Genomic DNA, 44,293 nt, shown 5'->3' with positions numbered 1-44,293 from the left:
AATAATAATTAAACATTAATAACTAACAATTAAGTAATCATGAACAGAAAACAATCACTACGGCAGGCATTTATTTTAGCCTGCGCTTTTCAATTTTCGTTTTTCATTTTTAGTGCAACTGCACAAGTAACTATCGGTAGCGATGCAGCTCCCAATGCGGGTGCTTTGCTCGATTTGAAGGAGAATGCTGATGGAACATCCAGCAAGGGTTTTAACCTACCTAAAGTTTTTCTTGTTAGCCTTACTTCTTTGCAGCCTTGCTTAACTGCCGCTGAAGAAGCTGCTCCCGGAGCAAAGGCTCTGCACAAGGGTTTGCAGGTGTATAATACCAACCCTGCTTTGGCCGAGGGTGTTACTACTTGGGATGGGAGTTCGTGGTCACACACGGCAGTTCCTAAAGTGGTGAATACACTAACTATTCCAAAGGTATCGTTTGTTGCAAATGAAGTTGTAACTGTGGGAACTCTGGCTTTGGAGCCGGGTGCTTATATCTGCGATATAGAATATGCTATCAAGTGGGCTGATGAAACTGCTACAGAAAAATATACTTCGTTTTGTTTGCGTTATGCTGCTACAAATACCAATATCTTATTAACAGAAAACAGGGCAGTTGGTGGTGAAGTTACTTGGCTTACTGCATCGCGTATATTCTTTCTCGAAAATACGACTGATGTTAAGTTTTTGTATTACAATATGCGCGACGGGGAGCTTTTTGGTGCGGGTAAAGTGAAACTTGTAAAATTATATTAGGTCGTAAAAAAAGCAATCCATCCAATACACTTGTAATGTTATTGGATGGATTACCTCTTATAGTGCGATTTTATTTTTCTTCTCCGGTTGCTTTCGGGGCGGTTACAGATACTTCGCCAATCACGTTAATGTCTTGCGGTAGTTTCATCGAATGAGCTACAGCTTCCAGAGCACGTATTGCATTCCGTTTGTTTGTAGCAGGGGCAAACACAAAGCCTTCGATGGTAACTACACGCTGGTTGATTTCGTCAAGGCGGGTAATGCTATAGTATGGGCCCCCCATCGACCCTCCGTTCAGTACCTTCCACAGTCCCCTTATCTCGGCTGCATATTCGCCGTTTACAGTTATTGCCCGCATTACGGGACGTGCATACTTGTACTCAGTTCCTACGTATGAGCCTTCTACTTCGCCCGGTATATTATGCTTCATTACCGAGTCGCGTTTAGCTGTCAGAAACTCGTAGGTAAACGTATTGGGGTCGGTATATGGGTAGGTGTAAATAATCAAATCTTGCCGTGTATAACCACTATTGTTGGTTATCCAGTAGAAGTTATCTTTTATCGTAGATAATTTCAAATCTACCGGAATATCCACTTGGATGCCGAATAAATCTTCTACCTCTTTCACCGCTTTTTTATTCAGGTCTTTTTTGTTGAACATTATGGTACGCTCGCGCTCCGATGCAATGAAGTAGTTCAGTATCTCCTCGCCATGTTTTTCTATAATTTGTATAAATTCCTCTTCGTTTGGAGCTACTACCCGTACAAAACACTGAGGATATGCGTAATAGTCTTTTGAATATACTATTTTGGGCTGTGTATATCTCTCGGATATTTCGGTGTACAGGATGTTTCTCGATGGTTTCAGTATGTCCGAAAAATCTTCGGGGCGTACCTGATTTATTTTCATCATAGGCTCCGACTGCGGCAGTCCGGGTGTATCCTGGTCGAACAGGTCGAATACCGCACGTCCTACAGGCTCTTTCCATTGGTTGTTGTCCATTACTACGAGTAGTTCAAACCGTGCTCCCGTAGCCGAGGGAAGAACCCTTGTACTATTCTTGCACGAGAAAACCCCCACTGCCAATAGCAACAGTAATCCTGTACTTACGAATAAAGATTTAAATGTTTTTTTTGTTGATTTTTTTGTCTTCATGGTGATATGTGTTTAGTTACGAGTTGTGTTTTTATCAGGATTATAAATCCTGATAATATCTTCAAGCCGGATTGCAAATCCGGCATAACAATAGCTTTTATTTGCAATATTTTTGTGTCTGTTTAGCGGGATTTGCAATCCCGCTATATCTTATTATAAGGATTTTTTAATCCGCTTAAATATCTTTCGAAAGCTACTGTTTACCTACAGAATCGAAAAACGACAGTATTGATTTCATCAGCTTGTTGCGTTCCGTTTCTTCTTTAATAGTCTCGAATGGGAATCCCAACGTACATATTTTGTTGTCCCCATTGTTGTAAACCACGCCTGCGCTCAGGTTATTTTCTGCATAGCGGCATACGGTGTTCCCCCCCTTGTCAAACGGCTCTATTGCGTCTGTCGCTTCCACGTAGTACGATAGGCTGTTAGGGCTGTTATAGTAGCTGAACTCGCTTTTTTCAAATGTCATCATAGGCGATTGAACTACTTTCACTCTTCCGCTTTGGCTGGCTTTTTGCGTACGCAGCCTCGATTTCAATACATTTTCCACAAACGCGCGGTCGTTGCCGGTAGTGTCATTGCCATGATACATATCTGATGCCCATTGCGAACCGCTTATCAGTATATTACCACCGCTGTTGCAAAAATCCTCTACCTTGCTTTGCAAATCTAACGTAAAAGTTTTAAACTTAGGGTCATTCTTGCCGTTTCCGGTGAAGATTTCTTTTTGTTTCCCGAAAATCAGGTCTACTGTACGATAGTTGTTAAGATTTACCAGTCCGCTTTCCACCGATTTGCGGCTACATGATATAAACGAGTAGCCTGCCTCTTTTATTGCTTTGCCGTGTAGTTTAGGGTAGTCAAATGTGTTTCCGGCAATTACCATTGTCTCGTATGTGCCGTAGCTTGCGCCGAATCCCGGAGCATCGTCGTCCATCCAAGGCACGGCTCTACGAAACTCGTGTTGCTCGCCTACGAACGATATGTCTGCCATATAAGGCACTCCGGCATCTTCGCGGTTGATGAATCCGGCAAGGGTAGTGTCTTGCATAAAGCTGACCGGTGCGCTAATTCTGTCGAAAGCGTTTACAATCAATACTTCTCCTTTGTTTTGCGATGTGCGGCATACCGACAGGGTTTCCGAAGGGAAACTTTCGCCCCCTTCGTTCACGGCAGTTATTCTGAAACTATAAATATGGTCGGGCTCAACTACAAACCTGCAACGGTTTTTGTTCAACAGGAAACCGTTATCGAATCCGGTACTGTCTACCTGCATATACACCGCATATTGTTTAGCCTTTGCGGTGGGTTCGAGCGGGTCGTCCACCGGAAGCCAATGGAGTTCCACTTCGTTTTCGCTTACAAACCGTATGTTGAATTGCTCTATCGGAAGCGGTTGCACCACGTATTCTCTGTTGTAAACAGATTCGAAGTATTTAAGTATCCCCTTGTACACCGCACGGCATACGGTAAAGCGGAATTGCGGGTCGAGCCCATAGCGCATATCGGCAAAATTCTGGTGCGATAACAACTCTATCAGCATAGTAGGTACTTCGGGTACGCGCGATTCGCTGTACGATTTGTCCCAAAGCCCACGGCACACCCATTCCGGCTCATGCAGTAGCCGTATATCCGACACTATCTGGTTTTGTACAATATCTGCCATATCGCGTGCCGCCATGCGCGAAACACCGTTTTTGTAAAAATACTTTTTGTCGGTATTGCGTGTGGTGCATATAGCCAGCGTGCCGATAATGGAATCGTTTGGAGTAACCCCGGCGTCGGAATGGAACCCTAAAGCAAGGTCGAGAGGAACGTTCAGCCCGTTTTCGTATCGGGAAACGGGAGAGCCTCCCGATATGTAGTTGACCCAAAAGCCTCGCGACTGAAAATCGTCGGTATAGTCGTTCAGGCCTTTCGAGCGGCTGTATATACTGTCGGGCACCCCTGCCCACTGAAGCCAGTAACGTGCCCCTTCGGTAAAGCGGGGATAGCCGCTTATTTCGGGCAGATAATACGGAGATGGTATGTAATGGATGGAATCTTTACGTATCTTTCCGGCTATCATCACTGCGTTTTGGGCAAAAGACCGCCTTTTTTCGGGCAGGTAAACCGAGTCGGGAATAAAATAGGCAGAATCGAAATTAAAATACGAATGTAAATCGGGCTGTGTTGCTATGTCGGCGGCTGTATAGCTCATGTTCGATACAAGCCCAAGCGTATCGGCCACTATCAACGTGGTGTCAGCCCAAATGGCAATGGTATCGGCCACCATCGGGTAGCGGGCTATATTGCCCATGCCACCGCCAAACTTTACCGCATCGGCCGTTACAACCGTGTTTTTTCCTGTGCCGTAATTGTTTAGGGTTACTTTTCCTTGTGCCGACATGCCTTTTTCAAAGTCAAAGTGTCCCAAATAAAGCCATGTGCCTCCATACATTGTTTGGTTTACTTCAAAATTGGTTGTGCCGCCTTTGTGGTACACAGTGTATTCGGCCTTATCGGTGCTGTTTTTCACTGTTTTGTACGATACATATACAGCATATTTGCCCGTTTCGGGTATGTCGGGAATCCACTCTGCACTGCTCAGTTCTTCTTTTTTATTACTTGTAAGGCATTCGCGGTATGTGCCTGAGGCAAAAGGGTTTTCTCCAAACAGGTAATAATCGTTCTCATGGGCAAATCCGCTTTCAATTCCCGTTTCCCATGCTGCTGCCCGGTTATATTCATTATAGAGCGAAGCAACATTTTGCATATCATTGTCTACAATCACTTCGTTAGTTTGTGTGTCGCGTTCGCGCGGTAGCAGGACGTTAGCTCCGGCATTTTCGAGCATCGGTACTAAAAATGGGAGTACATAGGCTTGTGTGTACAAGTCCTCTACCGTTTGGAACAGGCGTGCGCGCTGCCATTCCCACCGTGCGAGCGATTGCTCATAATACAGTCCGTGGCTCTGCCAGAGCGCTATGTGCCGGTCTTGCAAACCTTTGGTTATCTTTATTGGTTTCGATGTATTCGTAACAAGAGCTTGCGTCTCATTACCTTTATGCCTGTATTGCCTTTTCGTGTCGATATTGCGCTGGCGGAAGTAGTTGGGAATCAGGTCTTCTATGTTATTCTGTCCCACCCTGCAATACACCTTATAGCGGTTGTATTCCGCTGGTAGAACGGCTTTTACGGCATTGTATATTTGGTTTACCGTTTCTTGACGGAAAGGCAGATAGCCTAAAGTTTCGTTAGTGGTAACGGTGATAATCTTTTTTCTTTTGTTGATATTCACGTTCCTCACTTCTACATTGCCTACCCAGATTTCAGTGTTTGCTATTGTGCTCAATGTGTCGCTAATCTGTTGCTTCAATCCGTTTTGGGACGAAGCAAACTGACAGGTAATTAAAATGACTGATATGCAGAAAAAGAAACGTTTCATCTTATCAACTTTTCATCAAAATGTAGGGGTGTATTTAATCCGAATAATTTATATATAATGTGTTTTTCCAGCAATTGTTTATGCTTCCAGCTATTTTTGCCTGTTTTTTTTAAATCTATTTGTTTCACCGGATTTATAATCCGGTGATTTCTTAATAGCGGATTTTAAATCCGCAAATAATAGCTTTCGGATTGCAAATCCGAAAGGACTGGGCTGTAATCCCGTTTTAATTAGCTTTTATTTTGTGCTACATAGGTTTAGTTAGTTCATACATAGAAAGCCACTTTACAGATTATTCTTTTGTTTTCTTTTTTCTATTGGGCGAAAAATTTTTCGCCCCTACAGATATTTTATATTTGTAACTACTATTTTTAAGTCCCCCTTGGGGGGATTTAGGGGGTTGTTTTCTTCGCCGACAACATTCCGCAGGCGGCCGAAATATCTTCGCCGCGCGAACGGCGAATGGTACATGTAATTCTGTTTTTTGTGAGATAGTCACGAAAATCAATCATCTTTTTCTCGTCGGAGGTTTTCAGACTGACATCCGGAATAGCATGGAATCGTATGAGGTTTACGCGGCAGTCAATCCCCCTCAGCAATTTTACCGTTTCCATTGCATGCTGCATACTGTCGTTGTATCCGTCGAACATAATGTACTCGAACGATACCCGCCGCTGGTGACTGAAATCGTATTCTTTTATCAGCGATAGCACCTCCTGTAGGGGATAGGCTTTTTCTATCGGCATTATTTCCAATCTTTCGTGAGCGAAAGGTGTGTGCATGCTCACTGCAAGGTGGCAGGTGGATTCTTCAAGAAAACGCTTCATACCGGGAATAATTCCGATGGTAGAAACCGTTATCCGTTTCGGGCTCCATGCGTAACCATAGTCTGCTGTTAGTACATCAAGCGCGCGTAGCAGCTCGTTCGTGTTGTCGAAAGGCTCGCCCATTCCCATGAATACCAGATTGGTGAGTTTGTCGGCTTCGGGTACCGACATTATCTGGTTTAGTATCTCGGTGGCGGTTAGCTGTCCGTTGAAACCCTGTCTGCCTGTCATGCAAAACTCGCAACCCATTTTACAACCGGCTTGCGACGACACGCATAGTGTAAACCTTTCTTTGTCGGGAATAAATACCGATTCGATATACTGCCCGCTTCCGGTGCCGAAAAGGTATTTCTTTGTACCATCGGTCGAGGTCCGGCTGTATTCGGGCAGGCTTCTGCCTACCTGATACGACTCGTTTAGCAACTCCCTGTTTTTGGCAGAAATGTTCGTCATTTCGTCGATTGAGAACACACGCTTTTTATACAGCCAGTCGGCTATTTGCTTGGCTGTGAAAGCAGGCATCCCCAGTTCTGAAACTATTTCTTTAAGTTCCGTAGGGTTTAAGCCAATCAGGGATTTTTTCATTTTTCGGCAGATATAGTTAGTAGTTAATAGCTAATAGTTAGTAGTTATGTTTTTTCTATCCCTCGTTTGCAAACGAGAGGCAGGGTAGTAGGCTTTTTGCATTTGCAAAGCCGGAGCTTTGCTTTCAGCAGCGACATAGCGGGGTAAGTGAAGTAAATTACTTTATACTTTTACCTTTTACCTTTCACCTTTATACTTTCACCTTACTAACGTGCAAAGTTACACAATATCAGGGACAAAAAGAAAACGGAATGAATCATTTCATCCCGTTTTCGTAGTGTTTATATTTCTTTAGTTTTTCTTCGGAATTAATAGAAAGTAGCACGGTTGTCTACTATCTCAGCGTTTTTACGCATGTTTTCGTAAATCATGTACGACAATGAGTACATGTAACGGCTGTTGAGCTGTTCGATTTCCGATGTTGCGTCGAATTCTTCTGTGCCCTCTGTAATTTTAGTAGGCATTACCACATATACGCCTGAGTTGCCTTTGATAGGTGCCGAAACCTCGTTCAGATTCACAGTAAGCGATTTTCCGATAACGTATGGCTCAAATCCTGCTGCGCCAAACTGATATGATGCGAAGCTTACATTTTCTGCTTCTTTTACGTCAACATCAAGTTGTTGTGCAAGGCTGGTGAGCGATTTGTTGGCAGCCATTTTCTCGCTGATATTCTTAATCATGTAATCAGCTTTTTTCTCTTTCACTATTTCGCTCTTTATATCTGCCGATACTTTTTCTACCGGGGTATATCCTTTTTTGTTCACTTCGGTAACTATGGCTACTATAAACTGGTTGCCTGTATCAAATACGTCTGACACGTTGTTCAGGTTAGCTTCGAAAGCCCAACGCACTATCTGGCGCGATTGCGGCAGGATGCCTACACGCTCAGCGTTTTTGTCAAGGTTGTTTGCAGGGCGAACAGTCAAGCCTCTTTCGTCGGCTTGAGCCTGAAACTCATCTATGCTTTTCGATGCGTTTGAAAATTGTTTTGCATCGTTGAATATACGTGCTTGCGTACGGCTGCTTGCTGTAACTTTACGCTCGAGGATAGCAAGTTTTACTTTTTTGCGTGGAGCGGTTTTCTCCATCACTTGTACTATTTGTATTCCTTGCGCGTTTTTGATAGTGAATACTTCGTTTACTTTGCGGTCGAATGCCGACATGAACTCTTTGTCTACGCCTCTTACGTTTTCGGTCAACCAGCCTATTTCTCCGCCGTTGGCAGCAGTTTCCTGTACTTTAGAGTATTCACGTGCCATAGCCGGGAAGTCGGCTCTCCGGTTTGTGTTCAAAATGTTCACAAGGCTGTCGGCCAGTTTTTCTTCGGTAGGATACAGGTATATATGGCGCAATTTTACCGAGTCCGGCGTCATAATGCCGGTTTGCATAATGCGTGCCATAGTATGCGTATCGTTTTGGAATACAGGACCGAAATAATCGCCTGCTTTTCCTTTGAAAGCAAAATCTTTCAATAAAGCGGGAACTGTGCTTTCCGAATAGTTGCGGCCATCGTACATTACGTCCGAATTTGAATTTACCAAGCCTACCACATCGTTTGTTTCTTCAAACTCGATGCTTAGCTTATCCATCCACTCTTGTACCTGTATGTAATCATCTTCCATCGGTTTTACGTCGAATGTTACATAGTTGATAGAGCGTGATGCTTCTTGTTTGTACAGTTCTTTGTCTTTGTTGTAACGGTCTTTTATTTCGTTGTTGCTTACCGACACTACCGAATCGGGAACCATATAATATGGCTGGGCAATGTAAGAGAAGTCTGCCATTTTTTGGCGTGCGTCGAAGTTTGCTTTTGCGTCGATGCCGTTCGAGGTGATTGTCTGTGCCAGCAGGTTATTGTATTTTTCTTGTAATATGCTTACTTTCACTGCGTTTTCCCAATACAACCAGTAGCTTTTAGCCTGTTGTATCTGCATGTACATTTCGTTGTTAATTGGCTCTTCGTCCAGCGAGTTAAGGAAATTTACCAACAAAGCACGGTTGAAACGTCCGCTTTCGTCGTAAAAAGCCTGACGCTGAAGGATAATAGGGTGTATGTTGTTCCCGATTAAGCGGTCTGAAAGCTCTTCTTTGCTTACGGTCAAGCCTATTTTTTTAGCTTCGGTTTTCATTAGTTTTTCAGCTACGAGGCTTTCCCACACAGAATTACGGATTTGCGAAACCATTTCTTCGTTTAAATCGTTCTGTCCTGTTTCAATTTTATAAACCTCGGTCATCTGGTCTATAGCATTCTGAAATTCGTGGATTGAAATATCATCACCTGCTATTTCAGCTACTATTTCGCGCGAACTGTTGAAATAAGTAACACCCGAATTTAAAAAGTCGCCAATGATGAAGGCGAACAATGCCAGACCAATTATCAATACAAGTAAAGCCCCTTTACTTCTAATCTTTTCTAATGTTGCCATTTGTTGATAATATAAAAAGTATAATTTTTAATGTTATTTTGTTTGAATAAAATCTTTGAGGGCACGAAGATACAAAAAAATGTTTATTCAATCAGTTCTTTCTCTTTTTTTTATATTTTCTGCTTTAAAAATCAGTTGCTAAGGTGTTTTTTTGGATGTAAATGTCGTAGATTAACCCCCAGACTCTTAGTTACTCGCGTGCGAGGGAAAACCGGATGTTAATTTCGTCTCACCGTTGTTTTTTATCGGATTGCAAATAAGTCGTGGTCGGAAGATTATTTTCGCCACGAAGTGGCAGGTTATTTCTTGGCAAGCTAAGCGAACAAGTTCGAGCGCAGCCCAATGGCAGAGCGAAGCGTCGCCTTGGGTTAAAACAAACAACCACTCTACGCGCTGAAAATGTCGATTAAATGAGAACAGATTCAAACATGTTTAAAATCTGTCGAATGTGAGACATTTATGTAAAGCGCAGGTTAAATTTCAACTTGGGCTTTCAGCCCGTCAAATCATCTGTTACAATCCAACCCAAGGCTTCGCCATTGGGCTGAAATAAATCGGGCTTACAGCCCTTAAAGCAAGATTGTTCTGAAAACAAAAATCTTTCGACCACGACTGATTACAAATCCTTACAGTACCAACTACCAAATTATTACTGCCCCAAATAAGGTAATAAGGTTATTATTGGTAGATTGTATCAGTTACTAAGGTTATTGGTTGAAAATAAGGTTTTTATCAATTATTTTACTGGGAAACCTTAGAGGTTGTTTAAATTTTCCACAAAGAAATTATTACAGTTTAGAATATATCTTTTTCGCAATAAATTATGTCCTTTTTTGTGAAATTTCACCTTCCATTTTACTCATTTAGCCCGCTAAAATCGTAAAATGAAGTCAAAATTTCCCTAAAAAATTACCAAAATTTATCTTGCGAGTAAAATTTAAACAACCTCTTAGTAATTACATAAGTAGAAGTAACCCCACCTTATTACCTTATTATTATATTACGAATTGTAAGGTAGCCCTTGCGAATTTGTAATTCGGGGGGAGTTAAAATGCGATTTTTCGTCTCCTACATGGTTTGGCTGTAAAACCAATAGGCTATGCCGGCATAGCTGTGCTTTGTGGGGGAGAAACGGGGAAATAGCGATTTTTTCGATATGTTTTCTATTTCTTCTTCCGTTCGTTGAAGTCCTGAGTTGTAGGCGGTGGCATAAAATTGCAGTTTTTCTTTTTCTGTGCGAAAAGTCTTTCCGGCGAAGCGTTTTGAAAGCAGGTGGCAAAACAGAGCAAGATATTCCGTTTGCCACTCGGCCGACGATAGCCTTTCTATACGTTCCACACGGGCTTCGCGTGAATCTGCGTCTTTAAATAAGCAATTTTCATATAAAGGGAGTAAATCATCGTGCAGTAACAAATCGTTTTCAAGTTGCTCAACAAAAGAAGGCTTCATCTGGAAGCAGCCGATAGAAAAGTCGGAATATTCCTTGCCTCTTTGTACATAGAAAACTTTTAAGGAATAGGTTTCTATCTTGTCGCTCAGGTGGTGGTATTGTGTGATTTCGGGTGCTACAATGGCAAAAAGAAATGCCGGACTGAGGTTGGTTTTTTCGGCGGCTTTTCTGAAAAGGTTTTTGTTTTCCGTGTAAAATTTTAACGCCTTGTCACATTCATACTGGTACTGACGTGCGTATGGATGCGATGCAAAAGCGGTGTTTGTAAACAGCATCAGCAGCAATAAGCAGATGTGCTTTGTCATTCGTGAATTTTTTGAAAGCCTGTTTAGTTACTGAATCGGTTTGTATCATCTGCGGATTTTAAAATCCGCTATTATTACATCACCGGATTACAAATCCGGTGCGACAAAAGTGCTTAGGGAGTACTCGTACATCACTATTTCTTTATCTTCTATTGAGTTCCAGACAAAGGCGTTTTTCGCTTCGTCGTACCATGCGCGCAGGGCAGGTGAAAATCCTATTCTTTTACCGTCTATCACTACATATTTATATTTGTAGTTCGAGAAAAACGAGTGCTGCCTGTCGGGGCTGTAAAATTCCAGTTCGTAATCTTTATAGCTGTTAAAATAACCATAGCCGAACTTTCCTAAAACCGTTTCTGTTCCGTTTTTGTTCCGGTAAGTATAGCTGTCGTTTTGCTTTTTGCGGTATATCGCCTCATAATCGTCATTATTGTCGAGTTTGAGCGAGAATATACGGTAATAAGGCCCTGCTGCCTGTCCGTTAACGTTGATGTAAAAACGTTCGTTTTCCTCATAACTGTACATATAGCTGCCGTTTTCGTTCAGTATAGGCGAGGAGCAATGCTCGTACGACCCCATTATTTGCCCGTTGACGTTGGCATAATACTTTCCGTTCTCCTTATAGTTGTAGGCGTAGTCTCCTTTTCGGGTAAGTGCCAGCGAGTAACAGTCTTCGTACGGGCCCATTATTATTCCGTTTATTGTTACGTGCCATTGGCCGTTTTCCTTGTAGCTGTATGCATAGTTGCCGTTGCTTGTAAGGGCTGATATGTAGCAATCTTCGTACGGGCCTATGATAAGCTCGTTTATGCTTGCGTACCATCCGTTGTCCTCTTTGTAGCAGTAGGCATAATTTCCGCTTTCGGTGAGTGTAGGTGTGTAGCAATCTTCGTACGGCCCCATTATTGTCGAATTGATATTGACATACCATTTGCCGTTTTCCTTATAGCAATATGCAAATTTTCCGCTTCCGGTCAGGGTTTGCGGGTAGCAATCTTCATATCCTCCCCTTGTATGCCCGTTTACATTTACGTGCCATTTTCTGTTTTCCTTGTACGTATAGGCATAGTTTCCGCTTTCGGTAAGCGACGGCATATAACAGTATTCGTACGGGCCTTCTACCTGTCCGTTTATATTGGCATACCATTCTTTGTTTTCGTAAAAATTGAAGGCATACATGCCTGTCGAAGTGTATTTTTCGGGCACTCCTCCCTTAAAAGGCCCATATATCCGTTCCCCGTTTTTCTCGTACCATCGTCCGGCCAGCTTGTAGGAGTATTTTTCTTCCGAAAAGTTTTTGCCTATATCTTCAAAAGGCCCTTCTTCCGTTCCCCGCAGGTTGATAAACGCATACGACTCGTCGTCATCTCCTTTTACGTAATATGCAAAGGAGTATCCTTTTTTCTCGGTAGGTTCGAGGTAAGCAAAATCAAAGGTTTGCGTATCGGCATTTTTAAAATTGGTATTTGTGGTGGCGATAGTATCCCCGTTGAAGATGAAGTAGCGTTCGTCAAAAATTGTATTGCGCGTAATGAGCGCATATTTATTGCCTTTCAACGTGCTTTCGGCAAAATACTCATCCATGTATATCTCCTCGTATGGCCCCATCAGGTAGAGTACTGTTCTTGTCATCGGATTTGCTTCTTGTGCAGAGAGCACCTGTATGTGATGGATTAAAGTGATTATCAAAGCCAACTTAAGAAGAAAGGATATTTTCATAACTCAGTAGTTTTTATTTTGCACATACTCCGTTTGCAAAACGGCACATAGTAGAACGCAAAAATACGGTATTTGGTTGATAAAAATTGATTTTTATGGAAATAAAATACAATAATCGAACTAAAAGTAGGTAATAGAATTATAAGTATTTTTGTACCTTTGTTACCTTTGTACATGGCAAAATATATCGAATGTTTCTCCAATCTGTTATAGACGCTTCAATGAAATTAGTTTTTGTTCCTTTTGCATCAAGGCAAAAGGAAGTAGACGATTTCAGTTGGCTAAAAAATATTGATTTTCAGCAAGGTATTGGGTATGATTTAAATTTTGTCATATACTTACCTTTGTTACCATAGAAAAAATGCTGCGGAATTTATGAAACTAAATACTATATGTACTCTGATTGGGGCAAAAACGGACGATGTGCCCGATGTTGTGATTAACTGGCTGCTGACCGACAGCCGTTCGCTTTCGTTTCCGGCGGGGAGTTTGTTTTTCGCTATCGAGACGAAGCGTAACGACGGGCATCGTTATATCGTGGAGCTTTACAATCAGAATTTACGCTACTTTGTGGTAAGTAAGATTTTGCCGGAGTTCAACGCCCTTGCTGATGCGGTGTTTTTACAGGTAGAGGACGTTATGGAGGCGTTGCAGCACCTGGCGGCTGTACATCGTGCGTTTTTTCACATTCCGGTAGTGGGCATAACGGGCAGCAACGGCAAAACTATTGTAAAAGAATGGCTGTACCAACTGTTGCACGGCGATTATAACATTACACGCTCGCCACGTAGTTACAACTCGCAGATAGGCGTTCCGCTTTCGGTATGGGGGCTTAATGAAGGTACGGAACTGGGAATTTTTGAAGCCGGAATTTCCGAAACGGGCGAGATGGAGCGGTTACAAAAAATACTGAATCCTACCATTGGCATTTTTACCAATCTTGGAGACGCCCATCAGGAGAACTTTGTCAGTCTGAAGCAGAAAGCACAGGAAAAACTGAAGCTCTTTGCTAACTCTGAAACTCTGATATACAATAAGGACAATAAGCTGCTGGATATTGCTATAGTCCAGGCGGGTATCCAGGCGGGTTTGTTTTCGTGGGGTAGCGATAAGGATGCTGTGGTACATGTGTTGAGCGTTGACAAAACGAATGATAACACGCAAATATCCCTTCGATACAAGCAGTCGGAGTTTAAGGCTACTATCCCGTTTACCGACGATGCTTCGCTCGAAAATGCCATGCACTGCATTGTACTCATGCTCTATATGGGTATCGGCACAGAGGAGATAGCTTGGCGTGTGTCGCGCCTCGAAACTGTGGCTATGCGCATGGAAGTGAAAGAGGGTATCAGGGGATGCCTCATAATAAACGATAGTTACAACTCTGACATCAACTCGCTGAGCATTGCGCTCGATTTTATGACCCAGCAGGCTACGGTAAAGAATCTTTCGCGTACGCTTATCCTCTCGGATATTATGCAGAGCGGGCTTACTTCTGCCGAACTCTACCGACGGGTAGCCGATTTGGTAAAAAGTAAGAATATCAGCCGCCTTGTGGGTATAGGCAGCGAGATTACAAAATATGCCGACAAATTCGAGGGGCTTGACACCCGCTTTTATTTAAGTACGGAGGAATTTCTGAAATCATCGTTATTCGGTCAGTTCCAAAATGAATTGATTTTGCTCAAAGGCTCACGGGTATTTCATTTCGAAGATATTTCCGCACGGTTGGAGCTGATAGCTCACGAAACGGTGTTGGAAGTAAACCTGAACGCGTTGGTGGATAACCTGAACTACTTCCGCTCAAAGCTCCGCCCCGAAACAAAGATAATGAGCATGGTGAAAGCATTTGCATACGGCAGTGGCTCGGTAGAGGTAGCACGTACGCTACAACATCATCATTGCGACTATCTGGCTGTGGCCGTAGCCGACGAAGGGGTAGAACTGCGGCGCGAGGGAATCAGGATTCCGATAGTGGTGATGAATCCCGAACAAGGCAGCTTCGGGCTTATTTTCGATAATAAGCTCGAGCCTGAGATATACAGTTTCCGCTTGCTTGAGTCTTTCATTGCGTATGCCGAAAAAGCGGGTATCACCGATTATCCCGTGCATATAAAGATAGACAGCGGAATGCACCGTTTGGGTTTCGCGCCGGAAGATATTGACACGCTTATCGAAAGGCTGAAAAGTCAAACCCAATTAAAAGTGCGCTCGGTGTTTTCGCACTTGGCAGGGGCCGACGAGGCTCGTTTCGACGATTTTACCCGCCGGCAAGCCGAGGTTTTCATCTCGTGTGCCGACCGTATTTCCAACGCATTTCCACAATACATTATGCGGCATATACTTAACTCGTCGGGCATCGAGCGTTTTTCTGAGTATCAGTTTGATATGGTGCGCCTCGGCATAGGGCATTATGGGGTGAGCGCATTGCCCGGTAGTGGTTTGAAACAGGTTTGCTCGCTTAAAACCATTATTCTCCAGATAAAAGAAATAAAAGCGGGCGAAACGGTAGGATACAGCCGCAAGGGAGTGGTGAAAAAAGATAGCCGTATTGCCATACTCCCAATCGGGTATGCCGATGGGTTCGACCGCAGGTTGGGAAACGGCGTAGGTGAGGTGTTCATCAACGGTAAGCGTGCCAAACTGATAGGTAACATCTGTATGGATTTGAGCATGGTGGATATAAGCGGAATTGATGCGCAAGAAGGTGATAATGTGGAGATTTTCGGAGATAACATCACAGTATCGGAAGTGGCTTCGTGGATGAAAACTATACCTTACGAAGTGCTTACCGGCGTTTCCCGACGGGTGAAAAGGGTTTATTTTCAGGAATAAGGAGACTGAAATCTGCGGACTTAAATAGATTAAAGAACCAAGAGCCAAGAATCAAGAGCCAAGAATCAAGACAAAAGAAATAAGAATGAGGAAAAAGGTGAAAGGAAAAAGTATAAAGTTACTTACTTGCCTCTTACTCCTTATCTCTAAATAATAACTAATAATTAACCATTAATAATTAATGTCCCCGTGTCTTAGTGTCCCCGTGTTTAAAAAACTAATAATTAAACATTAATAACTAATAATTAAATCCGTATCTCCGTGTTTAAAAAGAATAAATATTTACAGGCTTTATGATTCTTACTTTCATTCAACATACCGGAACGGCAAAGAGCATGCTGCAAAGTGCGTTCGCATTGTCCGTATCTTTGAAAAAAGAGTTCGGGGTGTTGCTGTTTGTTGAAGATGGAAACCGTATTCCGATTTTGATGGATGAACTGCGTTTATTTCTTGAGAGTGAAAACTTGCCCGATACAAAGATTTTTGTCAGGGAGAATAAATTAAGCGAATTATCCCAAGTTTGCGAAGAGATAGAAGCCTCTTTCCTTTTTCTGCAACTGGCTGATAACCGTTCTCAATTTATTCAGAAATACCTTACCGCCTGCCGTGGACTACGCATTCCTTATTTGCTGTATAAAGAGTCTTTTTCGCCGCTCGACTTGAAAAAAGTGTTGGTTCCCGTTACATTTCTGGAAGAGGAATATGAAAAAGCCCAGTTTGCCTCTGCGTTCGGGCGTTTCTGCCAATCGCAAATTACCCTCCTGCTTGCAAACGATTATGGCTCAAAGGCAAGAACTACCGCCGACAAAATGATGCAGTTGTTTGATAAATTCAAACTGAACTATACGCTTGAGGTAGCAAAGTCCGATAGCTTCAAAATAGAGAAAGAGAGTGTTTCAGAAGCTGAAAAACAGAATTACGATATTGTGCTGCTTTCTGCCTCGCGCGATTACGGGCTGGACGACATCCTCTTTGGCCCGAAAGAGCAACACTTAGTAAAAAAATCCCTTGTTCCTGTTCTGTTAATCAATCCCCGCGGCGACCTTTACTCCTTATGTGATTGATTTTATGTTAATTTTTTTTTCAATCATCCTATATTCTTTCTTTAATTCTTTAAAAATTCATTTTTTTTTCTTTATGTTTGCATTTCTTAAGTTATTGTAGGGTTGATGTGTTTTTGTTAATAAAAAGGATGCAGTATGAAAAAAACTATTCTCTTTGTTATATTTTCTTTTCTTGTGTGCACTACTTTTGCACAGATTACCCGGGGACAGCTTTTTAAACTTTTTCACGAGGCTCAAACAGCTCAACACGAGGAGCGTATAGGCGATGCAATTGTTACTTATAACAAAATAGCTGATGCTGTACCCAATTTGCCACAGCCTCATTTGGCATTAGGTGTATTATACTCGGTAGATAGTGAATATCAGGATGTTAGTTTGGCTTTGGAGTCGTATAAAAAATACCTGCTCTTAGTTCCTTACGATTATTCGACTGATAGCATACGGGCTGTAGTGGACGAGCTTGAGAAAGAGATAGCTTTGATTCAGCAGATGGAAGAGGAAGCTTTACGTGCTATGGAAGAAGATGAGGATAGTGTGATCTTGGTTGAAATTGAAGAAGAATTTCCGGCGCTTATACTGGAGGAAGACCCGATGATAGAAGAAGCTATCGCTGTTTTGACAGAAGAGTTGGAGTTGCAAAAAGAAAACCTGTCTGATGAAGTAACCGTTGTTGTCAGAAATTTTGCAATTCCGAATAAATGGCGCAAAACAACTCAGGAAAGCATTGTAGAAATAAAGGGTAAAATTATAGAAAAGCAAAAGCGTCAGTTCGTTGTTGCAACGGGGGATGATGAGGTGTCGATACCTTTATCTAAAGTATTGGTAATTATGTATGCTGATGGAACAAATAGCACTTCGGATGTAGCTAAACTCGAAAGTATAGCAGGGATGTATTATGAAGCAGCATTGGATTTGTATAAAAAGGGTGAACGAAAAAAATCGGCGGAGTTATTTACCCGTGCACTGGAGTTTGGCGCAACAAAAGATGATATCCTAAAAACATTGGGCAAGATATACTCTCATTCTACAAATGTGGAGACTTTGCGTTTGTCGCAAAGTTATCTACAGTCATATTTGGATAAAATAGGCGAGGACAGTGAAGATTATCTGCGAGCGAAAGACAGGCTGGAGTATGTTAATGAGCGGATTGGGCGTTGTTCAAAACGGGATAGAGAGCATGAGAAATTTCTTCGGAAACATGAAGGTACTTGGATTGCCGATTATTCGTTCAAGGGTAATAAATCTCCCTTGTGGGCATTTAATATACGTTACGACGAGGAGCCGGGTATTGAAATGCACCGTGGCTGCCGCCGTTATTCGGAAGAACTGTATAGCAGATTCGAATTTCCTGTAATGAATGATGAGAACAAAGTCTCTATTCGTTTTACAAATGGGGATATTTATATGCTTTCTGATTCGGAATTAAACTTCTTTGAGAAAAATTATCTGGATAAGGTAACTAATCCGCAATTTCTTTATACTACTGCCACTAATGCTAATAAGGCAATCATGGAATTGTATAGAGGTATAGAGTCGGGGGCTTTGCATCTGCAGGATCATTTGAAAAAGGATAAAAAAAACTGTAATACATTGAATGAGTTTATTATTGAGCCGGTTTCGGATAATATGATCCGTGCAAAATGTATTGAAACGGTAGAAAATAAAAGTGGGGATACTAAAACGATAGAAAGTAGTGATACTATAAAAACATGTCGTTTTTATAAAATACCGGAAAATTATCCTGTTGTCTTTATTGGCGAGGATATGCATATTATATCAGGAGGCGCTACGATTAATCAATTGCCTTTTGAAACCGTAAGTGACATGCTTAAAGAGTATAATAAGTATGTAAGACGTATCTCGTCAGGTAAAGAATGTAATTATGCAACTTTAAAATATCCGTTTCATACCGACGAGGCATTATGCAACCATCTCAGAGTAGTGCAGGAGGCAGGATTATTTGAGTGGTATTCCAGAGAAAAAACCAAAAATTCGCTGAAATGGGTTGGCGGATTGGCGCTTTCGTCTGCTTCGGTAGTGCTGAGCCTTACAGGTTTAGGTGGAATAACAAATGATTTGGTTACGGCGTTGAGCGACACGATGAGTAAAACAGGTGTAACATCACAATCAATCAAATCATTAAATGTTGACCCTGCCATATGGAATAATAAAATGTTCAGTTTTATGCTTGAATATAATGCAATGTAGTTGGGGACTGACGAGCCTGAAATACAAGGAATGAAAAGTAGTGGTTTTCAGAAAATAAATATCTTGCGGTTGTTGTGTTTTAGCATGACGCTTTCTGTGTTTTCTGTTGTTTCTGCCCAGCAAGCGGCTTATGCTTCGCAACGGTTGGCTCGTTTGGGTGGAGAAATGTCTTGCAAAAACATTCCGGCTAACGATACAGTGTTTTTTTGTGCTCAGATTGCAAAGTCAAAGCCAATCGTTGTAAACCATAACGATAGGGGGCAAATAATACATTTAGGAATTTCGTTGTTTAATAACTCTACGAAAGAGTTAAACCGCCCTGTCTGTAATTTTATCGAGCGGCTCTTTTTGGAGTTGACTTTGATGAAGACATCGGAAGAACAAACAGAGAAACTTGAAGAATATGGTGTGAAAGTCGATAAGGCAGGATTCAGAGCAGAGAGCAGCCCGCTTATAATACAGCAGATAATTGAAGAAATATCTCAAACGGCAGATTTTTCGTTGTATAAGGATTCAGCATGTTTTGTTGCCCGTTGGAAACATGGTGTTAACCAGTCGCTTGCAATAACGATTCCTGCTGTCAGGGAGCTTATATTTGCTACCGACAAGAAAGAGGCGGACGGGGAGATAGGGCTTTTATTTGCCAGTAAGGCATGTGAGCAGAAGAAAGGTAGGATTGAGCCGCCTTTGTTCACTAATCTTGACCTTACTAAAAAACCGGGTAGCGATGTGTATGTACACAAAGGCACTGTTTTTATGATTAACGAGATAAACTCGGATACCTATTTTCAACGTCACGATAATCAGTATCGCTATATTTACAATGAACAATATCCGCATGAATCGCTGATAAATATGTTTTTGTCGGAGCAATGTTATTCTACTCTTTGTTTGCATATAACTCACCGGATGTATGGAGGTGTTCTTCCTGAATTTACTTTGTCTCTGAACGAATTTGTCAGTCTGTTTAAGGATGATTTTAATTTTTATTGCGGCATGCAGAAAAGCCAAACCGATGCGGTGAAAATAACGGTATTACTGCATAGCAAAGATTATAACTTTGCTCATATGCTCCTGATTGAGACGGCAAAGGGAGATATTTTTGCTAAAAATGGAATTGTGAAAGCAAACTTGTATACAAATATACCTCAGCATAATATAAAAAGTTTATTTAACCCATAACGACTAAATAATATGAAAAAAAATTACAGATTATTTCTTTTGCTCATACTCAGTTTGTCGGCTGTTTTTTTTACAGCTACGGCACAGCTGGAAAATAGCAGATTAATAATAACAAGTGGAATAGATTATGGAAATCTGAAACAGACGATAGAAAATAGCGTTTCGCAAATGCTTTATGGTTGCAACGAAGCTGTGATAAACGGAAAATCTCCATCCGTATCGAAAGAGGCTATTACAGCCGATGGCAGGAGAGTATTAGGTGCATTGTGGAGAACAAGCCCGATGAGTTGTTCAGTGTCTACGTTGGAGCGTGTATGCGTTCTTCGTCCCAACGATAGCGGATTTCAGATACGTAATATCCCTGTTACCATGCACAATGCTCCGGAAGGACAGCAATACCAGGAAATTGTGATTAATCTTACGAACGAAGGTAAGGTTGATGATATTTTTATACCAATCCACCAGTACAGCGATATTTTGAGTAATGACCTTAAAGTAGCTGATTTCAATCGTCGTCAGATGGTGATTGATTTTGTAGAAAATTTCAGAACAGCATACAATCGCCGTGATATAAACTTTCTCGAAAATGCATTTAGTGATAATGCCCTGATAATAACAGGAAAGGTGATAAAACAAAAACCTAATTCCGATCAGGTATTGAAATCGCTTCCGCAAGAAAAAATTGTTTATCAAAACAAGACAAAGAAGGAGTATCTGGATGGATTGAAATCTATATTTAAAAATAAAAAATACCTGAATGTAGAGTTCGAAGAAGTGATTGTACTTCAGCATGAAACTTATGAAGAAGTATATGGTGTTACATTGCTACAGAGATGGTATTCTACAGGCTATAATGATGTGGGTTATGTTTTTCTGATGATAGATTTTAAAAATGAATGGCAGCCTGAAATACATGTGCGCACATGGCAACCTGAAATATACGACGGACGAAAATTGAGAAGAGATGAGGTGTTTCAGATTTATGATTTTGCATTGAACCGTATAAATTAAATAATGAAAATATATGATGAAAAAGTTACTTCTTTTTTGTGTTTTGCTTTTTAATGTCATCTTTGTTTTTTCTCAACGGACACTGATTATCGAAGATAAATCGACTGATTATAGTGTTTTTGGAGGTGCGGGCGACGAAGCGGGAGTTATTATCTCGGCTAAGGAGGATATTCCTCTTACCTTTGTTTTCAACTACAAACCGTTAGAACCACTGAAGATTGACACAATAGCATCTATTGTAAGTTACCATTTTAAGTTTAAAGCCGGTGCCGGAAATAGCCGTCGTTTGATAACTATTAATGTGAAAAACTATAGAGCAATAGAACTAACTGTGACATTGAGTCCGAAGCAATTGAAGGAATTCCTGGTTCGTGACCCTTCGGCTGAGACTTTAGACTGTTTTTATCAGCTTACCAAGGAGGCGGAAGAATTGTTTCAGAGAGCGATGTATGCTCAGGCAAAGGATAAATATCGCCTTGCCACTGAGTGTTATGACTACAGGGAGGATTCTGATATAAAACAAAGAATAGCTGTGATAGATTCGCTGACGCATTATAAGAGTATTGGCGATATATTTTATAATATGGGAAGTTATGCCGAGTCGACCAATGCTTACCAGAGGGTGCTTGATTATAACAGGTCGGACACATATGCAACAGGTCGCTTTGTAGATTCGCGCATTAAACAACAGGAGAACTGCTCAAACTATTATGTGACTGCCGAGAATTATTATCTTGAAAAAGATTATGAGAAGGCTAAAGAATTATATACAAAAATATTGAATATGTCTTGCGACAAATCGCTGGAGGCAAGTAACCGCCTTATCGCAATGGATAATTATATGACAAAAAAGAGAGAACGTGCTCGCGTTCTTGTGTATGAATACGGACATAATTTCAATGTGAAAGGCAACCATAAAGAAAACGCGCCTATCGGATTTTCAACCGGAAATTATAAGGAAAAAAGAGCAGGAGGATATTTTTCTTTACATACAAATACAGATTTGTTTGAGACTATTCGTTCTAACGTAACAGAAACAAGTCGGCCGGAACTGAATGTGTCGTTTGGATGGACTATAAAAATAGTTAAGCCTGTTTGGATATTTCTGGGACCGGGGTATACCGCAGTGGGTAAGTTTTCTGAATGGGAAGAAGGTGATGACAGTAAAGGATTGACATTTAATGACCTGAAATTTAATATACATCATGCCGTTTCGCCGGAGGCGGGAGTGCTATGCAAGATAGGTCCTGTAGCGGTGCGCTATACGTTCCAATATCGTTTTTCATTCAATTATGAACAACTGGATTGGGTAGGTAAGTATAAGCATTATTTCGGTCTTGGAATGTGCTTCTGATTATCTGCCAAGAATATATCTGAAAAGCGCCTCTTACTCATTAAGGGGCGCTTTTTCGTTTAGTGGTCAATTAAGACAAATGGACTGTAAGATTAAGAGTATTTATACCTACAGGCACAACATTTTGCTCATCGTAATTGTTTGTTTTTTTAGCTGTCGTGTTAACAATTTATTTGCTGTAAGTATTCGACACAAATTAACTTATATTATTTAGCTCACATAGGAGGATACATACGGAAAACACATAGAAACCCTCATCCTGTCCCGTATAGCGGCTTAAAGTCCGCTTTACGGGTAATCATTTTCGGAGCACACAGAATACGCGGACTATACGGAATAACACGGATTTTCGGGAGAACTCTTCTGATTTTTTTAGAAATAATTTATTTCTTTTCCTTCTATAGAGCTTAGCAAGCTGTTTGTCAAGCGGCTTGCACCGAACCGGAATAGCGAGTTATTAAGCCACTCTTTCCCTAGAATTTCTTTCACGAGGGTGTAATACTTCACCGCATCGTCGGTAGTGGCTATACCTCCTGCAGCCTTGTAGCCTACCTTTGCATTGTTTTTATCGTTCCACTCCTTTATGGCTTGGCACATTACGTAAGTGGCTTCGAGCGTAGCCGATACGGTGGTTTTTCCTGTCGAGGTTTTAATAAAATCGGCTCCCGCTGCCATGGCAATAAGCGCTGCCTTCTTTATATTTGCAGCGGTTTTCAGGTCGCCTGTTTCAAGTATTACTTTTAGTTGCGCTCCACGGCACGATGCTTTTATTTCGCTTATTTCTTCGTACACTTCATCGTATTTACCTTCCAGAAATTTACCGACGGAGATAACTGCGTCTATTTCGTCGGCACCTTCCAATGCTGTCATAGCTGCTTCGGCCACTTTCACTTCAATAAAAGTTTGTGATGCAGGAAATCCTCCAGCTACTGCTGCTATGCGTACATCTTCGGTCAGATTTTCTTTTACGTGTGGAACCATAGCAGGGTACACACATATAGCTGCTACATTGGGTAAGGTGGAGAACTGTTTCCTGAAATCGTTCACTTTTTCCGTCATAGCTACGATGCCTGCTTCGGTATCGTTTCCGTTTAGCGACGTAAGGTCAATCAGGCTGAGGCATTGCTTATATACTTCTTTATTATTGTTCTCATCAAGGTGCTTGCTGATGATGGCGTCAACTTCTTTTTTTACAGTTTCGTCGTTCAGGTTGCAGTTGTACACTTTGAACAATTCTTCGAATTTATCCATGATTTTATGTGATTAAGTAGATTTTTATACGTAGATGATAAGTTTTGTTTTCGTTTTTAAATCTTTTTTAGTTCTGAGTGTCAGGAAACAAGCCTTGTTGTTTTATCCGACAAGCGGTTTGGAAAACCGCTGTACGGTACGAATGTATAACGTACATATCGTTTTAAACGTCAATATCTTATTCTCTGATAATAAAACTTGTAACTCGTAACTATTTAAGTTTTTCGTTATTCAAATGGCGTTCATTATCGCGGAGGGTCTTTTTTTGCAGATTTTTATCGAATGCCTCTGTCAGGTTTACCCCCGTTTGGTTGGCAAGGCATATTAATACCCACAATACGTCGGCCATCTCATCAGCAAGGCTCGATTCCTTATCCGATTCCTTGAAAGACTGGTCGCCATAAGTACGTACCATGATGCGGGCAAGTTCGCCCACCTCTTCGGTAAGGATTGCCATGTTGGATAGCTCGCTAAAATAGCGTACTCCATAGGTTTTTATCCAATTATCAACTTGTTGCTGTGCCTCCTGTAAAGTCATGCCGGTTTGTATTGTTTATTTTATTGCAAAAGTAGCGAATAAAAATAAGAAATAAGAATTCAGAAATCAGAACTCGGAAGTTAAGACCCTCTGCCGGCGCGGACTTGTAGTCCGTATCTTGCTCGTAAGAGCAATTTTTGGGAATGACTGCTTTTCAAGCAGGACACGGACTACAAGTCCGCGCCAGCAGAAGTATTTTACAACGTATGCTTCTGCCTGAAAGGCAGTATTTATGGGTTGTTCTCTTCCGCAGGTCGTTGACCTGCGGTGAGACCTGAATAGTAAATATTGAAATGGAGTTGGCGGGAATACCTGTGTTATTAGTAGAAGTAACTTTAAAGTCCCCCTTAGGGGGATTAGGGGTAGTTATCTTATCGCATCTTTTATATCCAGAAACGCTTCTTCCAGTTTCAGCATTTCTGCCGACATGAAACGGAAAAAAGCCAGCCAATCGGTACGCCTGTGAATATCCAGCCCCGGTTTGAAAGAATAAATACGGCATACCTCGTTACCACATTCCCTGCGGTAAGCAAAGTTCCAGATTAACCCTTCGGGAAAGTCGGCTTCGAGGATAGCTTTGTATTTTTCAAATTGCTCATATTTGTTCAACCGCTCGTTTTCGTCCTTATTATTAATTTCCAGAATAACGAAAGCACCTTCGCGGGTAGCGTCGTATTTAAACTCTACCCCTTTCATTTTGGTGTTCAGCAGAAATTTGTCCTTCCGATGCTCCATTCCGGGCAGGTTGCGGCAGAAATTACCATAGCCTTCCCAAAATTCTTTTTTAAGTTCCTTCAGTTCATCTTTTGTATACATCGTTTTTCGAGCCTCTGAATCTATATTTTTTGTACGCGAAGACGGAAAGACGCCAAGTCTTTTCTCTCGTTCAGCGTAGCGTCTCGCTGCACTGCTTTTTAGAAGGAAAACCCTGTAAATGGGCAAGTTTAGAAACTTGCTTTTAACTGCGACATGGCGCGGACGCTATGCCGAACAAAGGTTATTACTTTTTCCTTTCTCCTTTTCCCTTGTACCTCGTATCTTATTTCATTATTTTATAAACATTCCCCGGCAGGCATTTTACCATATTCTTAAATTCGAGTGACAGCAGTATCGACGATATTTTGCTAAAAGGGCGCGATAGCCTGATAGCCAGTTCGTTTGTTTGTATGCCGTCGGGGTATTGCTTTAGTACGGATAGGATATCTTCTTCCTCGTTTGTCAAATCTACAAAAAGGCTTGTTTGTTCCCCTACGCTTGTTTTATCCTTGCTGTTTTCCCAATTCATAAAGCGCAGCATATCTTCGGCCGACTCTATGAGTGCGGCTTTATTGCTTTTTATCAGTGCATTGCAACCTGCTGAAAATTCATCCGTTACACGGCCGGGAAAAGCAAATACATCGCGGTTATAATCGTTTGCCATGTTGGCGGTTATCAGCGAGCCTCCCTTTTTGTTGGACTCTACCACCACCAGCGCATCGCACATGCCTGCGATAATACGATTGCGCTGTACGAAGTTTGGCTTGTCGGCATTGGTTTCCGTTGCAAACTCGGTAAGCAATCCTCCGTCGTGCTGCATCTTGGCGGCAATGGAGCGGTGTGCAGCGGGGTAAATCCTGTCAAGCCCATGCGCCAAAACCCCGATAGTGGGAAGCCCCGCATCTAAAGCGGCTTTGTGGGCACAAATATCGATGCCGTAAGCCAATCCGCTTATAATGACAACATCGGACTGATGGGCGGCAATGTCGCTAACCAGTTTTTTACAGTTTGCCCTACCTTCGTCAGTAGCGTTGCGCGTGCCTACAATGCCTACGAACTTTTTGTTGTTCAGTTCTAAATTGCCTTTGCCATAAAGCATTATGGGTGAGTCCGGACACTCTTTGAGGCGAAAAGGATATTCCGAATCTGTAAAGAAACAGGGGTTTATATCGTTTTTTGTGATAAATTCGATTTCTCGTTCTGCACGTACCAGTGCAGCGTCTCTTTGCGATACGATTTCGGTTGACAAGATGCGCCCTATTCCGGGTATTTTTCCCAACGATTGTGCCTTTTCGCTGAATATACCCTCTACCGAGCCTACATAGGCTATCAGGGTTTTTGCCAACAGGTTGCCAACGCCTTTTATAAAGGTTAGGGCTATCTGGTATGTAAGGGAGTTTCCGGTCATTTTTCGGCAGGCTTCTTATTCTTCAATTTAAAAAACAAATGTGCTGCACCCCAGCCTGCCACTACCCCTGCAATATCAGCAAACCAATCGACCCAGCTTGCTGAGCGGGGTTTGAAGTAAGCCCCCTGAAGAATTTCTATTATTCCTCCTAAAACAATCGGGAAAACAATACAGGCAATAAAAAACAGAATGCTATAGCTGTATTTCCCTGTTTTGTTTCTTTTTCGGGAATCGTATATCAATACTGCTGTTAACCCCAAATACATAAGGAAATGTATTACTTTGTCGGCATTAGAAAAAGTGGGTACGGATTTGAAAGCTGATGGCGGGGCAAACGACAGGTAAAGAATACCAATAAAAACTATGATTGATTTCCAGTATGAAATAAAGAAGTTTTTTGTTTTTGCCATATACTTACGTAGTCAACAAGTATTTTTTTGCAAAGATAATTTTTTAGCTGAAAATTATCCATTCACAATGGAAAATAAGATATTTATTTCATACTCGTCTAAATGTGTTTTTAGTTCAACTGAAACAAGTAAACAAAAAGGATATTAGTGTTCTCTTTTTCAGGGTCGATAATCCAGTTGCCGTTGGTCTGATAGATTATTTCTTTTATTTTTTCGTCGTAGTTTATCGTTTCATCCCCATAGCCTATCCGCTTGCCTATCTGTACATCTGTCAGTTTCCCGTTTTCGAGCAGGATGTAAGTTAGCGATAAAGCATCCAAATATACTGAATCGTTCTCGGTTACAATAGTTTGGAATTTTTCGCTGAAAAACGTTTTAAGCGAGTCGTAGCCTCCTTTGTATTCGGGCAATTCAAATTCCACCTTTACCAGTTTGCCGTCGGGTTTGAGGTAGCATGTAGAATCGAGCTTATTGTCGGTATAAAAATACTTGCCGATAAGAACACTGTCAGCATCAAAAAAAGGCTGTATAATAGACACGGAAGTAGTGTCTTTTTCAGCAATTTTATCGTCATTGTCCTTTACGCCTCTGTTTTGCGAAAAGGTGATTCCGTTAAACACACACAAGAAAATCCCGAATAAAAAAAACTTATTATCCAGCATATTTTTTTACAGATTTAGAATGAATGTCATAACAAGCAAAAAGTGCTTAATATCAGTTACATTATAACGTGAATATAACTGGTATTGTTTGGTGCAAAGTTATGAATATAATTGTATTAACATGGTATCCGGAATGATAAAAAATTGCCGGAGGAATATTAAAAAGTACTCTTGCAAGTTTTATCTGTTAATATGCCGATAGAAAAGCGGAGGTGTTTTGTGTGTGAATAAGTTTTTATAGTTTTGTAAAAAAAGCGGTTTATGAATAAGGAAGAATTGCGGGAATACTGCATAAGCCTGAAAGGAGTGACAGAGCACTTTCCTTTCGACGATGTATCATTGGTTTTCAAGGTAGGAGGAAAAATGTTTGCTCTCCTTCCTCTTGATGCTATTGAAACGAGTATTGCATTGAAATGCGACCCCGATAGAGCTATAGACTTGCGCGAACAATACGATGCTGTACGCCCGGCTTACCATTTTAATAAAAAACATTGGAACTCTGTTGTTTCCGATACTTCTATCTCGCCTGCTTTTATGAAAGAGTTGATAAGCCATTCGTATGAACTGGTTGTGGCTGGGCTTCCTAAGAAGGTAAGAGCAGAGCTTTTTAGTTAAAATAGATGCCTGCTTAAACTTTTGTTTGTTTCATAAGTCTGATAATTTATACCAATTGTTTTTTGCAGCGGGTTTATCCTTGCTGCTTAACCAATAATTTATCACTCTTATGAATAAAACAAATAATGTACTTGTTTTTTTTGTTTGTCTTTGTTTTCTGTTATCATCCTGTTCCGAATCGCAGCTACTCCCTCCGTCAGTCCCTCCTGCCGATAATCAGAATATGGAAGAAAAAGAAGAAATCCCCGCCGAAGAGGAAGAGGAATACACCGACCCCGGTGACGAGCCTTTAGAGGGTGACTCTCAAGACCTTAATCTTGATAACATGGTGAAAATTCATTTTTCGGCCGATAGTGTTGTCGTCAGCAATCCTTTGGAAGATGAGGTGTCTATCGAATATAATGGCAATCATTTGGTTATAAATTCTTCAACCACAAGTAGAGAGGTTAATTACGTACTGTCAGGAAATACTGCCGATGGGTCTGTCAAAATTTACGGAACTTATAAATTTGGATTGTATCTGAATGGTGTTGAGATTGTTAACCCCAATGGGGCGGCAGTCAATATACAATGTAAAAAGAAAACAATTGTTACTGTAGTAGATAATACCAGCAACCGTTTGACAGACGGTGAAACTTACATATATTATGGTGACGAGGATATGAAGGGAACTTTTTTCAGCGAGGGGCAATTGCTTTTTACCGGAAACGGACTTCTGGAGATACGTGGAAAAAACAAGCATGCAATATGCAGCGACGACTATATACAGATATACGAAGGAGATATATGGGTAAAAGAAGCCGCCTCCGACGCCATACATGCCAACGATTATATAATTGTGAGTGGAGGTGCTATCCAGACCCGCTCAGTAGGAGAGGGGCTCGATAGCGACAGATATATACACATTGCCGGAGGGAGCCTGGATATTACCACTACCGGGCAGAAAGGACATGGAATTAATAGTATTGAGTATGTAAAGGTGGAAAATAATCCGCAACTGACAGTTAAGACAGAAGGTACTGCTTCCAAATGTATTAAATCGGATGGAAACATAAGCATATCGGGTGGAAAAATAGATTTGAAAACCACAGGCTCGGCTTGTTACGATGCGGAGGAAAAAGACACCTCTTCGCCTGTAGGCGTAAAGGCCGGAGGAAATATAAATATCGACAAGGGCGATATATCAATCTGGTGTAGCGGAGCGGGAGGAAAAGGAATGAGTGCCACAGGCGAACTGGTTGTTAATAATGGAAACATAAGCGTAACCACTACCGGAGCGCAGTATTCATACAGCTCGGCCTATAAAACGGCTGCAAAAGCAATTAAATCTACCGGAAACCTTACAATTAACGGTGGAAACATATATGCAAAAACCTACCAGTCGGAAGCCGAAGGGATAGAAAGCAAAGCTACCCTGGCGATAGCCGGAGGAACAGTAGAGGTCGAAGCGTATGATGATTGCCTGAATGCATCCAAACATATCGAAATAAGTGGCGGGAATGTGTATTGCAAGAGCAGTGCCAATGACGCGATTGACTCTAACGGAACGCTGACCATTGCCGGAGGGGTAGTGGTAGCTTGTGGAGCAACTCAACCGGAAGCAGCGTTTGACTGTGACCAAAATCGTTTTTCCATTACCGGAGGGACTATTGTAGGCATCGGTGGAGATACAAGTACACCTACCAGCAGCTACTGCTCGCAACCATCTCTTGTTTACAAAACAAGCACAAGCATTAATACTATAGCGATTAATAATTCCTCTACAGGTGCAAATGTGCTTGTTTTTGAGTTTCCTCGTACGTATTCTTCTATGACGATGCTCTTTAGCAGTCCGTCGTTACAAACAAGTACAGCCTATTCAATCTTAATTAACGGGACTATCACTTCTACTGAATCAGCTTTTCATGGCTTATATGCCAACGCTACTTATACAAACGGTACTTCGGCTAATACATTTACTACCGGTTCGTCGTCGGGTTCGGTAACATCCGTAGGAACTAATGGTATTGGCGGAGGTGGAAGACCTCGTTAGGTAAAGAAAAATAATGTAAACTGTAAAACTTCTATCGCACAATTATTTATATTGTGCGGTAGAAAAGTAAATGTTTAGCAACCGCAATCTTCTTCGCCATTGTTTTTATAAAAACAAGCTTTAAACTCTCTCCCGCTATTTTATACATTATTGAACTTACAAGAGTTTTATTAAGATTTGTGTTAAGATTTTAAGTTATGGGCAAAAAGAATATTAGTAAGAAGATATAATATAAAAGTACTCCTTTATTCGCTGCAAACGATATGTTTCTGAAAGTAAGCCGTTGTATAGACAGTGAATTTAAACCCCTAATACAATACTTGCATCAATATTGAGTTTAACACTCATTTCTCTTGCCACCTGTAAGGTAGGCTCACTTCTGCCATTCAGATAGTCGCTTATCCTTGATTTGCTTATTCCTAAGAGAGATGCAAGAGACGTTTGAGTTAATCCCATCTCGTACATACGTAGTTTGATAATATCCACTAATGCCGGCTTTCCGATAGGATAATGTTCTTCTTCATACTCCGCTGCAAGTCCTGATAATAAATCCAACTCAATAAGATTTTTGTCACTCATTGGCGTATTATCATCAACCAAAGGCAGAAGTTCTTCTATTCTTGCCATTGTAGCCTCGTAGGCTATTTTGTTAAGTATTTTCATAATTATATAGTTTTAGCATCTATCTTATCATATTCGGCATGAGTTCCGACAAATCGAATGTAAACAGTTTTAATCTGCATTTTGATAACTGCAACAAGCCTGAAATCATTTCCTTTTATATTAAATACATAGTGTTGGTTCCCCACACTATCAGCACTGATAAATGTATTTTTAATATCCGCAAAGCACTTCCATTCTGCTTGCTTTGTTTTTGAGTACCATTCTTCAAGGGCATTTTTTACTTCTTGATGTTTTTCGTAATACTCTATCAGGGTGCTTCGTGTTATAATTCTCATTCGTCTGCTTGTTTATACAAAGATAATGTTTTGTTTTGAATTGCAAAACAAAGTACTAAAAAACAAAACGAAATATTTATTTCGTCTCTAATTTCAATTTAGTCCCGCAATTCGGACAGTTAATGTAGTCCTTATCAGGTTGCTCGAAAAGTTCGGAGACATGAACGCCTAAAGCCTCTGCGATTTTTTCGTAAGTAGCTAAAGATGGTTTTATTTTCTCATTTATGAGTTTGCTGCGATTTTGCGGAGTTATCTCCACTTTTTCGGATAGCTCTATAATTGTGACATCGATGGTTCAGATTTTCTGTTATTTCAGACGGAAATAAGATGCGGATAAAGATTGTTGAGTTTTTGTATTTTGCCTCACAGAAATTGGTTCAACATAAAGATGCTTAAAGTTTTTGTGTATTTTTAATAGAAACGTGATGTTGAGGATAGCGAGCGAAGCGAGAAAAGGGAATTTGTTTCAGTAATCAAAAGAAAAACGCCTATAAATTGTTAGTTATAAGCGTTTTAGTTAAATGTAAAAGTACTCGAGGCGGGACTTGAACCCGCACGGCCGTAATGGCCACAGGATTTTAAGTCCGGCGTGTCTACCAATTCCACCACTCGAGCAATCCTGAGAGCGAAAGACGGGATTCGAACCCGCGACCCTAACCTTGGCAAGGTTATGCTCTACCAACTGAGCTACTTTCGCGTATGCCTTACTTTAGTTGCCTAAAGCGGGTGCAAATATAGATTATTTTTTTTATTTCCCGAAATTTTCTGCGAAAATTATTTGAATACTTTGGTGGAGTTATAAAGAATGGCATGCTTAATATAGCTTTCATCTTTTCAGAAACTTATTTTTCGAGCTTTTCTTTCCCGTTTTTATTAAAAAAGCACGTTGTAAGAGATAGTTTGTTAAATTTGTAACTCTTCACCTTTCTCGGATGATCATTTTGATCTTGTATATAGGCGGTTTGGGTGTTGTGTGCTATATTTAAAAACTGTATGAAAAAAATATTACTAATATTGTTTGTACTGTTGTTTGTAAATAATATACAAGCTCAGAGCGCGGAACAGAAAAAAAATTCGGAGTTCGGCCGGATTGTTTTAACCTTGGTGCGCAACCTGAATGCGGGTTACAGTTTTAACAACACTACTAACTATCGTCTGAGCAGCTATCATGCCGGAACAAATTATACTCAACCATTTAAGAGACTGCCGGCGGCAAATTGGCAGTTAGGAGCTTACGCCCGTTGGAGCGATTATCAGATGAAGAACGGGAAACCCGATTTTTCCACTACGTCGGTGTCTGTTCCATTTCGCATAGGGTATAGGGTGTATGCCGACGATAATTTGTCGTTGCGGATAAATTTCGGTCCTACTTATGAGTATGTTTTGCAGGATACATTCAGCAGTAGCGAGGGTAATAGGATACAACGTTCACAACTTTCGCTGTCGGCTGGTGCGGTACTGTCTATTGCTAACATTACCCGCCTGTATGTTTCTTACGAGTATTATCCTATTGGTTTACTGTCCAATGGAGATTTTAAGCGTTCGTCGTTTAACTTTTCAATAGGTTTATAGAAAAACATATATACTCCTATATTACACACTTCGTTATAGAATCAATTAAATAACTGATTCTTAATTTAATAAATAAGCATATAGTACGCCAAGACGCTAAGACGCCAAGAATCTACGAAAAAGAAAATATACAGCATTCGTCTCTTTTGGGTTTGCGTCTTATTTGAAAATCAGGCATCTAAAAAGACGCTATAAAAAACACAAAGTGTTTTTTTAATCCTTTGCGTCATCGCGTCTTTGCGTACAAAATTTAAATAGTTTCTAAAAACGAAAAGAGGCTTTATTTTCATAAAACCTCTTTGTCGTAGTTTTTTGTCTTTTTTTAAGCCAAACGTACGAAAGCTTCGCCTTCGACATCATACAGATCAATTTTTCCTTCGCGAGCCAACCAGCCTAAAGCCATATTCAAATCTTTTTCAGTAAGTTTTGTAGCTTTTTTTACGGCTTTCAGGCTTGCTTCTCCGTTTTCTAATACCGTCCAGATGTGTCCGGCATTGGTTCCGATTTTTTCAAGCATGGTAGTAAGTTGTTTATTAATTTAGGTGCAAAAGTATATATATGTGTTGTAAAACATGTTTTTGAAAAATGTTTTTTCGTTTTTTTAACATGTTTTGTTGGTCACTCAGAGAAAATTTCTGCTTTTTCCTCCTCCATCGGAGATTGTAACAGCTTAACAATAAAATCGGGAGTATTGTTTATTTGCTCGTATGCTATTTTTGAGGCCTTTTGTTCCGATTCCTTTTTGCTGCTTCCGGTAGCTTCACAGATGACGTTGTTTCCAATTTTCAGGCATGTGCGAAAAGTATGACGGTTTTTCACTACAATTTCGTCTATCAGTACAAACTCTGGCTCCAGGTGGTTCTTGTGGCACCATTCAAGCATTTTCGACTTGAAATTTATTTCGTTCTCCAGCAGTTCGTCCCAGTCAAGGAAGTGCTGAAAAAGATAATCCTCTACAAACGATTTGCACTTGCGGTATCCCTGGTCTAAATAAATAGCTCCGAAAAGAGCTTCCAGTGCGTTGCCGTTCAGGTTGTTGTTCGAGTTTTTTATGGTATGTTTGGATGCTACCACATGTTTGTTGAGCCCTATTTCGGCTGCAAGCTGGTTTAGCGATTCGCGGCTTACTATCCGGGAGCGCAGGTTCGTAAGAAATCCCTCCTGCTTGTTAGGGAATCGTTTGTATATAATATCGGTAATAACAGAATTAAGGATGGCATCACCCAGAAATTCAAGGCGTTCGTTGCATGACCCTCGCTTGCCGCCGGCAACAAGAGGAGCCGACTTGTGATGCAATGCCAACTGATAGTATTCTATCTTGTCAGGATAGAATCCCAGCATATTATAAAAAAGCAAATAAGGCTCTTTCTTCTTATTCCGAAGGAGCCTTATTTTACGTATAATGTCTTTTATCACAACCCTTTATTTCGAATACTTTTTGAATATAACACTTGCGTTGTGTCCTCCAAATCCGAATGTGTTGGATAAGGCAGCGTTTACAGTTCGTTTCTGTGCTTTGTTGAACGTAAAGTTCAGCTTATAGTCAATTTCGGGGTCGTCATCTCCTTCTTCGTGGTTGATGGTAGGAGGTACGATGTCGTTTTTAATAGCAAGTACGGCTATCATTGCCTCTACAGCACCGGCAGCACCAAGCAGGTGACCTGTCATTGATTTTGTTGAACTTATGTTTAACTTGTATGCATCTTCTCCAAACACTTCTTTTATTGCCTTAGCTTCCGAAATGTCGCCAACAGGTGTCGAAGTTCCATGAACGTTGATATAATCAATATCCTTAGGTTGTAGTCCGGCATTGTTCAATGCCCTTTGCATTACCAGTTTAGCGCCAAGCCCTTCGGGGTGTGTTGCTGTAAGGTGGTAAGCATCGGCCGACATGCCGCCTCCTACTACTTCGCAGAGTATATTAGCTCCACGTGCTAAAGCGTGGTCTAAGTCTTCCAGAATAAGACAGCCTGCACCTTCGCCCATCACAAATCCGTCGCGGCTTTTGCTGAACGGACGTGAAGCGCGGGTAGGGTCGTCATTGCGGGTCGACAAAGCGTTCATCGAGTTGAAACCACCCACTCCTGCAGGAGTAATGGCAGCCTCGGCGCCACCTGCAAGAATCATGTTGGCTTGTCCCAGTCTTATGTAGTTATATGCGTCAATAAGTGCGTTGGTCGACGAAGCACAGGCTGAACATGTAGAGTAATTAGGGCCACGGAAACCGTATATCATCGAAATTTGTCCCGCTGCAATATCCGAAATCATTTTCGGGATAAAGAACGGATTGAACTTCGGACCGTTTTCTTCGTTTTTGTAATAATACCCTACCTCTTGTTCAAAAGTAAGGATGCCACCGATACCGGCAGCCATTATTACACCCACCTCGTCGCGGTTAAGAGTTTCGAGGTCTACTCCGCTGTTTTCTATAGCTTCTTTAGCCGCAGCTACAGCATATTGGGCATATATATCTACCTTGCGGATTTCTTTGCGTTCGAAATACAACGAAGCGTCAAAGTCTTTCACCTCGCAGGCAAATTGTGTTTTGAATTTTGATGCGTCAAAATGCGTAATAGGTCCGGCTCCGCTTACTCCGTTAACTATGTTGTTCCATGTTTCAGAAACAGACTTACCTAATGGAGTAACCGCGCCTAAACCTGTTACTACTACTCTTTTTAATTCCATAAATAATCAAATGGATAATCGGAGGAATAATTATTTTTGCAAAGCTTCGATATGCTCGATAGCGTCGCCTACAGTTGAGATTTTTTCTGCTTCTTCATCAGGAATTGAGATACCGAATTCTTTTTCGAATTCCATAATCAATTCAACTGTATCTAAAGAATCAGCTCCCAAATCGTTAGTAAAGCTTGCTGATGGTGTTACCTCTGATTCTTCAACACCTAATTTATCAACGATGATAGCTTTTACTTTATCTGCAACTTGTGACATAATTTTGTTTTTTAAAGTTTATAAATAAAATTAGTTTTATAATTTTGCGGTGCAAAGAAATGAATTTTTTTTGACTTGACCTCACATTTTAGTAAAAATTTTCTATTTTTTTGCACAAAAAATAAATTTGTGTGCAAAATTAAAATCGCTAACATAACATGAAAGTAGCCCTTTTCGCCTCAGGTTCAGGTAGTAATGCCGAGAATATTGTCCGATATTTCGAAAATAAAAAAACGCTGGAATTTCCGCTAATCATCTCCAATAAGCCGGACGCCTTTGTGCATGAACGGGCTAAAACGCTGGGTGTTCCTTCCTACACTTTCGCCAAAGAAAGTTTTCAGTCCGGTAGTGAAATACTTGCGTTTCTGAAAGAACATGATATCGAGGCTATTGTGCTGGCAGGCTTCTTGCTGAAAGTGCCGCAGGCGTTAATCAATGCATATCCTGATAAGATTATCAATATTCACCCTGCGCTGTTGCCCAAATACGGTGGTAAAGGGATGTATGGCTCGCATGTGCACAAAGCTGTGAAAGAAGCGGGAGAGAAGCAGTCGGGCATCACCATTCATTATGTGAATGCCAACTACGACGAAGGCAACATTATTTTTCAGGCAAAGTGCACTATCGACCCTACTGATACACCCGCCGATATAGCTGCTAAGGTGCATGAGCTGGAATATCAGCACTTCCCCAAAGTGATTGAACAACTGTGGGGATGATTTTTTGGTGAGTGAGGCTGTCTCAAATATTTTTTGAACGCAGATTATGCAAATTACAAAAATGTAATTTGCATAAATTCAATGATATAAGCTTTGTGCAAATTTGTGTTTATCTGCGTAACTTGCGTTCTTTTTCCTTTTGAGACCTCTCATTGGCGCAAGTTTAGCGTAGCGTAACTTGTGCCAAATCTAAATATTAAGCGGATGAGTTAGATAATAACTTTTAGCTACTCGCTACCCACTACTCACTCACTTCACCGCTATGGTTTCAATCTCGACCAATGCTCCGGCAGGTAGGTCTTTCACGGCAAATGCCGAGCGTGCAGGGTAGTACCCCGATTGGTATACCGATTTGTACACTTCATTCATTGCGCCGAAATACGATATGTTTGTAAGAAATACAGTATGTTTCACCACATCGGAAAAGGTATATCCGGCTTCGGTCAGTATTGCTTCAATGTTTTTGAATACCTGTTCGGTTTGTTCGGCGATGTCTGTAGCGTCTATTTGCCCTGTCGCAGGGTTTACAGGTATTTGCCCTGAAATGTAAAGCGTTCCGTTCACTTCTATTGCCTGACTGTAAGGTCCGATGGCCGCAGGGGCATTAGGCGTGTCGATGATTTTTTTCATATCTGTATTTATTTAGCGTTTATATTCAAATCTTGTATTAATAGGTTTATTTTTTTCGAACACGGACACACTAAGACACGGTGCTTCGGTTTGTTTTATCCATTGTCTTGGCTCTTGACTCTTGATTCTTGGCTCTATTTCTTGGTACGCAAAGACGCTATGACGCAAAGATTTTCATTTCCGTATAGCGGCTTTCAGTCTGCTTTACGGATGTTAGATGTATCGTTTTATTCTATTGGGCGAAAGATTTTTCGCCCCTACAGACATACCTTTACCTCTCTTTTATTCCCTCTCTATTCTTTCATTATTTCCATCTGGTGGCGTACCGATTCCTCATGAATGGCTACCAACACAGTTTTCATAAAGTCGGAGCTCATTCCCATTTGTTCAGCCTGGGCAATACGTTTGCTGAGAATTTCATCGTAACGTTTTTCCTGCAGGATGGGCATGTTGTGTTCTTTCTTATACGTTCCTATTTCTTCAGATACGCGCATACGGCGTGCCAGGAGTTCCAGCATATCGTTGTCTATTTCGTCGATTTGCTTGCGCAGGTTTGCCAGATTTTCGGTGCTTTGGTTGTTCATTTCGCGGATTACTAAATTATTTACAATTAATTCGAGCACATCCGGTGTAACTTGCTGCGAGGCGTCGCTCCATGCCTTGTCGGGGTTGCAGTGCGACTCTATAATCAGCCCGTCGAAGTTCAGGTCCATCGCCTGTTGCGATATAGGCGCTATCAACTCACGTTTACCGCCAATGTGGCTTGGGTCGCAAATGATAGGCAGGTTCGGAATACGGCGGTGCAATTCAATCGGAATATGCCATTGGGGCAAATTTCGGTAAATTTTTTTATCGAACGTGCTAAATCCGCGATGAATTGCACCAATTTTTTTAATTCCTGCGTTATATATACGCTCAATGGCTCCAATCCACAAATCCAAATCCGGATTCACGGGGTTTTTTATCAGTATCGGAATATCCACCCCTACCAGTGCGTCGGCTATTTCCTGTACTGCAAACGGATTGGCAGAAGTCCTTGCCCCAATCCACAGCATGTCTACTCCGTATTTCAATGCTTCGAAAACGTGCTTTGCAGTAGCTACTTCGGTAGCAATGTACATTCCTGTTTCGGCTTTTACGCGTTTCAGCCATTTTAGCCCATCAGAGCCTACTCCCTCGAAACCTCCCGGCTTGGTGCGTGGTTTCCATATTCCTGCTCGGAATATTTTTACTCCGTTGCGTGCAAGGCAGGTAGCTGCTTCCATTACTTGTTCTTCAGTCTCGGCACTGCAAGGGCCTGCTATAACCAGAGGGCGTTTGGCATCTATGCCCGGTAATAATATTGATTCTAATTCCATAATATATGCTTCTTGTTTTTATATTTTTTCTTATTTCAATTTTTTTATAATCTACTCGCTACTCGCTACTCGCTACTCACTCTTAACTCTCCTCAATGCTTCTTCCAGCATGGCCTCGTTACAGCAGAGCGATATACGTACGTATCTTTTGCCTTTATCTCCAAAAATGAAGCCGGGAGTGATGAAAACGTTTTTGTTGTAAAGAATTTCGTCAGCCAGTTCGCCCGAATCGCTGTATTTATCAGGTATCCTTGCCCACACAAACATACCTACCTGATTGGTGTCGTATTTGCACCCAAGGGCATCCATTATGCGGCAGGCTATTGTGCGGCGGCGGGCATATATCTTGTTCATCTCGGCATGCCACGTTTCGGAGTTTTTCAACGCTTGCACTGCTCCCACCATCATGGGGCGGTACATTCCGGAATCGACATTGGATTTTACTTTCAATACCCATTGGATGAACTGCGGGTTGGATGCCAGCATTGCCATACGCCAGCCAGCCATGTTGTGCGATTTACTCATCGAGTTTAATTCTATGCAAATATCCTTTGCTCCTTCTGCCGACAGGATGCTCAGTTTCTCGTTGTTCAGGATGAAGCTGTAGGGGTTGTCGTTGCATATCACGATGTTGTGTTTTTTGCCGAACGCCACCAGTTTTTCAAATAGCTGTTTGGTGGCTTTGGCTCCCGTAGGCATATTCGGATAATTTACCCACATTAGTTTTACATTGCTTAAGTCCATTTTTTCTAACGCTTCGAAATCCGGTTGCCAACCGTTGTTTTCGTCCAGGTCGTACGAAATAATGTTGGCTTCGCACAGGCGGCTTGCCGACGTGTATGTGGGATAACCGGGATTTGGAACAAGTACACTCTCGCCCGGATTGACAAATGCCAGCGTGATGTGCAGGATGCCTTCTTTCGACCCTATGAGGGGTTGTATTTCGGTAGCAGGGTCTAACGTTACATTATACCATTTTTTATACCAGTCGGCAAATCCTTTTCTTAGTTCGGGTAGCCCTACGTAGCTTTGGTAGCCATGTGCATCGGGTTGGAATGCATCGCGACAGAGAGCTTCTACCGTCTCTTCCGACGGTGGAAGGTCGGGGTTGCCTATCCCGAGGTTAATCACGTTTTTTCCTTCGGCGTTCATTTGTGCTACTTCACGCAGTTTTATCGAGAAGTAGTATTCTGATACTGTATTCAGTCGGTTTGCACACCTCACCCCTAACCCCTCTCCTTGAGGAGAGGGGGACTGAGTTTGCGATTGGTTATTGTTTGTGCTCATTGTCTTGGGTTGTATGTTTTTTTATCCTATTTTTTTGTTAGTTAGTGTTTGTACAGCGGCGTTGCCTTGGGCTTTGTATTCGCCCATATTCTGAAAGTCGCTTACCAGCGGGCGTATTGCATCGAGCGATTGCCGGTAGCGGGTATAGTCGTCGAAAGTAAGGTTGATGTAAAATTGGTATTCCCACTCTTTACCGATAATTGGCAGGGATTGGATTTTGGTAAGGTTGTTTTTGTAAAAAGAGAGGATGGTGAGTACTTTCGACAGGCTTCCTTCCTCGTGAGGCAGTGTGAACACAAGTGTTGCTTTGTCTACCTTGTTTATATCAGTCATTTGGTGGGCTTTTTCGGGTTGCGCTACCATCAGGAAACGTGTGAAGTTCCTTTTGTTTGTTTCTATACCTTCGGCAATTATTTCCAACCCGTATTTTTCGGCTGCCAGCGCACTGCATATTGCCCCTACGCCCTTCAAGCCTTTTTCGGCTACCTCTTTTGCCGATAGTGCCGTATCCTCGTTTTCAATGGCTTTCATGTGTTTATGCTTGTCGAGGAAGTCTTCGCATTGCATAAGGGCTATGGGGTGCGAGTGCACCTCTTTGATGTCTTCTAATTTTTGCCCCGGTAGTACTGCCAGATTATGCTCAATCCGTAGTTTATGCTCTCCTACGATGAGGCAACCGCTCTCGCGCAGCAGGTTGTGGTTTTGCAAGAGGCTTCCGGCTATCGTGTTTTCGATGGCTACAATGCCCAATAGCTCTTTGTCGTTTTCAAGCTCGTGAAACAAATCTTTAAACGTGTTGCATGGTACTATTTCAATTTCTTCTCCCTGAAAATACTGGCGGGCTGCAATCTCGTGAAATGCACCGCTTACTCCTTGTATAGCTACTCGTTTCATACTTGTTTAAAGATTTTTGATATAAAAAAAGTCCTGCTCAGTTTACCGAGCAGGACTTCATATATTGTTTAAATTATTTTCTTATTCTATTTTCACATACGATTATCCTGCTCTTACCTCATAAAGTAAAAGTAAAAATAAAAGTATGTAAAAAATCGGTTCATCATAAAATATGGTGTTGCCTTGTATGTTCAAGACTTTGCAAAAGTAATATTATTTTCAGAAAAACAAACGATTTGATGAAAAAAAGTACTACGTAGTTACAAGTTACTTCGCCCTTCGGGCAGTTACGAGTTACAAGAGAGATTTTAGAGCCAAGAATTTTAGGTAAAAGTTGAAAGGTAAAAGTATAAAGTCGCTTGTTTTTTTAAACACGGAGACACGAATTTAATTATTAGTTATTAATGTTTAATTATTATTTAGTTACAAGTTAATAGTTAATAGTTACGAGTTAGAGATAAGAAGTAAGAGATAATTAAGTAACTTTATACTTTTCCCTTTCACCTTTTTCCTCATTCTTATTTCTTTTGTCTTGATTCTTGGCTCTTGATTCTTNCCATATTTGGCGCAAGTCTGTGACTTGTGACTATGTTTTTTTGCAGTTTTAAACTGCATTTGTTTTCGGCACAAGTTACACTACGCTTTCGCTTGCATGCGGTATCCGATACATCGGACTGTTCCATATGCAAATACTGCCTTTCAGGCAGAAGTATACGTTGTAAAATACCTCTGCTGGCGCGGACTTGTAGTCCGTGTCCTGCTTGAAAAGCAGTCATTCTCAAAAATTGCTCTTACGAGCAAGACACGGACTACAAGTCCGCGCCAGCAGAGGGTCTTAACTTCCGACTTCTGATTTCTTAAAAAAGTCAACTGGTGCAATTCCGGCACATTTCAAATTGCGACCTGTTTTCGAGGAATTTCTGTCTGAAACCGGCTGCTTCATTGCTATGCCAACATTCGGCAAATGTTTTCTCGTTTATGTTGCCGTAGGGGTAAGATGAGTCTTTGTCGAAGCAGCACGGCAGTACGTCGCCTTTTACATTTACTACTGCACCGCTCCATAACCGCCAGCAGCGTTTTCTTCGTTTCCCTTTGATGTGGTATTTGCCATCTTCTCGCTTCTCGTATCGTGCATACTTCGCTTTGGTGGTAAGGAGTTCGTGCCCGTTTTCGAAATCGTACAGTTGCGCTGTTTTGAATGTGAGTTTGTCAGCCCCCGATTTTTTAAATACCTTTTTTATTTCCTGCATCTGGTGTTCGTTTGTTTTCAGTACAAGAAACTGCATTTCGATAAGCGGAGTAGCGGATTTTAATTCTTTTTTCCATTTAGCTACATATCCTATTCCTTGCAGAGCTTTTTCCAGCTTTCCTCCCACACGGTATTGCTGGTATGTGTCCTGAGTAGCCCCGTCGACGGATACAATCAGTTTATCCAACCCCGATTCTACCAGTTTTTTTGCCATATTATCAGTCAGGGCTTGCGCATTGGTGGAGGTGGAAGTATATATTTTTGCATTGTGCGCATAGCCTATCAGTTCGGGAATTTCCTTATTAAGCAATGGCTCTCCCTGAAAATAAAAGATGACATGCGCCAAGGTTGGTTTTAGCTCGTCAATCAACTTTTTGTAAAGAAGATTGTTTATTACTGTAGAATCTTTCTTTTTGTGCACGGCTTGCCCTACGGGACATTCGGGGCAGCGGAGCTGGCAGAAGTCGGCAGGCTCTACCGATACGAAAAAGGGTAAAGCATCATTTAATGATAAGCCGCTTGCAGGGGTAGCGGATAAAAACGATCTCCTTAATTTAAAATAGTTGCTTATTTTGTTGTAAGAGAGGTAGGTACAAGTTTTTATAAAAAGTTGGAATGGCTTATACATTGTTCAGGTAGGTATGTTTTGTTTTTATAAAAATGTGTGCCGTGCGTGCAGAAAAAATTGTAAGAATACTTAAAAATAGAATATAGTACGTTGAAAAAAGATATTTTTGTAAGTCAAAGTTAGAAAAAAAAATAATATAAGAGATTAATTTATAACAAAACACAACTATTTATGAAAAAACAGTTATTTCTCGTTGTTTCGATAATGCTTGCGTTGGGCTTTAGCTCATGTAGCAAGAAAATGGGTGAGTTACCACAGGATTTGTTCAAAGTAACTCCTAATCCTTTAGAAGTTAAAGGCGGTAAGATAGACGCTAAGGTAGATGGAAAATTCCCCGAAAAGTATTTCAACAAAAACGCTGAAATTGCAGTAACTCCTGTGTTGAAGTATAATGGAACTGAAACACGCGGTACTACCAAGGTATTTCAGGGCGAAAGCGTAACCGGAAACAATCAGGTAATCAGCAACAAGGAGGGTGGCAATTTTTCTGTTGCTTCTACCTTTAATTATGTTCCTGAAATGGCAAAATCGGAATTATATCTTGATTTTGCGGTGAAGGTAAAAGGTAAAGAAGCTCCTGCTATCCCACAGGTAAAAGTGGCCGATGGTGCGATTGCTACTGCTGAGCTGGCTTCGGCAAGCGCCGGCGAAATAGCTCCGGCCATTACGCCCGACAAGTTTCAGCGTATAATAAAAGAAACTCAGGAAGCTGATATTAAATTCCTTATACAACAGACAACTCTTCGCAACAGCGAAACAAAGTCACAAGAGATAAAAGACCTTACTACTGCTGTAAAAGATGCTAAAAATACCGAAAACAAAGAGGTTTCGAGCCTTAATATCATTGGTTATGCTTCGCCTGACGGACCTTTGGCGCTGAACCGCAATTTGGCCGAAAGACGCTTGGATGTAACTGCAAGCTATCTGAACAGCGAATTGAAAAAAATGAAAGCGAATGTTGCTATCGGTAAAGACTTCACGCCTGAGGACTGGGAAGGTTTCAAAAAACTGATGGAAGAATCGAACATTCAGGACAAACAGTTGATTCTGCGTGTGCTTTCGATGTATTCGGATCCTGAACAACGCGAACGCGAAATTAAAAATATCTCGTCGGCTTACACCGTGATAGCTGATGAAATTTTGCCGCAACTACGCCGCTCGCGTATGCAATTGACGGTGGACGTTATCGGTAAATCGGACGAAGAAATTACCCAGCTTGCCAAAAACAATCCTTCGAGCCTGTCGGCCGATGAATTGCTGTACGCTGCTACTTTGACTAATGACCTGACTGAAAAGGCTGTTATCTATCAGCGTGTAATAAATAATTACTCGAACGATGCCCGCGGATACAACAATCTGGGTATGGTGCGCTACTATCAAGGAAACATTGACGAGGCATTGTCTAATTTTACTAAAGCTGCTCGTATAGCTTCGGATGATGCCAGCATCAACTACAACTTAGGTTTGGTTGCTTTGGAAAAAGGCGAGTTGGATAAGGCTGAGCAGTATTTCGGAAAATCGGCGGGAGCAAATGCTGATTTGAATCAAGCGCTTGGTACGCTGTATGTTGCTAAAGGCGACTATAGTAAGGCAAAAACTACTTTTGGCTCAACAGCTTCGAATAATGCTGCTTTGATGCAGATATTGAATGGCGATTATAATGCTGCGCGCCGTACGCTTTCGGCAGTGTCTAACCCCGATGCTACAACATCTTATCTGGGAGCTGTGATTGGTGCCCGTACCAACGACCGCAACACTGTGTACAATAACCTGAGAGCTGCTATAGCTAAAGACAAATCATTCGCAGCGAAAGCAATAAGCGATATTGAGTTTGCTAAATTTATGGCTGACGAAACTTTTATGTCTATCGTAAAATAGAGATTAAAAAAAATATTTTTGTGTAAACAAACGGTTGTATGAATTTTTCATGCAGCCGTTTGTTCTTTTTTTTGGGGGGAATGGATAAAACCTTAAATATTTGCTCCTAAAAATATAAGCCTTTATTTTTGCATCTACATTCTTCGGATAAAAGTGAAGAATGATTTAGTTAGCTACAAGTTATCAGCTACAA

The 44,293-nt window shown here is 41.3% G+C and carries 36 protein-coding genes and 2 tRNA genes; 12 read left to right on the top strand and 26 right to left on the bottom strand.

The window, feature by feature from the left end; all coding sequences use genetic code 11:
* Window positions 1-39: 39 nt before the first annotated feature.
* Window positions 40-750 carry a hypothetical protein gene (locus D0T49_RS06810; RefSeq protein ID WP_163629848.1) on the top strand — a complete coding sequence of 237 codons (711 nt, stop codon included), beginning with the start codon at window positions 40-42 and terminating at the stop codon, window positions 748-750.
* A gap of 70 nt (window positions 751-820) precedes the next feature.
* Here D0T49_RS06810 and D0T49_RS06805 read toward each other — a convergent pair whose 3' ends face one another.
* From D0T49_RS06805 to D0T49_RS06780, 6 genes are all read right to left on the bottom strand, one after another.
* Window positions 821-1,906, bottom strand: a complete 1,086-nt coding sequence (locus D0T49_RS06805; RefSeq protein WP_163629847.1) for a DUF4837 family protein — start codon at window positions 1,904-1,906, stop codon at window positions 821-823.
* A 193-nt stretch (window positions 1,907-2,099) separates the two neighbouring features.
* Window positions 2,100-5,333, bottom strand: coding sequence for a xanthan lyase (locus tag D0T49_RS06800; protein WP_163629846.1), 3,234 nt, complete (start codon window positions 5,331-5,333; stop codon window positions 2,100-2,102).
* Between the two features lie 392 nt (window positions 5,334-5,725).
* Window positions 5,726-6,745, bottom strand: a complete 1,020-nt coding sequence (rlmN, locus tag D0T49_RS06795; RefSeq protein WP_163629845.1) for a 23S rRNA (adenine(2503)-C(2))-methyltransferase RlmN — start codon at window positions 6,743-6,745, stop codon at window positions 5,726-5,728.
* 308 nt (window positions 6,746-7,053) lie between these two features.
* Window positions 7,054-9,174, bottom strand: coding sequence for a peptidylprolyl isomerase (locus D0T49_RS06790; RefSeq protein WP_163629844.1), 2,121 nt, complete (start codon window positions 9,172-9,174; stop codon window positions 7,054-7,056).
* Between the two features lie 1,068 nt (window positions 9,175-10,242).
* Complete coding sequence (locus tag D0T49_RS06785; protein WP_163629843.1) at window positions 10,243-10,929, bottom strand: hypothetical protein; 687 nt, start codon at window positions 10,927-10,929, stop codon at window positions 10,243-10,245.
* Between the two features lie 87 nt (window positions 10,930-11,016).
* On the bottom strand, window positions 11,017-12,648 hold the full coding sequence (locus tag D0T49_RS06780; RefSeq protein ID WP_163629842.1) for a hypothetical protein: 1,632 nt from the start codon (window positions 12,646-12,648) through the stop codon (window positions 11,017-11,019).
* Window positions 12,649-13,023: 375 nt separating this feature from the next.
* Here D0T49_RS06780 and D0T49_RS06775 point away from each other — a divergent pair, with 375 nt between their 5' ends.
* From D0T49_RS06775 to D0T49_RS06750, 6 genes are all read left to right on the top strand, one after another.
* Window positions 13,024-15,483: a bifunctional UDP-N-acetylmuramoyl-tripeptide:D-alanyl-D-alanine ligase/alanine racemase gene (locus tag D0T49_RS06775; RefSeq protein ID WP_163629841.1), complete on the top strand. Its 2,460-nt coding sequence runs from the start codon at window positions 13,024-13,026 to the stop codon at window positions 15,481-15,483.
* Window positions 15,484-15,776: 293 nt separating this feature from the next.
* The gene (locus D0T49_RS06770) at window positions 15,777-16,547 is read left to right on the top strand and encodes a universal stress protein (RefSeq protein WP_163629840.1); all 771 of its coding nucleotides are present in this window, start codon (window positions 15,777-15,779) and stop codon (window positions 16,545-16,547) included.
* A gap of 135 nt (window positions 16,548-16,682) precedes the next feature.
* On the top strand, window positions 16,683-18,755 hold the full coding sequence (locus D0T49_RS06765) for a hypothetical protein (RefSeq protein WP_163629839.1): 2,073 nt from the start codon (window positions 16,683-16,685) through the stop codon (window positions 18,753-18,755).
* Window positions 18,756-19,937, top strand: coding sequence for a hypothetical protein (locus D0T49_RS06760; RefSeq protein ID WP_163629838.1), 1,182 nt, complete (start codon window positions 18,756-18,758; stop codon window positions 19,935-19,937). It abuts the gene before it with no gap.
* 12 nt (window positions 19,938-19,949) lie between these two features.
* Window positions 19,950-20,948, top strand: a complete 999-nt coding sequence (locus tag D0T49_RS06755; RefSeq protein ID WP_163629837.1) for a hypothetical protein — start codon at window positions 19,950-19,952, stop codon at window positions 20,946-20,948.
* A 13-nt stretch (window positions 20,949-20,961) separates the two neighbouring features.
* Window positions 20,962-22,302, top strand: a complete 1,341-nt coding sequence (locus D0T49_RS06750; RefSeq protein WP_163629836.1) for a hypothetical protein — start codon at window positions 20,962-20,964, stop codon at window positions 22,300-22,302.
* 372 nt (window positions 22,303-22,674) lie between these two features.
* Here the strand turns inward: D0T49_RS06750 and deoC are convergent, their stop codons facing one another.
* The 6 genes from deoC to D0T49_RS06720 form a co-directional block, all read right to left on the bottom strand.
* Window positions 22,675-23,553 carry a deoxyribose-phosphate aldolase gene (gene deoC / locus D0T49_RS06745; RefSeq protein ID WP_163629835.1) on the bottom strand — a complete coding sequence of 293 codons (879 nt, stop codon included), beginning with the start codon at window positions 23,551-23,553 and terminating at the stop codon, window positions 22,675-22,677.
* Window positions 23,554-23,764: 211 nt separating this feature from the next.
* Window positions 23,765-24,091, bottom strand: coding sequence for a nucleotide pyrophosphohydrolase (locus D0T49_RS06740; RefSeq protein ID WP_163629834.1), 327 nt, complete (start codon window positions 24,089-24,091; stop codon window positions 23,765-23,767).
* A gap of 366 nt (window positions 24,092-24,457) precedes the next feature.
* Window positions 24,458-24,907, bottom strand: a complete 450-nt coding sequence (locus D0T49_RS06735) for a DUF4268 domain-containing protein (RefSeq protein WP_163629833.1) — start codon at window positions 24,905-24,907, stop codon at window positions 24,458-24,460.
* Window positions 24,908-25,130: 223 nt separating this feature from the next.
* Window positions 25,131-26,255, bottom strand: a complete 1,125-nt coding sequence (gene dprA / locus D0T49_RS06730) for a DNA-processing protein DprA (protein ID WP_163629832.1) — start codon at window positions 26,253-26,255, stop codon at window positions 25,131-25,133.
* On the bottom strand, window positions 26,252-26,665 hold the full coding sequence (locus D0T49_RS06725; protein WP_163629831.1) for a VanZ family protein: 414 nt from the start codon (window positions 26,663-26,665) through the stop codon (window positions 26,252-26,254). Before D0T49_RS06725 ends, dprA begins: the two co-directional genes overlap by 4 nt.
* Window positions 26,666-26,775: 110 nt before the next feature.
* The gene (locus tag D0T49_RS06720; RefSeq protein WP_163629830.1) at window positions 26,776-27,327 is read right to left on the bottom strand and encodes a hypothetical protein; all 552 of its coding nucleotides are present in this window, start codon (window positions 27,325-27,327) and stop codon (window positions 26,776-26,778) included.
* Window positions 27,328-27,588: 261 nt separating this feature from the next.
* On the opposite strand from D0T49_RS06720, the gene D0T49_RS06715 reads away from it, so the two are divergent.
* Window positions 27,589-27,942, top strand: coding sequence for an MmcQ/YjbR family DNA-binding protein (locus D0T49_RS06715; protein WP_163629829.1), 354 nt, complete (start codon window positions 27,589-27,591; stop codon window positions 27,940-27,942).
* 109 nt (window positions 27,943-28,051) lie between these two features.
* Window positions 28,052-29,974 (top strand): carbohydrate-binding domain-containing protein, encoded by a 1,923-nt coding sequence (locus D0T49_RS06710; protein WP_163629828.1) that lies wholly within the window; start codon window positions 28,052-28,054, stop codon window positions 29,972-29,974.
* A gap of 300 nt (window positions 29,975-30,274) precedes the next feature.
* Here D0T49_RS06710 and D0T49_RS06705 read toward each other — a convergent pair whose 3' ends face one another.
* The 5 genes from D0T49_RS06705 to D0T49_RS06685 all read right to left on the bottom strand — a co-directional run bounded on the left by D0T49_RS06705 (window position 30,275) and on the right by D0T49_RS06685 (window position 31,630).
* Complete coding sequence (locus D0T49_RS06705) at window positions 30,275-30,640, bottom strand: helix-turn-helix domain-containing protein (protein WP_163629849.1); 366 nt, start codon at window positions 30,638-30,640, stop codon at window positions 30,275-30,277.
* Complete coding sequence (locus D0T49_RS06700) at window positions 30,640-30,933, bottom strand: type II toxin-antitoxin system HigB family toxin (RefSeq protein WP_163629827.1); 294 nt, start codon at window positions 30,931-30,933, stop codon at window positions 30,640-30,642. The genes D0T49_RS06705 and D0T49_RS06700 overlap by 1 nt, the downstream gene beginning before the upstream one ends.
* 76 nt (window positions 30,934-31,009) lie before the next feature.
* Window positions 31,010-31,210: a helix-turn-helix domain-containing protein gene (locus D0T49_RS13210; RefSeq protein ID WP_370519628.1), complete on the bottom strand. Its 201-nt coding sequence runs from the start codon at window positions 31,208-31,210 to the stop codon at window positions 31,010-31,012.
* Between the two features lie 253 nt (window positions 31,211-31,463).
* Window positions 31,464-31,548 (bottom strand) — tRNA-Leu (locus D0T49_RS06690).
* Window positions 31,549-31,557: 9 nt separating this feature from the next.
* Window positions 31,558-31,630 (bottom strand) — tRNA-Gly (locus D0T49_RS06685).
* 296 nt (window positions 31,631-31,926) lie between these two features.
* Between D0T49_RS06685 and D0T49_RS06680 the strand changes: the two genes are divergently transcribed.
* Window positions 31,927-32,505, top strand: a complete 579-nt coding sequence (locus D0T49_RS06680) for an outer membrane beta-barrel protein (protein WP_163629825.1) — start codon at window positions 31,927-31,929, stop codon at window positions 32,503-32,505.
* 322 nt (window positions 32,506-32,827) lie between these two features.
* Here D0T49_RS06680 and D0T49_RS06675 read toward each other — a convergent pair whose 3' ends face one another.
* The 4 genes from D0T49_RS06675 to D0T49_RS06660 all read right to left on the bottom strand — a co-directional run bounded on the left by D0T49_RS06675 (window position 32,828) and on the right by D0T49_RS06660 (window position 35,457).
* Window positions 32,828-33,022, bottom strand: a complete 195-nt coding sequence (locus D0T49_RS06675) for a winged helix-turn-helix domain-containing protein (RefSeq protein WP_163629824.1) — start codon at window positions 33,020-33,022, stop codon at window positions 32,828-32,830.
* A gap of 101 nt (window positions 33,023-33,123) precedes the next feature.
* Window positions 33,124-33,921, bottom strand: a complete 798-nt coding sequence (rnc, locus tag D0T49_RS06670) for a ribonuclease III (protein WP_163629823.1) — start codon at window positions 33,919-33,921, stop codon at window positions 33,124-33,126.
* Window positions 33,922-33,927: 6 nt separating this feature from the next.
* Entirely contained in the window at window positions 33,928-35,190 is a 1,263-nt protein-coding gene (gene fabF, locus D0T49_RS06665) for a beta-ketoacyl-ACP synthase II (protein WP_163629822.1), read from the bottom strand.
* Between the two features lie 30 nt (window positions 35,191-35,220).
* Window positions 35,221-35,457 carry an acyl carrier protein gene (locus tag D0T49_RS06660; protein WP_163629821.1) on the bottom strand — a complete coding sequence of 79 codons (237 nt, stop codon included), beginning with the start codon at window positions 35,455-35,457 and terminating at the stop codon, window positions 35,221-35,223.
* Window positions 35,458-35,615: 158 nt separating this feature from the next.
* Here D0T49_RS06660 and D0T49_RS06655 point away from each other — a divergent pair, with 158 nt between their 5' ends.
* A complete protein-coding gene (locus tag D0T49_RS06655; protein WP_163629820.1) occupies window positions 35,616-36,176 on the top strand; it encodes a phosphoribosylglycinamide formyltransferase in 561 nt (186 codons plus the stop codon).
* Window positions 36,177-36,425: 249 nt separating this feature from the next.
* Here the strand turns inward: D0T49_RS06655 and D0T49_RS06650 are convergent, their stop codons facing one another.
* From D0T49_RS06650 to D0T49_RS06630, 5 genes are all read right to left on the bottom strand, one after another.
* Window positions 36,426-36,806 carry a RidA family protein gene (locus D0T49_RS06650; protein WP_163629819.1) on the bottom strand — a complete coding sequence of 127 codons (381 nt, stop codon included), beginning with the start codon at window positions 36,804-36,806 and terminating at the stop codon, window positions 36,426-36,428.
* A 293-nt stretch (window positions 36,807-37,099) separates the two neighbouring features.
* Window positions 37,100-38,164 carry a bifunctional 3-deoxy-7-phosphoheptulonate synthase/chorismate mutase type II gene (locus D0T49_RS06645; protein WP_163629818.1) on the bottom strand — a complete coding sequence of 355 codons (1,065 nt, stop codon included), beginning with the start codon at window positions 38,162-38,164 and terminating at the stop codon, window positions 37,100-37,102.
* 72 nt (window positions 38,165-38,236) lie between these two features.
* Window positions 38,237-39,451 (bottom strand): pyridoxal phosphate-dependent aminotransferase, encoded by a 1,215-nt coding sequence (locus tag D0T49_RS06640; protein WP_163629817.1) that lies wholly within the window; start codon window positions 39,449-39,451, stop codon window positions 38,237-38,239.
* Window positions 39,452-39,472: 21 nt separating this feature from the next.
* The gene (locus D0T49_RS06635; RefSeq protein ID WP_163629816.1) at window positions 39,473-40,345 is read right to left on the bottom strand and encodes a prephenate dehydratase; all 873 of its coding nucleotides are present in this window, start codon (window positions 40,343-40,345) and stop codon (window positions 39,473-39,475) included.
* A gap of 866 nt (window positions 40,346-41,211) precedes the next feature.
* Window positions 41,212-42,222, bottom strand: a complete 1,011-nt coding sequence (locus D0T49_RS06630) for a radical SAM/SPASM domain-containing protein (protein ID WP_163629815.1) — start codon at window positions 42,220-42,222, stop codon at window positions 41,212-41,214.
* A gap of 171 nt (window positions 42,223-42,393) precedes the next feature.
* On the opposite strand from D0T49_RS06630, the gene D0T49_RS06625 reads away from it, so the two are divergent.
* Entirely contained in the window at window positions 42,394-44,100 is a 1,707-nt protein-coding gene (locus tag D0T49_RS06625; RefSeq protein ID WP_163629814.1) for a tetratricopeptide repeat protein, read from the top strand.
* The last annotated feature ends 193 nt before the right edge of the window (window positions 44,101-44,293 follow it).

It is taken from the genome of Paludibacter sp. 221, from assembly GCF_010501035.1.
Lineage (GTDB): Bacteria > Bacteroidota > Bacteroidia > Bacteroidales > Paludibacteraceae > QVMH01.
This window is presented reverse-complemented; position numbering and strand designations above follow the sequence as displayed.

Coding starts and splice junctions, on each gene's coding strand:
- D0T49_RS06810 (WP_163629848.1), top strand. CDS start 40: ATGAACAGAAAACAATCACTACGGCAGGCATTTATTTTAGCCTGCGCT.
- D0T49_RS06805 (WP_163629847.1), bottom strand. CDS start 1,906: ATGAAGACAAAAAAATCAACAAAAAAAACATTTAAATCTTTATTCGTA.
- D0T49_RS06800 (WP_163629846.1), bottom strand. CDS start 5,333: ATGAAACGTTTCTTTTTCTGCATATCAGTCATTTTAATTACCTGTCAG.
- rlmN (WP_163629845.1), bottom strand. CDS start 6,745: ATGAAAAAATCCCTGATTGGCTTAAACCCTACGGAACTTAAAGAAATA.
- D0T49_RS06790 (WP_163629844.1), bottom strand. CDS start 9,174: ATGGCAACATTAGAAAAGATTAGAAGTAAAGGGGCTTTACTTGTATTG.
- D0T49_RS06785 (WP_163629843.1), bottom strand. CDS start 10,929: ATGACAAAGCACATCTGCTTATTGCTGCTGATGCTGTTTACAAACACC.
- D0T49_RS06780 (WP_163629842.1), bottom strand. CDS start 12,648: ATGAAAATATCCTTTCTTCTTAAGTTGGCTTTGATAATCACTTTAATC.
- D0T49_RS06775 (WP_163629841.1), top strand. CDS start 13,024: ATGAAACTAAATACTATATGTACTCTGATTGGGGCAAAAACGGACGAT.
- D0T49_RS06770 (WP_163629840.1), top strand. CDS start 15,777: ATGATTCTTACTTTCATTCAACATACCGGAACGGCAAAGAGCATGCTG.
- D0T49_RS06765 (WP_163629839.1), top strand. CDS start 16,683: ATGAAAAAAACTATTCTCTTTGTTATATTTTCTTTTCTTGTGTGCACT.
- D0T49_RS06755 (WP_163629837.1), top strand. CDS start 19,950: ATGAAAAAAAATTACAGATTATTTCTTTTGCTCATACTCAGTTTGTCG.
- D0T49_RS06750 (WP_163629836.1), top strand. CDS start 20,962: ATGATGAAAAAGTTACTTCTTTTTTGTGTTTTGCTTTTTAATGTCATC.
- deoC (WP_163629835.1), bottom strand. CDS start 23,553: ATGGATAAATTCGAAGAATTGTTCAAAGTGTACAACTGCAACCTGAAC.
- D0T49_RS06740 (WP_163629834.1), bottom strand. CDS start 24,091: ATGACTTTACAGGAGGCACAGCAACAAGTTGATAATTGGATAAAAACC.
- D0T49_RS06735 (WP_163629833.1), bottom strand. CDS start 24,907: ATGTATACAAAAGATGAACTGAAGGAACTTAAAAAAGAATTTTGGGAA.
- dprA (WP_163629832.1), bottom strand. CDS start 26,255: ATGACCGGAAACTCCCTTACATACCAGATAGCCCTAACCTTTATAAAA.
- D0T49_RS06725 (WP_163629831.1), bottom strand. CDS start 26,665: ATGGCAAAAACAAAAAACTTCTTTATTTCATACTGGAAATCAATCATA.
- D0T49_RS06720 (WP_163629830.1), bottom strand. CDS start 27,327: ATGCTGGATAATAAGTTTTTTTTATTCGGGATTTTCTTGTGTGTGTTT.
- D0T49_RS06715 (WP_163629829.1), top strand. CDS start 27,589: ATGAATAAGGAAGAATTGCGGGAATACTGCATAAGCCTGAAAGGAGTG.
- D0T49_RS06710 (WP_163629828.1), top strand. CDS start 28,052: ATGAATAAAACAAATAATGTACTTGTTTTTTTTGTTTGTCTTTGTTTT.
- D0T49_RS06700 (WP_163629827.1), bottom strand. CDS start 30,933: ATGAGAATTATAACACGAAGCACCCTGATAGAGTATTACGAAAAACAT.
- D0T49_RS06680 (WP_163629825.1), top strand. CDS start 31,927: ATGAAAAAAATATTACTAATATTGTTTGTACTGTTGTTTGTAAATAAT.
- D0T49_RS06675 (WP_163629824.1), bottom strand. CDS start 33,022: ATGCTTGAAAAAATCGGAACCAATGCCGGACACATCTGGACGGTATTA.
- fabF (WP_163629822.1), bottom strand. CDS start 35,190: ATGGAATTAAAAAGAGTAGTAGTAACAGGTTTAGGCGCGGTTACTCCA.
- D0T49_RS06660 (WP_163629821.1), bottom strand. CDS start 35,457: ATGTCACAAGTTGCAGATAAAGTAAAAGCTATCATCGTTGATAAATTA.
- D0T49_RS06655 (WP_163629820.1), top strand. CDS start 35,616: ATGAAAGTAGCCCTTTTCGCCTCAGGTTCAGGTAGTAATGCCGAGAAT.
- D0T49_RS06650 (WP_163629819.1), bottom strand. CDS start 36,806: ATGAAAAAAATCATCGACACGCCTAATGCCCCTGCGGCCATCGGACCT.
- D0T49_RS06645 (WP_163629818.1), bottom strand. CDS start 38,164: ATGGAATTAGAATCAATATTATTACCGGGCATAGATGCCAAACGCCCT.
- D0T49_RS06640 (WP_163629817.1), bottom strand. CDS start 39,451: ATGAGCACAAACAATAACCAATCGCAAACTCAGTCCCCCTCTCCTCAA.
- D0T49_RS06635 (WP_163629816.1), bottom strand. CDS start 40,345: ATGAAACGAGTAGCTATACAAGGAGTAAGCGGTGCATTTCACGAGATT.
- D0T49_RS06630 (WP_163629815.1), bottom strand. CDS start 42,222: ATGTATAAGCCATTCCAACTTTTTATAAAAACTTGTACCTACCTCTCT.
- D0T49_RS06625 (WP_163629814.1), top strand. CDS start 42,394: ATGAAAAAACAGTTATTTCTCGTTGTTTCGATAATGCTTGCGTTGGGC.